The sequence below is a fragment of the Rhodococcus sp. WB9 genome, from assembly GCF_007558985.1.
Lineage (GTDB): Bacteria > Actinomycetota > Actinomycetes > Mycobacteriales > Mycobacteriaceae > Rhodococcus_F > Rhodococcus_F opacus.
On the sequence record NZ_CP041769.1, the window covers coordinates 7,042,898 to 7,100,568 of the forward strand.

At 65.9% G+C, this 57,671-nt stretch carries 47 protein-coding genes and 6 pseudogenes (2 of these 53 running past the window's edge); 32 read left to right on the top strand and 21 right to left on the bottom strand.

Going from position 1 to position 57,671, the window contains the following annotated elements; translation table 11 throughout:
- Positions 1 to 1,571 carry the 5' portion of an acyclic terpene utilization AtuA family protein gene (locus FND50_RS32800; protein WP_222105594.1) on the bottom strand. Its footprint begins 22 nt before the window's first position, so 1,571 of the gene's 1,593 nt are visible here — the first part of the coding sequence; the start codon lies at positions 1,569 to 1,571; the stop codon falls past the left edge of the window.
- A gap of 222 nt (positions 1,572 to 1,793) precedes the next feature.
- Here FND50_RS32800 and FND50_RS32805 point away from each other — a divergent pair, with 222 nt between their 5' ends.
- The 3 genes from FND50_RS32805 to FND50_RS32815 all read left to right on the top strand — a co-directional run bounded on the left by FND50_RS32805 (position 1,794) and on the right by FND50_RS32815 (position 4,970).
- A complete protein-coding gene (locus tag FND50_RS32805) occupies positions 1,794 to 3,146 on the top strand; it encodes an MFS transporter (RefSeq protein ID WP_186301185.1) in 1,353 nt (450 codons plus the stop codon).
- 391 nt (positions 3,147 to 3,537) lie between these two features.
- A complete protein-coding gene (locus FND50_RS32810; RefSeq protein WP_144288523.1) occupies positions 3,538 to 4,431 on the top strand; it encodes an alpha/beta hydrolase in 894 nt (297 codons plus the stop codon).
- A gap of 281 nt (positions 4,432 to 4,712) precedes the next feature.
- Positions 4,713 to 4,970, top strand: coding sequence for a cupin domain-containing protein (locus FND50_RS32815; protein ID WP_186301186.1), 258 nt, complete (start codon positions 4,713 to 4,715; stop codon positions 4,968 to 4,970).
- A 188-nt stretch (positions 4,971 to 5,158) separates the two neighbouring features.
- Here FND50_RS32815 and FND50_RS32820 read toward each other — a convergent pair whose 3' ends face one another.
- On the bottom strand, positions 5,159 to 8,428 hold the full coding sequence (locus tag FND50_RS32820; RefSeq protein WP_144288525.1) for a protein kinase domain-containing protein: 3,270 nt from the start codon (positions 8,426 to 8,428) through the stop codon (positions 5,159 to 5,161).
- A gap of 206 nt (positions 8,429 to 8,634) precedes the next feature.
- Between FND50_RS32820 and FND50_RS32825 the strand changes: the two genes are divergently transcribed.
- Together FND50_RS32825 and FND50_RS32830 are read left to right on the top strand one after the other, a co-directional pair.
- Positions 8,635 to 9,063 carry a MarR family winged helix-turn-helix transcriptional regulator gene (locus FND50_RS32825; protein WP_144288526.1) on the top strand — a complete coding sequence of 143 codons (429 nt, stop codon included), beginning with the start codon at positions 8,635 to 8,637 and terminating at the stop codon, positions 9,061 to 9,063.
- Complete coding sequence (locus FND50_RS32830; RefSeq protein ID WP_144288527.1) at positions 9,047 to 10,483, top strand: MFS transporter; 1,437 nt, start codon at positions 9,047 to 9,049, stop codon at positions 10,481 to 10,483. Before FND50_RS32825 ends, FND50_RS32830 begins: the two co-directional genes overlap by 17 nt.
- On the opposite strand, the gene FND50_RS32835 is transcribed toward FND50_RS32830, so the two are convergent.
- The 4 genes from FND50_RS32835 to FND50_RS32850 are packed head-to-tail and all read right to left on the bottom strand — an operon-like array spanning position 10,480 to position 14,591.
- Complete coding sequence (locus FND50_RS32835; protein WP_144288528.1) at positions 10,480 to 11,676, bottom strand: acetyl-CoA C-acetyltransferase; 1,197 nt, start codon at positions 11,674 to 11,676, stop codon at positions 10,480 to 10,482. The two genes, FND50_RS32830 and FND50_RS32835, sit on opposite strands and share 4 nt — an antisense overlap.
- A gap of 18 nt (positions 11,677 to 11,694) precedes the next feature.
- Positions 11,695 to 12,147: a MaoC family dehydratase gene (locus tag FND50_RS32840; protein WP_054245942.1), complete on the bottom strand. Its 453-nt coding sequence runs from the start codon at positions 12,145 to 12,147 to the stop codon at positions 11,695 to 11,697.
- A gap of 46 nt (positions 12,148 to 12,193) precedes the next feature.
- A complete protein-coding gene (locus tag FND50_RS32845) occupies positions 12,194 to 13,417 on the bottom strand; it encodes an acetyl-CoA C-acetyltransferase (RefSeq protein ID WP_144288529.1) in 1,224 nt (407 codons plus the stop codon).
- A 4-nt stretch (positions 13,418 to 13,421) separates the two neighbouring features.
- The gene (locus FND50_RS32850; protein WP_144288530.1) at positions 13,422 to 14,591 is read right to left on the bottom strand and encodes an acyl-CoA dehydrogenase family protein; all 1,170 of its coding nucleotides are present in this window, start codon (positions 14,589 to 14,591) and stop codon (positions 13,422 to 13,424) included.
- Positions 14,592 to 14,785: 194 nt separating this feature from the next.
- Between FND50_RS32850 and FND50_RS32855 the strand changes: the two genes are divergently transcribed.
- The 4 genes from FND50_RS32855 to FND50_RS32870 are packed head-to-tail and all read left to right on the top strand — an operon-like array spanning position 14,786 to position 18,039.
- Positions 14,786 to 15,163 (top strand): AMP-binding enzyme, encoded by a 378-nt coding sequence (locus tag FND50_RS32855; RefSeq protein ID WP_260850789.1) that lies wholly within the window; start codon positions 14,786 to 14,788, stop codon positions 15,161 to 15,163.
- Between the two features lie 22 nt (positions 15,164 to 15,185).
- Complete coding sequence (locus FND50_RS32860) at positions 15,186 to 16,376, top strand: acyl-CoA dehydrogenase family protein (RefSeq protein WP_144288531.1); 1,191 nt, start codon at positions 15,186 to 15,188, stop codon at positions 16,374 to 16,376.
- 32 nt (positions 16,377 to 16,408) lie between these two features.
- Complete coding sequence (gene fabG, locus FND50_RS32865) at positions 16,409 to 17,152, top strand: 3-oxoacyl-ACP reductase FabG (protein ID WP_144288532.1); 744 nt, start codon at positions 16,409 to 16,411, stop codon at positions 17,150 to 17,152.
- A 17-nt stretch (positions 17,153 to 17,169) separates the two neighbouring features.
- The gene (locus FND50_RS32870) at positions 17,170 to 18,039 is read left to right on the top strand and encodes a LysR family transcriptional regulator (protein WP_144288533.1); all 870 of its coding nucleotides are present in this window, start codon (positions 17,170 to 17,172) and stop codon (positions 18,037 to 18,039) included.
- On the opposite strand, the gene FND50_RS32875 is transcribed toward FND50_RS32870, so the two are convergent.
- The gene (locus tag FND50_RS32875) at positions 17,979 to 18,872 is read right to left on the bottom strand and encodes a LysR family transcriptional regulator (protein WP_144288534.1); all 894 of its coding nucleotides are present in this window, start codon (positions 18,870 to 18,872) and stop codon (positions 17,979 to 17,981) included. The genes FND50_RS32870 and FND50_RS32875 overlap by 61 nt on opposite strands.
- 135 nt (positions 18,873 to 19,007) lie before the next feature.
- Between FND50_RS32875 and FND50_RS32880 the strand changes: the two genes are divergently transcribed.
- Positions 19,008 to 19,775 carry a hypothetical protein gene (locus FND50_RS32880; protein WP_144288535.1) on the top strand — a complete coding sequence of 256 codons (768 nt, stop codon included), beginning with the start codon at positions 19,008 to 19,010 and terminating at the stop codon, positions 19,773 to 19,775.
- Between the two features lie 99 nt (positions 19,776 to 19,874).
- On the opposite strand, the gene FND50_RS32885 is transcribed toward FND50_RS32880, so the two are convergent.
- The gene (locus FND50_RS32885; RefSeq protein WP_144288536.1) at positions 19,875 to 22,250 is read right to left on the bottom strand and encodes an FdhF/YdeP family oxidoreductase; all 2,376 of its coding nucleotides are present in this window, start codon (positions 22,248 to 22,250) and stop codon (positions 19,875 to 19,877) included.
- Positions 22,251 to 22,253: 3 nt separating this feature from the next.
- On the bottom strand, positions 22,254 to 23,504 hold the full coding sequence (locus FND50_RS32890) for a transposase (protein WP_260850790.1): 1,251 nt from the start codon (positions 23,502 to 23,504) through the stop codon (positions 22,254 to 22,256).
- Positions 23,505 to 23,526: 22 nt separating this feature from the next.
- On the opposite strand from FND50_RS32890, the gene tnpA reads away from it, so the two are divergent.
- Complete coding sequence (tnpA, locus tag FND50_RS32895) at positions 23,527 to 23,973, top strand: IS200/IS605 family transposase (RefSeq protein ID WP_144288537.1); 447 nt, start codon at positions 23,527 to 23,529, stop codon at positions 23,971 to 23,973.
- Between the two features lie 42 nt (positions 23,974 to 24,015).
- On the opposite strand, the gene FND50_RS32900 is transcribed toward tnpA, so the two are convergent.
- Together FND50_RS32900 and hppD are read right to left on the bottom strand one after the other, a co-directional pair.
- Complete coding sequence (locus FND50_RS32900) at positions 24,016 to 25,566, bottom strand: FAD-dependent oxidoreductase (RefSeq protein WP_144288538.1); 1,551 nt, start codon at positions 25,564 to 25,566, stop codon at positions 24,016 to 24,018.
- A gap of 101 nt (positions 25,567 to 25,667) precedes the next feature.
- Positions 25,668 to 26,873 (bottom strand): 4-hydroxyphenylpyruvate dioxygenase, encoded by a 1,206-nt coding sequence (gene hppD, locus FND50_RS32905; RefSeq protein WP_144288539.1) that lies wholly within the window; start codon positions 26,871 to 26,873, stop codon positions 25,668 to 25,670.
- Between the two features lie 180 nt (positions 26,874 to 27,053).
- Here hppD and FND50_RS32910 point away from each other — a divergent pair, with 180 nt between their 5' ends.
- The 4 genes from FND50_RS32910 to FND50_RS32925 all read left to right on the top strand — a co-directional run bounded on the left by FND50_RS32910 (position 27,054) and on the right by FND50_RS32925 (position 31,775).
- On the top strand, positions 27,054 to 27,581 hold the full coding sequence (locus FND50_RS32910; RefSeq protein ID WP_005261973.1) for an Lrp/AsnC family transcriptional regulator: 528 nt from the start codon (positions 27,054 to 27,056) through the stop codon (positions 27,579 to 27,581).
- A 209-nt stretch (positions 27,582 to 27,790) separates the two neighbouring features.
- Positions 27,791 to 29,017: a Glu/Leu/Phe/Val dehydrogenase dimerization domain-containing protein gene (locus tag FND50_RS32915; RefSeq protein ID WP_144288540.1), complete on the top strand. Its 1,227-nt coding sequence runs from the start codon at positions 27,791 to 27,793 to the stop codon at positions 29,015 to 29,017.
- A 16-nt stretch (positions 29,018 to 29,033) separates the two neighbouring features.
- A complete protein-coding gene (locus FND50_RS32920) occupies positions 29,034 to 30,473 on the top strand; it encodes an amino acid permease (RefSeq protein WP_144288541.1) in 1,440 nt (479 codons plus the stop codon).
- A gap of 132 nt (positions 30,474 to 30,605) precedes the next feature.
- Positions 30,606 to 31,775 (top strand): NADH:flavin oxidoreductase, encoded by a 1,170-nt coding sequence (locus FND50_RS32925; RefSeq protein ID WP_144288542.1) that lies wholly within the window; start codon positions 30,606 to 30,608, stop codon positions 31,773 to 31,775.
- A 96-nt stretch (positions 31,776 to 31,871) separates the two neighbouring features.
- On the opposite strand, the pseudogene FND50_RS32930 reads toward FND50_RS32925, so the two are convergent.
- Positions 31,872 to 32,258 (bottom strand): annotated as a pseudogene (locus tag FND50_RS32930) (transposase); the annotation flags it as partial.
- A 784-nt stretch (positions 32,259 to 33,042) separates the two neighbouring features.
- On the opposite strand from FND50_RS32930, the pseudogene FND50_RS32940 reads away from it, so the two are divergent.
- Together FND50_RS32940 and FND50_RS32950 are read left to right on the top strand one after the other, a co-directional pair.
- Positions 33,043 to 33,417 (top strand): annotated as a pseudogene (locus FND50_RS32940) (tryptophan-rich sensory protein); the annotation flags it as partial.
- Between the two features lie 831 nt (positions 33,418 to 34,248).
- Positions 34,249 to 35,712, top strand: coding sequence for a glyceraldehyde-3-phosphate dehydrogenase (locus tag FND50_RS32950; protein ID WP_054246116.1), 1,464 nt, complete (start codon positions 34,249 to 34,251; stop codon positions 35,710 to 35,712).
- A 360-nt stretch (positions 35,713 to 36,072) separates the two neighbouring features.
- Here FND50_RS32950 and FND50_RS32955 read toward each other — a convergent pair whose 3' ends face one another.
- Positions 36,073 to 36,540: an SRPBCC family protein gene (locus tag FND50_RS32955; protein WP_144288543.1), complete on the bottom strand. Its 468-nt coding sequence runs from the start codon at positions 36,538 to 36,540 to the stop codon at positions 36,073 to 36,075.
- A 168-nt stretch (positions 36,541 to 36,708) separates the two neighbouring features.
- Complete coding sequence (locus FND50_RS32960) at positions 36,709 to 37,407, bottom strand: hypothetical protein (protein ID WP_144288544.1); 699 nt, start codon at positions 37,405 to 37,407, stop codon at positions 36,709 to 36,711.
- Between the two features lie 420 nt (positions 37,408 to 37,827).
- On the opposite strand from FND50_RS32960, the pseudogene FND50_RS37945 reads away from it, so the two are divergent.
- The 4 genes and pseudogenes from FND50_RS37945 to FND50_RS37960 form a co-directional block, all read left to right on the top strand.
- Positions 37,828 to 37,956: pseudogene (locus tag FND50_RS37945) on the top strand (transposase); the annotation flags it as partial.
- A gap of 220 nt (positions 37,957 to 38,176) precedes the next feature.
- A pseudogene (locus tag FND50_RS37950) lies at positions 38,177 to 38,305 on the top strand (transposase); the annotation flags it as partial.
- An 82-nt stretch (positions 38,306 to 38,387) separates the two neighbouring features.
- A complete protein-coding gene (locus tag FND50_RS37955) occupies positions 38,388 to 38,696 on the top strand; it encodes a transposase (protein ID WP_222105596.1) in 309 nt (102 codons plus the stop codon).
- A 36-nt stretch (positions 38,697 to 38,732) separates the two neighbouring features.
- Complete coding sequence (locus tag FND50_RS37960; RefSeq protein WP_397492953.1) at positions 38,733 to 38,924, top strand: hypothetical protein; 192 nt, start codon at positions 38,733 to 38,735, stop codon at positions 38,922 to 38,924.
- 89 nt (positions 38,925 to 39,013) lie between these two features.
- Here the strand turns inward: FND50_RS37960 and FND50_RS32975 are convergent, their stop codons facing one another.
- The 5 genes from FND50_RS32975 to FND50_RS32995 all read right to left on the bottom strand — a co-directional run bounded on the left by FND50_RS32975 (position 39,014) and on the right by FND50_RS32995 (position 43,695).
- Positions 39,014 to 39,502: a hypothetical protein gene (locus tag FND50_RS32975; protein WP_144288545.1), complete on the bottom strand. Its 489-nt coding sequence runs from the start codon at positions 39,500 to 39,502 to the stop codon at positions 39,014 to 39,016.
- 208 nt (positions 39,503 to 39,710) lie between these two features.
- On the bottom strand, positions 39,711 to 40,688 hold the full coding sequence (locus FND50_RS32980) for a PDR/VanB family oxidoreductase (protein WP_144288546.1): 978 nt from the start codon (positions 40,686 to 40,688) through the stop codon (positions 39,711 to 39,713).
- 2 nt (positions 40,689 to 40,690) lie between these two features.
- A complete protein-coding gene (locus FND50_RS32985; protein WP_186301187.1) occupies positions 40,691 to 41,197 on the bottom strand; it encodes a hypothetical protein in 507 nt (168 codons plus the stop codon).
- Positions 41,194 to 42,381 carry a zinc-binding dehydrogenase gene (locus tag FND50_RS32990; protein ID WP_144288547.1) on the bottom strand — a complete coding sequence of 396 codons (1,188 nt, stop codon included), beginning with the start codon at positions 42,379 to 42,381 and terminating at the stop codon, positions 41,194 to 41,196. The genes FND50_RS32985 and FND50_RS32990 overlap by 4 nt, the downstream gene beginning before the upstream one ends.
- Before the next feature lie 30 nt (positions 42,382 to 42,411).
- On the bottom strand, positions 42,412 to 43,695 hold the full coding sequence (locus FND50_RS32995; protein ID WP_144288548.1) for an aromatic ring-hydroxylating dioxygenase subunit alpha: 1,284 nt from the start codon (positions 43,693 to 43,695) through the stop codon (positions 42,412 to 42,414).
- A 318-nt stretch (positions 43,696 to 44,013) separates the two neighbouring features.
- On the opposite strand from FND50_RS32995, the gene FND50_RS33000 reads away from it, so the two are divergent.
- The 4 genes from FND50_RS33000 to FND50_RS33015 all read left to right on the top strand — a co-directional run bounded on the left by FND50_RS33000 (position 44,014) and on the right by FND50_RS33015 (position 48,802).
- Positions 44,014 to 44,844: an IclR family transcriptional regulator C-terminal domain-containing protein gene (locus FND50_RS33000; RefSeq protein ID WP_144288549.1), complete on the top strand. Its 831-nt coding sequence runs from the start codon at positions 44,014 to 44,016 to the stop codon at positions 44,842 to 44,844.
- A gap of 257 nt (positions 44,845 to 45,101) precedes the next feature.
- Entirely contained in the window at positions 45,102 to 46,346 is a 1,245-nt protein-coding gene (locus FND50_RS33005) for a nitrate/nitrite transporter (protein ID WP_144288550.1), read from the top strand.
- On the top strand, positions 46,343 to 47,137 hold the full coding sequence (locus FND50_RS33010) for an IclR family transcriptional regulator C-terminal domain-containing protein (RefSeq protein WP_144288551.1): 795 nt from the start codon (positions 46,343 to 46,345) through the stop codon (positions 47,135 to 47,137). The genes FND50_RS33005 and FND50_RS33010 overlap by 4 nt, the downstream gene beginning before the upstream one ends.
- A 399-nt stretch (positions 47,138 to 47,536) precedes the next feature.
- Positions 47,537 to 48,802 carry an MFS transporter gene (locus tag FND50_RS33015; protein ID WP_260850792.1) on the top strand — a complete coding sequence of 422 codons (1,266 nt, stop codon included), beginning with the start codon at positions 47,537 to 47,539 and terminating at the stop codon, positions 48,800 to 48,802.
- Positions 48,803 to 48,982: 180 nt separating this feature from the next.
- On the opposite strand, the pseudogene FND50_RS37965 reads toward FND50_RS33015, so the two are convergent.
- Positions 48,983 to 49,175: pseudogene (locus FND50_RS37965) on the bottom strand (hypothetical protein); the annotation flags it as partial.
- A 15-nt stretch (positions 49,176 to 49,190) separates the two neighbouring features.
- Between FND50_RS37965 and FND50_RS36390 the strand changes: the two are divergent.
- Positions 49,191 to 49,699: pseudogene (locus tag FND50_RS36390) on the top strand (hypothetical protein); the annotation flags it as partial.
- 254 nt (positions 49,700 to 49,953) lie between these two features.
- On the opposite strand, the gene FND50_RS33035 reads toward FND50_RS36390, so the two are convergent.
- Positions 49,954 to 51,429 (bottom strand): aldehyde dehydrogenase (NADP(+)), encoded by a 1,476-nt coding sequence (locus FND50_RS33035; protein ID WP_144288552.1) that lies wholly within the window; start codon positions 51,427 to 51,429, stop codon positions 49,954 to 49,956.
- A 161-nt stretch (positions 51,430 to 51,590) separates the two neighbouring features.
- Between FND50_RS33035 and FND50_RS33040 the strand changes: the two genes are divergently transcribed.
- The 6 genes in view from FND50_RS33040 to FND50_RS33065 are tightly spaced (at most 58 nt apart) and all read left to right on the top strand, a layout consistent with a single transcriptional unit that may run on beyond the window.
- A complete protein-coding gene (locus tag FND50_RS33040) occupies positions 51,591 to 52,727 on the top strand; it encodes a CaiB/BaiF CoA-transferase family protein (protein WP_144288553.1) in 1,137 nt (378 codons plus the stop codon).
- A 49-nt stretch (positions 52,728 to 52,776) separates the two neighbouring features.
- On the top strand, positions 52,777 to 53,895 hold the full coding sequence (locus FND50_RS33045; protein WP_144288554.1) for an acyl-CoA dehydrogenase family protein: 1,119 nt from the start codon (positions 52,777 to 52,779) through the stop codon (positions 53,893 to 53,895).
- A 6-nt stretch (positions 53,896 to 53,901) separates the two neighbouring features.
- Positions 53,902 to 55,098: a CaiB/BaiF CoA-transferase family protein gene (locus FND50_RS33050; RefSeq protein ID WP_144288555.1), complete on the top strand. Its 1,197-nt coding sequence runs from the start codon at positions 53,902 to 53,904 to the stop codon at positions 55,096 to 55,098.
- Positions 55,095 to 56,249: a zinc-binding dehydrogenase gene (locus FND50_RS33055; RefSeq protein ID WP_144288556.1), complete on the top strand. Its 1,155-nt coding sequence runs from the start codon at positions 55,095 to 55,097 to the stop codon at positions 56,247 to 56,249. Before FND50_RS33050 ends, FND50_RS33055 begins: the two co-directional genes overlap by 4 nt.
- Positions 56,246 to 57,370, top strand: a complete 1,125-nt coding sequence (locus FND50_RS33060) for a glycoside hydrolase family 88 protein (RefSeq protein WP_144288557.1) — start codon at positions 56,246 to 56,248, stop codon at positions 57,368 to 57,370. Before FND50_RS33055 ends, FND50_RS33060 begins: the two co-directional genes overlap by 4 nt.
- 58 nt (positions 57,371 to 57,428) lie before the next feature.
- Positions 57,429 to 57,671 carry the 5' portion of a GAF domain-containing sensor histidine kinase gene (locus tag FND50_RS33065; protein ID WP_144288558.1) on the top strand. The gene runs 939 nt beyond the window's last position, so the window shows 243 of its 1,182 coding nt (coding positions 1–243); it begins with the start codon at positions 57,429 to 57,431; its stop codon lies beyond the right edge, outside the window.

Consider the following 57,671-nt stretch of genomic DNA (forward strand, 5'->3'; position numbering starts at 1 on the left):
GTCTGCGAGATCTCCTCGCGCGGAATCAAAGTCGGCCACAGTGCGAAAACCTCGCGCGGCGGCGGAGTGTTGAGCTGACCGGTCGATCCGATCGGGCCGGTGCCCATCAGCATCACGCATTCGCGAGCTACCTTCGCGGCCTCTGTACGCTCGGTGCACTTGGCCGCGACGCGAATACGGACCTCGTTGATGTCCGGGTCCGGAGCGGGTGACGCCGACCAGTGGCAGGAGTTGACGCCGATCATGTCGAACCGGACTTCCTCGGCATCGAGGTTTACCATCTGCAGACGCTTCTCGATGATCTCGATCGACCGCTCGGCCTTTTCGACGGCGTCCGGCCACGTCACCGACGACTCGGCCTCGCCGATGAAGCCGTCCATGTATGCGATGCCCGCCTTGAGGGTGTCCGGACGTGGCTTGCCCTTGGCGCCCCATACCTTGACACGGTCCTTGGCGACCTCGTCCATCTCGACGTTGGTGAAATCCGTGATCACCTCAGGCATCAGATAGTTGCCCGGGTCGTGCACTTCGTACAGGAGGTGCTCGGTCAGGGTGACCTGGTTGATGACGCCGCCAGTGCCGTCTACCTTGGTGATGAACAGCTCGCCGTTCTCGTTGACCTCAGCGATCGGGTAACCGATATTCCAGGGCTCGGGCACCTCGCGCCACAGACTCGAGATCCCGCCGCTGCACGCCGCGCCGCACTCGATCAGATGCCCGGCGAGGATGCCGATCGCGAGGTTGTCCCACTCGTCCCACTTCCAGCCGAATTCGTGGACGAGCGGGGCCAGAATAGCCGCGTCGTCGGTCGCTCGATCGGAGATGATGATGTCGCATCCCGCTTCGAGCGCCTCCACGTAACCGTATGCGCCCGAGTAGACATACGATCCCACGATCCTGTCTCGCACGCGGCCGAGATCCGTGTCGCCGTTGTCGAGGTTGGTGAACTGGACGCCGTTGTCGAGCAGTTCCTCGACCTTGGCCTGGACATCGTTGGTGGTGACGATACCCACCTTGAGTTTGGTGATCCCGAGTTCCTTCGCGGTGGTGAGGATCGTGTCAGCACATGCCTGCGGATTGGCAGCACCCGCGTTGGTCAGGATCTTGATGCCTTTTTCCAGACAGATCGGCAGCACACCACGGACCACAGCCCGGATCGACGGGACATAGCCGCGCGACGCATCCTTGCGCTGCATCTCCTGCAGGGAGGGGATGGTCGGCTCGCCCAGGAAGTCATATGCGAGGTACTGCACGTCACCGTGCTTGGCGATCTCGACCGCAGGGTCCAGATTGTCGCCCCAGAATCCACTTCCAGATCCGATGCGAATCTTCTTCATACTGCGTCCTCTTTCATTGCTGAATGTGTCGTCTCGAGGGCCGCGGCCCGGCTCGCCGAGAAACTCGTTGAGCTCGGCGTCATCCCGGCCAACGGACCCGACCGCGCACTGGACCGGCGGTCGCTCGCCGTCGTCCTTCATGCGAGGGCCGTCGAGCAGAATCTCCGGGGTGCTCATCGCGATAGCCGGGATGTCTGCCCGACCGAGGACCTCGACCCATTCGGCTGTCGACATGGCGGCGAAAACCTTGTGCCGAGTTTATGGCTCCCCCAATCGCCGATCAATTGACTTCTGACGAAGTTCGAATTCAGGTTTTCCGAAGGACCCTCTGATTGCCGTGGACCGAATCCGAACTTCGAGATTCTTCAGTCGATTCGGTGCTGCCTTTGATGTTTCATGAGTGTGAGTCGAGTTACATTCCGGCTTTCACTCATTCTCCCGACACGAAAGCAGCACATGCCCACTTCGCTCGCCCCCAGCGCGTCAGCCCCTCGCGGCCCCGGTCTGGTGTTGGCCCTGTGTTTCGCCACCATTCTCGCTGACGGGTACGACCTGATCGTCTTCGGTGCAACTCTGCCCTCGCTAATGCACCAGTGGGGGCTGGAAAAATCTGCACTGGCGGACGTTCACAGCATGACTCTGTGCGGCCTGATGGTCGGCTTCCTCGTCGCGGGCACTCTCGCCGACCGTGTCGGGCGGCGCTCCGTGATCTTGGCCGGTGTCACCTGGTTCTCATTGCTGTGCCTGGTGTGTGCGTTCGCGCCCAGCTTCACGGTCTTCGGAATCGGCCGCGTTCTCTCTGGCGTCGGACTCGGTGCCGTCGTACCGGCCGCGGTGGCGCTGGCCAGTGAGTTCGCAACCGCCCGGCGCAAGCAGCTGTTCAATGGAATCGCCCTCACCGGATACCCGATCGGCGGTGTCCTCGCCACGGTCGTCGCGCTGATCGTGCTTCCCGGTGCAGATACGCTCGCACAATCCACTCCACCGTCCGAGCACTGGCGGGTCCTCTACCTCATCGGCGGTGCGCTGATCATCCTCGTTCCCATCCTGTATTTCGCGCTCCCCGAGTCGCCGAGCCTCCTTGCTGCGCGTGGCCGCGATGAGGAAGCACGCGCAGTCGCCAACCGGTTCGGCATCGAGCTCGATGCGACAGACGCCCGTACCGCAGATCAGGCGAAGGGCGGCATACGACTCCTTCTGTCGCGTCGATACCTGTTTGCGACGGCAATTTTTACGGCAGTCATGTTCTGCTGCCAGATTCTCGTCTACGGCCCGAACACCTGGCTGCCGAGTATGACCAAGGAGTTGGGTTTCGGTGGAACACAGGGCACGCTGGCGCTGATGATGCTGCAGTTCGGTGCGGTAGTGGGCACGATCGTCGGCGCCTTGCTCGTCGACCGGGGTGGTGCCACGCGGACCATAGTCCCGTACTTTCTCCTCGGAGCCATCGCTCTGCTGGCGCTTGCGTTCGGTACCGAACTCGGTGCGGCCGGCCTCTTCGTCGCCGCTTTCGCAGCGGGCGTCGGAACCGTTGGCACCAGCACGCTCATGTACGGCGTGATCGCTGCACACTATCCGACAGCAATTCGGGGATCCGCAATCGGATTCTGCCTAGGCATCGGCCGAATCGGTGCGATTCTCGGCCCTCAATTCGGCGCTCTGTTCGCGACGCCGCGCGCAGGTCTCCTCGCATTCATGGTCCCTTCTCTCGTCGGTGCTGGACTGGTTCTCGTCCTCGCCGCGAGCACGCGGAATCCACAGGTGAACGACAGTGCCCAGGGCGACGACCTGGTCGACAGCCGGGCATGAGGAGTGCTGATCAGTGCAGACGGACCACAGATGCGGCATCTGTTACCCGTACGCCGGAATCGTGCGTAATTACGCGAAATGAGGACTTGGTGGAAACTTCAACCGTCTTCACCTGACCCATCAGGTCGACCTGTTCACGCTGAAGCTCTTTTGAATACGCATCACGTCATGTGGTACGAAGCGCCGAGGTCTTTCAACTCCGACAGTGCCGGGGCAAGTCCGGCATCGATTGAGATTTTTCGAATCGCGGATTCGCATTTCTTCAATTGATCCCACTGTCAGGCAGCCTCATTATTAGGGACGCAATTCACCAAGAATTCTGTGAGTGCCACGAACCACTGCTGGCATCGCATTGTTCGACAGACCGAGAAACGAAGGTCAGGTACCCACGATGTCGACTGAGTTCGCTGATCCCCTCCGCACGCTTTACCTGGATTGGGTCGCCCGCATGCAGGCCGACCCGGAGATGTCGGTGCAGGTCATGCGCGATATGCAGGAGGGATGGCACACCGTCGCAACCGAACCGAAGGGGGTCAGCTACGAGTCGGTCGACATCGACGGACTCTCCGCCGTATGGAGCATTCCGGCGGACGCCGATCCGACAACGGTCGTCCTCTACTTCCACGGCGGGGGTTTCATCACCGGATCCGCTCACTCGCATCGGAAGATGGCCGGTCACCTTGCAAGAAAAATCGGTTCTCGCGTCCTCCTCGTCGACTATCGACGCGCGCCGGAGCACGCCTATCCCGCTCAGGTCGACGATGGGGTCACGGCGTTTCGGTGGCTTATCGATCAGGGCTTCGCGCCGAACCGGATTGTCAGTGCGGGTGACTCTGCAGGCGGGACACTCGCCCTCGCTCTCGTCGTGAGTCTCCGAACCCAAGGCCTACCGACTCCCGGAGCAGTGGTGACCTTCTCTCCCGGACTCGATTGGGACGGCGAGTGGATGGTCAACGAAGAGAACGACATACTCGCGAGCAAGGCCATCATCGTGGCGATGGGCTCACTCGCCTTCGGTGATCGCAGCACCAAGGACCCGCTCTGCAACCCGACATACGCCGATCTCACTGGGTTCCCCCCGGTGTACCTGTCGGCGGGCGGGCACGAGAATCTGCTCGGCGGCATACGGAAATTCGTCGAAGCGGCCGATGCCGCGGGCGTCGAGGTGACGCTCGACATCGCTCCGAGCAGACAGCATGTTCACACGTTCGCGGTAGGCAATGACCCCGAGGCCGACCGGACGATCACCGAATCCGCCGCCTGGGCCCGCGAGCGGTTAGCCTGACAGCCGACGCCCTGTCTGCGTGCGGTCACTTCACACTCACATTCAGGAAGAAAAGCGAAAGATGAAGCACCAAGCACGACGTGTTGTCACCGGTTATGATTCGGACGGCCGCTCGGGTCGTCCTTTCCGATTCGTTCGTCGAAGCGTTCGAAGCGTCCCCTACTGCGTTTGCGACACGGCTGTGGGCCACCGACACGTTTCCGTCCGACAATACGGATCCGCGGGATGGAGCGGAGTTGATCGAAACGTTCTCGACTGCGGACGGAACCGCCTTCTAAATCGTGGATTGGGCGCCGAACAGTGAGTTCCCGTTCCATCGAACCCAAAGCCTCGACTACGGCGTCGTGATCAGCGGTCAACTCGAAGCAGTGATGGATGGCGAAGACGTGGCGGTGTTGACCACCGGCGACAGCATCGTTCAACGCGGGACTATGCACCTCTGGCGTAACTCCACCGACCAGTGGGCACGTACGGTGTTCGTTCTGGTCGGGACCTCGCCAGTCACCGTCGGCGGACAAACCCTCGAACCCAACATGTAACGCGCCGCGGTACGAACCGTACGTTCCGGAGCATGAATTCCGCAGGCCTACATGTCGACAAGTGGTAGCCAACATCACCGGCAGTGGAGCGGGATCGGGCCTGCGACAGCTCGGACGTTCATCGTCGATGGAGCGAAGGTCGTCGTGACCGACATCCAAATATTCTATGCCCCAGCTCTTCCCAGTCCTTAATCGTGCGTCTGCTCCACAACCCAGGCGGCGACTTGCGTCCGGGAGGTGAAGCCCAGCTTCGCCAGGATGTGCTCGACGTGCCCTTGTGCGGTGCGCGGTGAGATCACCAGGCGGTCGGCGATGGCCTGATTGGTCAGGCCTTCGGCAATCAAAGCGGCGACTTCGTGTTCGCGCTTGGTCAGTCGCGTTGACGTCCCCGTGTCACGCGCGGGCGGTCCGGACTGTTGCTCGTGGAGGGCGTAGGCGATGGCCGCGTCGAAACCGAGCTGCTCGCCTTTACGTCGGGCGGCCCCGAATGCTTTGTCTCCGAGTTTCTTCCGGGATTTCTCGAAGTATTCCTTCTGGTAGACCATTAGATTGGAGTGAATCACCGCGGAACTGCCGATCGCTCGTGCCAGCCCGTCCGCGGCTCCCATCAGAACGGAAGCCCGGAGTGCATCGTGTCTGTCGAAACTGATCCAGGCGAGTGCTGCGAGGCAAGCCGAAACGACACGGGGACTGCGCACCTGCCGGGTCAGCTCCAGCGACTCCCCGAGTAGTTGCACCGAACGATCCGCATCACCCTGCTGCCACAGGGCAATTCCCAGGGCCCACAGCGCATGTGAGCGATACATCTTCTCGCCGTACTTTTCCGTGATCGCGAGGACACGCTCGTGGCATTCGATCGCCTGCGCCGACGACGCGTCCAGTCCGTAGGCCGTGCCGAGCGGGTACAGCGCGGCAACTTCGAGCGTGCGGTCACGCCGTCGACTGAACTCGGCGAGCGCGGTTTCCAGGTGATAGCGGGCACGAACGAGGTCACCGCTGAGGAGGCCGAGCATTCCGTCGGCGAAGGAGACGAACGCACGCATCATGGGGTCGCTGGTCTGCGCTGCCAGCGCGCGCCCTTCCTCGACCAGTGCCGTCCCGGTGTCCAGGTCACCCTGCACGTTCGCCATCACGCTGGCACTGTAGAGGCCCTTGGCCCACTCGCGAGTCGGTGCGCCGCTCTGCCGCGCGAGCAGGTCCCCGAGCCAGCGCCGGCCCTCGTTGTAGAGACCCTGGGAGCTCCAGAACAGAAACAGTGCGGCGGCGGTGCGCAGTCCGGCGGCGGGGTCGTCGTCGACACTGAATTCGAGGGCCTCCCGCAGATTCGGTTGTTCCCGTTTCAGCCTGGTGATCAACTCGACCTGGCGGGCGCTGATCCACTCGGCCTCCGATTCGAGCGCCAACGCCTCGTACCAGTCCCGATGCCGACGCCGCAGCGACAGCGCCTCGCCGGTCTCCTCGAGTTTCTCGTATCCGTACTCGCGGAGGGTCTCGAGCATCCGGAACCGCACCCCCGACCCCTGCTCCTCCCGGATCAAAATCGACTTCTCCACCAACGAGGTCAGCGTATCGAGCAACTCGCCCGGGTCGAGGCCCTCGCCACACACCTGCTCCGCGGCATCGAGCTCGAAGCTGCCGGCGAACACCGACACCCGACCCCACACCAATCGCTCACCGGCGGTGCACAACTCGAAACTCCAGTCGATACACAACCGCAACGTCTGCTGCCGCGACGGCGCACCCCGGCTCCCCCGGGTCAACAGCGTATAGCGGTCGGTGAGCCGCTCGAGGATCTGCTCGGGCGACATCGCCCGCAACCGCGCCGCCGCCAACTCGATCGGCAACGGCAACCCGTCGAGCCGATGGCAGATCCCCGCCACCGCCGCCGCGTTCTCCTCGGTCAGCGCGAATCCGGGAACCGCCGCCGCGGCGCGCTCGGCGAACAGGGTCACCGCGTCGTAGGTGGGCAGTCCCCGCATGGTCGGCTGCCGGTCGGGGTCGGGGTCGGGCACGGTCAGCGGCGGCACCCGCAGCACCGCCTCCCCACCGATGCCGAGGGGTTCGCGACTGGTCGCCAGAACCCGCACCTGCGGGCACACCCGCAGGACGTGACCGACGAGTACGGCGACCGAATCCACCAGGTGCTCGCAGTTGTCGAGGACCACCAGCACCTCCCGCGAGCCGAGGAACTCGATCAACACCTCACGCAGCGGCCGCGCCGACTGATCCCGCAACCCCACCGCCGCCGCCACCGCGTCGACCAGCGACGATGCGTCGCGCAGTTCCCCCAACTCGACCAGCCGCACCCCGTCGCCGTAGTCGCGCTGCACCGCCGCCGCGATCCGGATCGCCAACCGGGTCTTGCCGACGCCGCCGATCCCGGTCAACGTCACCAACCGCGACCCGGCCAGCAGGTTCTTCGCCTCGGTGAGCTCGTGTCGGCGGCCGACGAAACTCGTCAGCTCCAGAGGGAGGCTGCCCGTCGTGCCCGACGTGGAGGAGGGCGACGACACTCTTCCACGCGAGGTCACCTGCTGCGCGTGTTCCTGCGGATCGGTTTCTGCGCGCAGCGCCATCTCGTCGACCGGCAGTCCGTGGTCGCGTTGAAGCCCGCGCAGTTCCTCCCCGAGATCAGCGGCCGTGGCCGGGCGCTCACCGGGTTCGCGCGACATCGCGCGGGCGATCGTGTCGGCAACGTCGTCGGGAATTCCGTGCTCACGCAGGTCAGGTACCGGCTGCGTGGTGATCCGCAGGAACTGCGCGACGACCTGCTCTCCGCCGCGGCGTTCGAACGCGGCATGCCCGGTCAGCGCACTGAACAGGGTCGCGCCGAGGCCGTAGACGTCGGCGGCCGGGCTCGGCGGATCACCGCCGAGCACCTCGGGCGCGGTGTAGGCCGGCGACCCGGTGACCGCACCGGTGGCGGTCTCGAACCCACCGCTGATGTGGGCGATGCCGAAATCCGCCAACTCGGGCTCGCCGTACTCGGTGAGCAGAATGTTCGCCGGTTTGACGTCCCGATGCAGAATCCCGAGCCGGTGCGCCGACTCCACGGCACCGGCCATCTTCACCCCGAGTCGCAGCACGCGGTCCAGTGCCAGCGGGCCGTCGCGGCGGATCAGCGCGTCCAGGGGATCCTGCGGATGGAATGGCATCACAATGAACGGAAGACCGGAACCGGTGGCACCGACCTGCAACACACCCACGATGTTCGGATGCCCCGTCAACCGTCCCATCGCCCGCTGCTCCCGGAAAAACCTCGCCCGGTTCTCCTCGTCGAGGTCGACGGTGAGTACCTTCACCGCGACCGTGCGATCGAGATCCGCCTGGGTGCAGCGGTAGACCACACCGAACCCGCCGCGGCCGATCTCCACCGCATCCCCGAACCCGGCACCCGCCAACTCAACGGCCGGCGACGGCGGATACCGCTGAGTGTCGAGCGGATCACCTTCACCCATCGCACGGTCTGCTCACCCCGTCGGCTCGTCGGCCATCACACTGGTCCCGACGGCACGACCAGCGCACATTCCCGTGGACTCACCTCTCGATGGCGTCCTTTCGAGGATATCGCCGACGGTGGCGGGTGCGGACGATCCTGGCGTGACCGGTGTGAGCCTCCCCATTTAGTCAACTAGATTGATCAATCTGGTTGTACGCTTTGCTCATGATCACCGAAGAGGCCACCGCTCAGGTCCTGCGGGAAGCGCTGCGCCCGATATGGCGACAGCTCACCGCGGGCAGGACGATCTCCGTCGGCAAGATCGGTGTGCTCGCGTACCTGTCGAAGCACGGACAAACGTCCGCGTCGACACTCGCGACGGCCGAGAAGATCAGCCCCCAGGCGATCGCCAACGCCGTGCGCGAACTCGAAAGCCTCGGGTTGGTCGCGCGGACACCCGACGAGCAGGATCGACGCCGGATCTGGATCGAACTCACCGACTCCGGTCGCGAGCGGCTGGCGCAGGAACGGTCGAAAGGCCTGGATTGGCTGGAGCAGGCGATCGCGGAGCGGCTGACCGCCGAGGAGAAGAAGACTCTCGACTCGATCGTCCCGATTCTGCGCAAGCTGGTGGACGATGCGCCCGTCGACTGAGACCACCACGCACCCCCGGCTACTGCCGGCCCTGGCCTACGCTGCCCTGACCACCGCCATCGTCAGTTCACTCGGCATGCTGCTGGTGCCCACGATCTCCCATGACATGCACGTCGAGGTGAGCACCGGCCAGTGGATGCTCACCGTCAATCTGCTCGTCGGTGCGGTCGCAACACCGATCATGGGCCGGCTGAGCGACGGCCCGCACAAGAAGCGCCTGCTGCTGTGCTCGCTGACCACGATCCTGGTCGGCTCGATCGTCGCGGCCGCCGCCCCCACCTTCACCGTCTTCCTCATCGGACGCGCCCTGCAGGGACTCACCTACGGAATCGTTCCGGTGACGATCGCTTTGGCCCGCCGGTATCTCCCCGAGAACCAGGCCCGGCTCGGCATCTCCAGCCTGTCGGTGACGGTGACGACGGGCCTCGGACTCGGGTACCCGCTGACCGGCATCCTCGCGGACCTTCTCGGGTTCCGTTTCGCGTTCTGGTTCGCGGCCCTGTTCCTGATCACCACCATCCTCGTCGTCTGGCGCGTCGTCCCCGCAGGCCCCGACGAGCGGGCACCACGCAACACACTCGACGTGCCGGGCGCCCTGCTGGTCGGCTCCGGACTCGCGTCACTTCTCGTCGCCGTCAGTGAGGGCTCGCGGTGGGGCTGGGGCTCGCCGTGGACCATCGGATTCTTCGCCGCCGCCGCGATGCTGCTGACGGCGTGGTCGCTCGTCGAACTGCGCACCCCACACCCGCTGATCAACCTGCGGGTACTGCGCAACGGTGACGTGCTGGTCGCGAACAGCACCGCGATCGGTCTCGGCGCCGCGATGTACATCGGACTCTCCATCGGCAGCCTCATCGCCCAGGCACCCGCCTCGACCGGCTACGGCATCGCGATGCCCCTGTTCTGGGCCGGATTCGTGATGCTCCCGCTGTCGGTCGCCAGTTTCGGCGCGAACCGACTCGTCCGCGCGGTCTCGCACCGGATCCGCATGCGTACTCTGCTGCTCGTCGGCGCGGGCCTCGTGACGGCCTCGAGCATGCTCCTCTGGGCCGCCCACCACGCACTGTGGGAAATCCTGGTCGGCATGCTGGGCTTCGGCGCCGGAATGGGCATGACGTACGCGGCCATGCCGGCCCTGATCGCCCGCAGCGTCGCCGACACCGAACTCGGCAGCGCCGTCAGCTTCAACCAGGTGCTGCGCACTGTCGGCGGTTCCTTCGGCAGCGCCGTCGCGGGTGCAGTGCTCGCCGCGAATCTGGCACCGGACCTACTTCCCACCGAAAGCGGCATCGCGCACGCACTCGCCATCGGATCGATCGGATGCGCGGTCGTCTTCGCCGCATTGCTCGTCAACTACGTGAAGTCGCGCCTGCCGGCTCCGAGGTCGGAGCCGGCAGACGCGACTGTCAGTGGAGGTTAGGCACCTTCGACGACGGCAGCCATTCCCTGCCCGCCACCGATGCACATCGTGAGAAGCGCCTTGCCGCCGCCACGTCGCCGCAATTCATGCAGCGCGGTGGTCGTCATTCGCGCTCCGGTCGCGCCGATCGGGTGTCCGAGTGAGATCCCGGACCCGTTGACGTTGAGGCGGTCCCGGTCCTCGAATCCCCATTCCTTCAGGACGCCGAGCACCTGGCACGCGAATGCCTCGTTCAGTTCGATCAGCGTGAAGTCGTCGAAGCTCGCACCCGTCCTGCTGAACAGCTTGGATGTGGCCGCGACCGGCCCGAGCCCCATCAGTGCCGGTTCGCACCCGGCGGCGGACCACCCGGTGAGGAAACCCATCGGCTCGAGCCCGAGTTCGTCGAGTTGATCTTCGGCGACGACGAGCATCGCCGACGCCGCGTCGTTCTGCTGACTCGCGTTGCCCGCAGTGACGACACCGTCCTTGAGAGCACTCCGCAGGCGTGCCAGGGTCTCGGGCGTGGTTTCCGGACGGATACCCTCGTCCCGCGCTACGACGGAGACGTTGCCCTTCCGGTCGGTGATCTTGACTTCGATCACCTCGTCGTCGAACTTGCCTGCCTCCCAAGCGGCGTGGGCCTTGGCGTGACTGTCGGCGGCGAACGCGTCCGACTCCTCACGGCCGATTCCACACCGTGCCGCGACGTTCTCGGCGGTCTCGATCATGCCGCTGATCTTCCCGAACCGCCATTCCGGCTGGGAGCGTTCCCGCCCGCGGTCGAGGCGGTCGTACAGGTTCAGCGAGCCGGCGCGGGTGCCCCAGCGGGCCCCGGTGGTGTAGTGCTCGATGTTACTCATCGACTCGACGCCGCCGGCGAGCACGACATCGGCTGCGCCGGTCTGCACCATCATCGACGCGGTCACGAGGGCCTGCAGGCCCGTGCCGCACCGGCGGTCGGTCTGCAGTCCGGCGACGCGGATCGGCAGTCCCGCCTCGAGCGCCGCCCACCGGCCGATGCACGGGGCCTCGGAGTTGGCGTACGACTGGCCCATCACCACGTCTTCGATGAGGATCGGGTCGATCCCGGACCGCGCCACGGTCTCCTTGATCACGGTGGCGGCCAACGTCTCTGCCGGGACGTCGCGCAGGGCTCCGCCGAAACGGCCGACCGCGGTGCGGACCGGGGCGACCAGTGCTGCTCTTCGCATGTGTTCTTTCCTTGTGTCTCAGGGAACCAGGACGCGGACTGTTTCGGCGACGCACGCCGGCTTGTCCGCACCCTCTATCTCGATGGTGTATTTGACGACCACTTGCGCGCCCTGCTTCGTGTGCTCGAACGACACGATCTCGCCACCGGCCCGCACCTTCGCCCCGACCTTGACCGGCTGGGGGAACCGAACCTTGTTGAGACCGTAGTTGATCACCAGCTTCACGCCGTCGACGCGCATGAGGTCGGCGCCGAGTTTCGGCAGCAGTGACAGCGTGAGGTAGCCGTGGGCGATGGGGGCACCGAACGGGCCCTGGGCGGCACGCTCGGGATCGACGTGGATCCACTGGTGGTCGCCAGTGGCGTCGGCGAACACGTTCACGCGTTCCTGCGTGATCTCGAGCCAGTCACTGTGGCCGAGATGTTCGCCGACTGCGGATTCGACGTCGTCGATTCCCTGGAATACGCGCATGACACTCTTTTCGGGTCGGCCCGGTACCGGGCGGATGTGGAAACGGCTAGATGTTGACGTTCTCGAACACGGCGGCGATACCCTGCCCACCGCCGATGCACATCGTCTCGATGCCGTAGCGGGCCTGGCGGCGGTCCAGTTCACGGAGCAGATTGGCCAGGATGCGACCACCGGTGGCGCCGACTGGGTGGCCGAGGGAGATTCCGGATCCGTTGACGTTGAATCGGTCTCGCATGTCTGACTCGTCGAACTTCCACTCCCGTGCGCACGCCAGCACCTGCGCTGCGAACGCCTCGTTGATCTCGAGGAGATCGATGTCGTTGAGGGTGAGCTTCGCCCGGGTGAGGGCCTTGTCGACGGCCGGCACCGGACCGATGCCCATCCGGTTCGGCTCCACTCCGGCGACGCCCCAGCTCACGAGCCGGGCGAACGGACGCAGGCCCAGACGTTCCGCGTTCTCGGGGGTGGTCACGATCGCGGCAGCGGCCGCATCGTTCTGGCCGCACGCGTTGCCTGCGGTCACGGTCGCCTCCGGGTCGACGCGTGACCGGATGGGCCGCAACGCCGACAACGACTCGGCCGTCACTTCGCGGCGCGGGTGCTCGTCGGTGGTGACGACGACGTCGGACTTGCCGCGCTTGCCCGGCACCGTCACCGGGATCGTCTCGGCGTCGAACAGGCCGCCGTCCTGGGCGCGGATCGCACGCGCGTGGGACTCCGCGGCATACGCGTCCTGCTCCTCGCGGCTGATCGAGTACTCGTGTCGCAGGTTCTCCGCGGTTTCGATCATGCCGCCCTCGACGGGGAAGTTGATGCCGCCGGAGTTGGTGCGGGGCTTGGCCAAGCGATCGTGGAATTCCACCGACGCACCCTTGACGCCCCAGCGCATTCCGGTGCTGTAGAACTCGGTCTGGCTCATCGACTCGGCGCCGCCGGCGATCACCAGATCGCTCATCCCGGTCTGCACCTGCATGGCCGCGTAGATCACGGCCTGCAGCCCGGAGCCGCAGCGGCGGTCGAGCTGGATGCCGGGCACGGTGACGTCGAGTCCCGCGTCGAGCGCAGCGATCCGGCCGATGGCCGCAGCCTCGCCGTTGGCGTAGCCCTGACCGAAGATGACGTCGTCGATGTCGTCGGACGTGAGCGACGTCCGCTCGATCAGGCCTTTCAACACCGTCGAGGCGAGGGTGGTGACGGGGATATCGCGGTACATGCCGCCGAATCCCCCGACGGGGGTGCGGACGGGTTCACAGATCACTGCGTCGAACATGGGCTCAGAGCGCTTTCTTCGCTTCGCGGACGAGGCCGCCGCCGATGATCAGGCGCTGGATCTCGCTGGTGCCCTCGTACAGGCGTAGGAGTCGGACCTCACGGTAGATCCGTTCCACCGGAACGTCTCTCATGTATCCGGTGCCGCCGTGGACCTGCACCGCGAGGTCGGCGACCTTGCCGGCCATCTCCGTGCAGTACAGCTTGGCCACGGACGGTGAGATCCGACGGTCCTCGCCGCTGACGTACTTGCGCGCCGCGTCCCGCACCAGCGCACGGCCCGCGGACACGCCCACCTGCTGATCGGCGATCATGGCCTGCACCAACTGGAAGTCACCGATCGGGGTGCCGCCCTGCTTCGTGACCGCCGCGAAGGCGACGGACTCGTCGAGTGCACGCTGAGCACTACCGACGGCGAGGGCTGCGATGTGCACCCGGCCGCGGGCGAGCGACGTCATAGCGGCGCGGTAGCCGGCCTCCTCACTGCCGCCGACCAGAGCGGTTTCGGGGACGGTGACGTCGTCGAATGCGACCTCCGCGGTCCAGGCACCCTCCTGGCCCATCTTCTTGTCCTTCGGCCCGACCACGACACCGGCGGTGTCGGCGGGAACGAGGAACACCGCGATGCCGGTGCCGGTCTCGTCGGCAGGACGGGTGCGAGCGAAGACCACGAACAGATCGGCCAACGGCGCGTTGGTGATGAACCGCTTGGTGCCGTTGATCGTCCACGTGCCGTCCTTCAGGACGGCGCGGGTGGTCAGGCCCGCCGGGTTCGACCCGGCCTCCGGCTCGGTCAACGCGAACGACGCGACCACGTCACCGGACGCGATACGCTCGAGCCATTCCGACTTCTGTTCGTCCGTACCGAAATTCACCAGCACCTGGCCGGCGATCCCGTTGTTGGTGCCGAACATCGACCGCAACGCCAGGCTCGTGTACCCGAACTCCATGGCCAGTTCCACGTCCTGCGTGAGGTCGAGTCCGAGCCCGCCCCACTGCTGCGGGATGGCGTACCCGAACAGACCCATGTCTGCCGCCTTGCGGCGAATGTCGTCCGGAATCAGATCCTTTTCCGCGATTTCATTTTCCCTGGGAATTACTTCCTTCTGAATAAAGGCTCTCGTCTGCGCGAGAATGTCCTTGAAGTCTTCGTCACTCACTTCGCGTTCAGCCATGAAGGTGAATATCCAGCAACCCGGCCTCGCTGTCAAGCGAGTGCCGCGAACGAGAACTCGCAGCGCAGACGGCATTTGCGACCCATAGGAAGAGGGAAACTGTCGGTTTCCCACAGCGTCTTTGACCACGGTGGTCCGAGGCACTTCAATAGGTGTCAGTGTTCGGAGGAATTGTCCGGGCATATTCACGAACAATGAAATTTTCCGGCGAGATGGACTCGATATTCGACATGGTTGGCAAACCCGAGGACGCACTCCTCTACAAGGGCTACACCGTCGATCCACAGGAACTCGAACAGTTGCTGCTGTCCCGGCGAGGTGTGCTCGACGTCGTGATAGTCGGGCGCTCCGTGCCCGGGGTCGGAGAGATGCCGGTCGCGTTCGTGGTGGCAGACACCGCGGCGCACCTCACCGCCGACACCCTGATCGAGTTCGTCGCCGCGAAGGTGCCTCCGTACAAGAAGGTGCGCGAGGTGGTCTTCGTCGACGAGTTGCCCCCGGACCCCCGGGGCGCGGTCCTGCGGTCCGCGCTACGCGAACGCCTGCACGACGAGCAGAGTACGGAGAACTGATGACTACGGGACAGGTGGAACGATGACACGATTGGCGCAGACCGCCGGGCTGACGGACACGCAGGACGAGATCGTGTCGGCGGTACGGGCTTTCGTCGACAAGGCGATCATCCCGCAGGCGCAGGAACTCGAGCACTCCGACACGTACCCGACGGCCATCGTCGAACAGATGAAGGAAATGGGCCTGTTCGGGCTCACCATCCCCGAGGAGTACGGCGGAATCGGCGAATCCCTCCTGACCTACGCACTGTGCGTCGAGGAGATCGCACGCGGATGGATGAGCGTGTCCGGCGTGATCAATACCCACTTCATCGTGTCGCACATGATCACCCAGCACGGCACACCCGAACAGAAGGCGCAATACCTCCCGCGCATGGCGACCGGTGAACTGCGCGGCGCGTTCTCGATGTCCGAGCCCGAACTCGGATCCGACGTCGCCGCCATCCGGACCAAGGCGGCCAAGGCTGCGGACGGCAACTACGTGATCGACGGTCAGAAGATGTGGCTCACCAACGGCGGGTCGTCGACCTTGGTGGCCGTTCTCGTTCGCACAGACGAGGGGGCACTGAAAGCCCACGACAACCTCACCGCGTTCCTCATCGAGAAGCCTGCCGGGTTCGGCGAGGTGCTGCCCGGGCTCACGATTCCGGGCAAGATCGAGAAGATGGGCTACAAGGGCATCGACACCACCGAGATGGTGTTCAGCGGCTACCGGGCGGCCGCGGACACGATCCTGGGCGGCGACCCCGGCCGCGGCTTCCGGCAGATGATGGACGGCGTCGAGGTCGGCCGTGTCAATGTCGCCGCCCGGGCGTGCGGTATCGCGCAGCGCGCGTTCGAACTCGGCGTGAAGTACGCGAAGGCGCGGGAGACTTTCGGATCGCCGATCGCCGAGCACCAAGCGATCGCGTTCCGGATCGCGGAGATGGCCACCAAGGTGGAGGCGGCGCACCTGATGATGGTGAATGCGGCGCGGCTCAAGGACTCCGGGGAACGCAACGATGTCGCCGCCGGAATGGCCAAGTACCTCGCCAGCGAGTTCTGCTCGGAGGTGACGCAGGACAGTTTCCGGATCCACGGCGGTTACGGCTATTCCAAGGAGTACGAGATCGAACGCCTCATGCGGGAGGCGCCGTTCCTCCTCATCGGCGAAGGCACCAGCGACATTCAAAAGCAGATCATCAGCCGCGGCGTGCTGCGGTCGTACAACTGAGGCGTTTCGGACAACTGAGGAAGGAAGAATTCATGACACTTCTCGAGGGACGGGTCGCCGTCGTCACGGGCGCAGCCCAGGGCATCGGTTTCGAGATGGCCCGGAAGTTCGCGAGTGAGGGCGCGTCGGTCGTCCTGGGCGACATGCACGCCGAGAACGTCAAGGCCGCGGCCGGAAAGCTGGAGGCCGACGGATTCCAGGCAGTTGCCGTCGCCTGCGACGTGACCGATCCGGACCAGATGCAGAATCTGGGAAAGACGGCGATCGACACGTTCGGTGCCATGGACGTGTGGGTCAACAACGCCGGCATCACCCGCGACGCGACGCTGCGCAAGATGTCCCTCGCCGATTTCCGCTCCGTCATCGACGTGCACCTGCAGGGCGCATGGCTGGGCACCCAGATCGCCTCCATCGCGATGCGCGAGGCGGGCAAGGGCTCGATCGTGAACATCTCGTCGATCTCGGGCAAGGTCGGCATGGTCGGGCAGACCAACTACAGCGCCGCGAAGGCCGGGATGGTCGGACTCACCAAGGCGGCCGCGAAGGAGGTCGCCCACCTCGGCGTCCGGGTCAATGCGATCCAGCCCGGCGTGGTGAACACCGACATGATCCGTGCCCTGCGCGCCGACATCATCGAGGCGAAGCTCAAGGAGGTCCCGATGGGCCGCGGCGCCGAACCCGAGGAGATCGCGAACGTGGCCCTGTTCCTCGCGTCCGATCTGTCGAGCTACATGACGGGGACCGTCCTCGAAGTCACCGGTGGACGCCACATCTGAGGCAGTAGTCTGCACTGGTGGAGTCACGACACGTCGAGTACTTTCTCGCCACCGTCGACAACGACGGCCTCGCGCTCGCGGCCGAGGCCCTGGGCGTCACCAAGCCGTCGTTGTCGAAGGGGCTGCGCAATCTCGAACGTGACCTCGGTGTCGAACTCTTCCACCGGGTGGGCCGCGGCCTGGTGCTCAGCGCCGCGGGCAAGGCGTTCGTCGGTCCGGCCCGGCAGATCGTGCGTGACCTGGTGGCCGCCGAGGGTTCGTTCGTCGACATCTCCGGGCTCCCGCGCGGACGACTCGACATCTGCGCGTCCGCGCAGGTCGCGGAGGGCCAGGTCACCGAAATGATCGGTGCGTTTCGCAAACAGAATCCCGGCGTGATCGTCCGGATCGCCGACCTGCGACCCTCCGACGTCGTCGCGTCCCTCATCCGGGACGGGCACTGCGAGATCGCCTTCAGCCATTTCCCGGTCGCCGCACCCGGATTGACGACGCGGGCGGTCGGTCGCCACGAATACTGGCTGGCCGTTCCGCCCGGCGCCGACGTCGCCTGGCAGAATCCGTTCCCGCTGAACGACCTTCCCAACCTACCCGTCGTGGGCCTGCCCAAAGAGTCGTCGTCGCGCACGGCCATCGAGAAGGCGCTGCAGGCATCGGGGAGTCGTACCGTCATCTCCGCCGTCGTCGAGCAGCGGGAAGCGGTCGGCTCGTTCGTGGTCGAGGGTGTCGGAATGTCATTTCTCGAGCGCACGCTTGCCGAGCGGGCGGCGGTCGCCGGGGCCCGGATCTCACCACTCGAACCGCCGATCACGGTGGAGTACGGCGTGATCTACGACGACGCCCGGTTGTCGCCGGCCGGACGAGCATTCCTCGACACACTCACAACCTGAAGATCGTCGATCAGGGCGGCGAACGCCGCCGCGGCGGGAGGCAACGGATCCGGCCGCCGCACGAGTCCGATCTCGCGGACCACCGGAGGCACGAGCGAGCGGACCTCCACCCCTGGAAGCTCACGCTCGGCGACTCCGCGCGGGAGCAGGGTCGCCCCGGCACCCTGCACCACCAGTGCCCAGACGGCCTGACGGTGCGCGCACTCGACCGCGATGTTGTTCACCGACAGCAGCGGACGCAAACCGATCTCGACGATCATCGGAATATCGCCGAGCAGGTCGACCGGCACCGGATCGGGGAGTTCGATCGCGAGGTCGGGGTGCAGCGCGAGCACGATCTCTTGTTCTCGCAGCACCCGCGACTCGAGCCCCTGCTCGTCGACGGGCAGAGTGGTGAGCCCGATATCGCACTCCCCCGACCGGATCGCCCTGCCGACGCCGTCGGGAACGTCGGCGGACATCGCGGACAGCACCACCCGCGGGAACCGGCGATGAAACTCACCGGCGAGCATCGGAAGCGGCTCGGCTGCCAGTGAATTGAGAACGGAGATGGTGAGGGTGCCGGACCGCAGCTCGGTGACGTCGTCGACGACCGCCCGGGCGCGTTCGACGTCGGCCAGCACCCGGCGCGCCGCCTCGGCGAACGACACTCCCGCCGCGGTGATGCGCAGTTCCCGCCCCGTCCGTTCGAAGAGTTCGACGCCCAGATCACGTTCGAGAGTACGAATCGCCTGCGACAGCGACGGCTGCGCGATGAACAGCGCCCGCGCGGCCTCGGTGATACTGCCGTGATCGGCCACGGCGACGAGGTACTCGGCGTCCCGGATGTCCACCGCCCGAGTCTAGCGACTGCGAAGTCTCTGGCTGCGTCACCGTCGCACCGCTGGTAGGTCCGGACCGGCCCCCGATCGTCCGGGATCGCGCCGACATGGCTCCGGCGGCATGCCCGACGCTTTACGCTGAAGGTCATGGCCGCTCTTCGTGCGGAGTGGATCAGGATCTGGCGCAATCCGGCAGACACGCTCGCGACCGTGGCGTTCAACGCCGTCCTGATGATCGGTGCCTGGTTCCTGCTGCCCCGGAATTGGCTGTTCGAGTGGACCGGACCGTCGGGTTTCGCCCTGGCCCTCGCGGGCTGGATGTACGCCGACGTGACTGCCACCAATGTGCTGGCTCCGGATCGTGAGCGCATTCTCGCCGCACTCGACGACCGGGACGCGCTGGGTGCGTTGCTCGCCGCCAAGGCGGTGGCGCTGTGGATGTTGATCGCCCCGATCTGCGCGACCATCGCGATCGCCGTGGGTGTCGTCGAGCAGGACTGGCTGTTCACGGCGGTGGTGGTGGTCGCGGTGGCGCTGTGCCCGTTCGGTGCACTCGCCGGGTCGAGTCTGGTCGGGGTGTTCTTCCCGTACCACCAGCGGTCGCTGCGGTGGCGGTGGGAGCAGCGCACGCGTTGGCGCCCCGTGGTGGTGCGGTGGCTGATCCTGCTGGTGGTCCCCTACGGGGTGTTTCCGGCGTTCTCGGCGGCGATCGCGGTGATCCCGGTCGTGTTGTGGCGCATCGTGAAACCGGAGGACGTGCACACCGGGATCGGCACCGCCGACTTCGCGTTGTGCGTTCTCGTCGCCGTGGCGATCTCCGCGCTCATGTGGGTGGCGGCGCGCCGAATCGCCCTGTGGCGCATACAGCGGCACGCGCCGCTGGCGGACTACCTGCGCGACCGCGACAGGGGCTGAGCAGACCCACGTGAGTGCCGATGCGCGCCCCCGCACACAATGCCGCTCACCTGCGCAGGTGAGTGGGAAAGCGTGCCGGGGCACACGATGCCACTCACGTCAGGAGAGATGCTTCGGCTGGGGGGTCGACTTGTGGAATCGGTCCGATCCGACCTCGTCCTGGCTCGCCTCCGGTGGGCATTCGGCGCTGTATTTGCCGGCGTGTTCCAGGGAGACGACGACGGACTTCGACGTGGGACAGTTGCTGCCGGCCGCCGTGGAATCGAGTGGGACGAGCGGGTTGGTCTCCGGGTAGTAGGCGGCGGCCGAACCCCGGGGCGTGTCGTATTCGACGATCCGGAAGTCGTGGGCGCAGCGGACGCGGTCGTCTTCTGCCCAGTGTGTGAAGAGGTCGACCATGTCGCCGTCGTCGAATCCGAGGGCGGCGATGTCGTCGCGGTGCAGGAAGATCACGCGGCGGCCGCCCTCGATTCCGCGGTAGCGATCGCTGAGCCCGTAGATCGTGGTGTTGAACTGATCGTGGCTGCGGATCGTCTGCAGGATCACGTGCCTCGGGGGCACCTGCAACACCTCGATCGGGGACACCGCGAATTCGGCGCGCCCCGAATGGGTGGGGAACGTGCGGGAATCGCGCGGCGGGTGCGGCAGAACGAATCCACCCGGTCGCCGGACGTTCACCTCGTACCCCTCACAACCGGGCACCACCCGTGAGATGTGCAGGCGGATGTTCGCGTAGTCGTCCCGCATCTTCTTCCACTCGAGGCCGTACCGGTCGCCGATGGTGGCCTCGGCGATGCGGGTGACGATGCCGACCTCCGAATCGAGATGCGGACTGGCCGGTTTCAGCGGTCCCCGGGACGCGTGGACCGAACACGTCGAGTCCTCGACCGAGATGAACTGGGCCCCGCCGGCCTGGACGTCCTGCTCGGTGCGCCCCCGGGTCGGCAGGATAAGTGCCGTGTCGCCGCACACGAGATGCGAACGGTTGATCTTCGTCGAGATGTGCACGGTCATCCGAGTCTTGCGCAGGGCGGCGGCGGTGACGTCGGTATCCGGGGCCGCCTGGACGAAGTTGCCGCCCAGCCCGAGGAAGAAATGCGCCTTGCCGTCACGCATGGCCCGGATGGAATCGACGGTGTCGTACCCGTTCTCGCGGGGTGGATCGAAGGCGAATTCCTTCGCGAGCGCGTCCAGGAAGTGTCGTGGCGGACGCTCCCAGATCCCCATCGTGCGGTCGCCCTGCACGTTCGAGTGCCCTCGCACCGGCAGCAGCCCGGCACCGGGTTTGCCGATGTTTCCCTGGGCGAGAGCGATATTGGTGACTTCTTTGATGATCGCCACCGAGTTGTGGTGCTGGGTGAGTCCCATCGCCCAGCAGAACACGGTGGCGTCCGAATCCCGCAGGAGTCGGGCGGCGTCGGTGATCTGTTCCCGCGACAGACCGGTCGTGCGGGTGACGACGTCCCAGTCGATGTCGGTGACGTGCTGCTTCCACAGCTCGAATCCGATCGTGTGCTGGTCGATGAACTCGTGGTCGAGGGCATCCCACTCGACGAGCAGCGAGCCGAACGCCTGGAGCAGCGCGAGGTCGCCGTTCAGCGCGATGGGCAGATGCATGTCGGACAGGTCGGTACCCGGGCCCACCATGCCGCGGGGCGTCTGCGGATTCTTGAAGTTGACCAGGCCCGCCTCGCGGAGCGGGTTGATCGAGAGGATCTTCGCGCCGTTCTGCTTCGCCTTCTCCAGCGCCGACAGCATCCGTGGATGGTTGGTCCCAGGATTCTGGCCCTGCAGCACAATGAGTTTCGCCTGATAGACGTCGTCCATCGTGACGCTGGCCTTGCCGATGCCGATCGACTCCTGCAGCGCGATGCTGGTCGATTCGTGACACATGTTGGAACAGTCGGGCAGATTGTTCGTCCCGAACGCGCGGACGAACAGCTGGTACGCGAACGCCGCCTCGTTGGACGCCCGGCCGGACGTGTAGAAGATCGCCTCGTCCGGACTGTCCAGGGCGTTCAGCTGATCCCCGATCAGGGTGAAGGCCTCGTCCCATTCGATGGGTTCGTAGTGCGTTCCTCCGGGCCGCTTCACCATCGGATGCGTGATCCGGCCCTGCTGCCCCAGCCAGTGCTCGCTGTGGCAGTCGAGCTCGGCGATACTGTGGCGGGCGAAGAATTCGGGTGTCGCGCGGTCGCGGGTGGCCTCTTCCGCCACCGCCTTGGCGCCGTTCTCACAGAACTCCGCGGCGTGCCGGTGGCCCGGCTCCGGATCGGGCCACGCGCAGCTCATGCAATCGAACCCCTCGGCCTGGTTCAGTTGCAGCAACGTCTCGGCCGTACGGACCACGCCCATGTGCTCGAGCGCCCGCTTCATCGACACCGCGACAGCGGTCGGCCCGGCGGCATGCTCCTTCGGGGGCTCCACCTGGAGGTCGGCCTCGTCGTAGTCGCGGTCCTCGTCCTTGTGTCGCATCGTTCAGCCTTTCTTGACGTCCTCCCGGCCGTGAACGACCGGGATTCCTTCTGCGCCGCTGCGCGCCGCTTGGGTGGGTTCCTGTTTCACTGGGGCTCGCTTCCCTCTAGAGGGAAGGCTGACGGCCCCTCCGCAGGCGTTTAGCCACTCCGCACGTCCTGCGGCGTGGATGTTTCTCGCGGCGTTGACGTCGCGGTCGTGAACCGCTCCGCACGCCTTGCATGCCCACTCCCGGATCGAGAGCGGTTTCGGGCCGTCGAGAACCCCACAGTGGGAGCAGATCTGCGACGACGGATAGAACCGGTCCACCTTGACGAAGGTACGCCCCAAGCGGGCGGCTTTCTCCTCCACCATGCGGGTGAACATTCCCCACCCGGCGTCGTGGACCGATTTCGCCAACCGTGTCCGCGCCAACCCCCGGACGCACAGATCCTCGACGAACACCGCTTGGTTCTCGCGGATGATCGCCGTGGAGTGCTTGTGCGCCCAGTCCCTGCGAGCGTCGGACACTCTGGCGTGGGCCTTCGCGACGCGAAGACGTGCCTTGACCCGGTTGTTGCTGCCTTTCTCCTTGCGCGAGAGAACCTGCTGCGCCGTGCCGAGCTTGCGTTCGGCACGGCGCAGGAACTTCGGCGAGCTGATCGTCTTGCCGTTCGACATGACCGCGAACGTCGCCAACCCGAGGTCGATCCCGACCTCCGCATCGACCGGCGGCAGAGGTTCGTCGGTGGTCTCGACCACGAACGACGCGAAGTACCGGCCCGCCGCATCCTTGATGATCGTCACCGAGGACGGTTCCGAGGGCAGATCGCGGGACCAGGCGACCTCCACCTCGCCGACCTTCGCCACGTACAGCTTCCCGTTCGGGCGAATCGAGAACCCGTTGCGGGTCAGCCGGATCGTCTGCCGATTGTCCCGGCGGGACCGGAATCGCGGCGCGCCGACCTTGCGGCCCTTCCGTTTCCCGGAGAGCGAGTCGAACCAGTTTCGGTACGCCCGCCGCGCGTCCTGACACGCCTGCACCAGCACCACCGAGGCGACCTCGCCCAACCAGGCCCGCTCCGGAGTCTTCTTCGCTGCGGTGACCACCTGCTTCTGCACGGCGGTATCCGACAGTCTCACCCCGGCCGCATACGCGTCCTGGCGGATGCGCAGGCAGTCGTTGAACACCACCCGCGCACACCCGAATGACCGGGCCAGCATGTCCTGCTGACCGGGCGTCGGATAGACGCGGTACTGGTATCGCAACTGCACACCCACAGAATATCATTGGTCTATGATTTCCGACTCGGAATACAGACGTGGCCGCTCCGTTTTTACCGCCCTGCACGTCCACTTGGTCTTTGTTACCAAGTATCGGGACGGAGCCCTCACCGACGAGATGCTGACCACCTGCGAACAGGTGATACGCAGCGTGTGCGACGACTACGGTTCCCGGTTGGTCGAGTTCCACGGGGAGGGCGACCACGTGCACCTGCTGATCGAATACCCTCCGACCATTCAAATCTCGAAGCTGGTGAACAGCCTCAAAGGCGTCTCCGCACGCCGCCTGCGCGACCAGTACCGCGAATGGGTGAACCGACACTCGATGAACGGACACCTCTGGTCCCCGAGCTACTTCGCCGCATCGTGCGGCGGGGCACCCATCTCCATCATCCGGCAGTACATCGAGCAGCAGCGTCAACCGCCCCGCGCTCCCGGCAGGCCGAAGTCGATGCGCTAACCCCGGCCCTGAAGGACCGGGCTTGCGCGCTACGCTCCGCGGTCAGGACGACCTCCCCACCAGCCGACCGAGATAGTCGATGACGTCGTCGGCCGCGGTGGCCGCGGCGGTGAGCGCGACGTACCCGTCGGGCCGCACCACCACCAGCGTGCCACCGTGTGCCCCGTATGCGCTGCGCGCCAAACCGCGGTCGTCGACGACGTCCACGCCGGGACCGCGGGAATCGCCCACCACCACGTACTTCACGTCGTCGGGCGCGTCTTCGGCCAGGGCCTGCAGGATGTGCCGGGAGCCGCCGCCGAACCCGAGGACCGTGAAGTGCGTCCCCCGGAACACGTCGAACAGTCGGAGCGGCGTGCCCTCGGGGCTCAGGCAGGGCGCGTCGGGTGCGCGATCTCCGGCGCGCAGACCCGTCGTCACGTCCCCATCCCGCGACAGTGAACTCCACGGGTAGCCCAGACCGAGTTGCTGGCCGTCTTCGGTCACCGCGCCCGCAAACCCCTCGGAGTCCTCGCGCCCGAGGTTCGAGGCCACCTTCTGCAGTCCCGCGCTGCTCACCCCGAGCGTCCAGCGCGCGAGCGGCAAGCGTTCCTCCTGGTACGTGTCGAGGAGCGACGGGTCCGCCGAGCCGGCCAGGACGAGAGCGAGTTTCCACCCGAGGTTGTAGGCGTCCTGGATTCCCGTGTTCATCCCGAGCCCACCGGCCGGCGGATGAACGTGGGCCGCATCCCCGGCCAGGAACACCCGACCGTCGCGGAAGCGGTCCACCATCCGCACGTTCACATGCCAGGTGGACAGCCACGTCGGTTCGGACAATCGCACGCCGGGGCCGCAGGCGATGTCGTCGAGAACCCGCTGGAAGTACTCGAGCGACGGTTCGGGCAGGTTGCCCTCCTCGTCGAAGTCCGCGAACGGCACTCCCTGGAACTGCCAGGAATTGATTCCACGGAACGGGCACAACGCGACGAACCCCCGCTCGGGGTGCGTCCACTGGTACCAGCGATCGGGGACCAGCCCGTCGACGGACACGTCGCCGAGGAGCATGCCCTCGATGCCGCCCGTCCCCTCGAACGACACCCCGAGCGCCTTGCGCACCGCGCTGCGCCCGCCGTCGCAGCCGACCAGGTAGCGCGCCATGACGGTCCCGCCGCCGGCGAGCCGGACGGTCACCTTGTCGGTGGTCTGCTCGAAGCCGACCACCTCGACGCCGCGCTCCACGTCGATCCCGAACTCCGACAGTCTTTCTCGCAGGATCTGCTCGGTCCGCCACTGCGGGATCATCAGACCGCCGTCGTACGGCCGATCGGGCGTGGGGCTCAGGTCCGCGTGCGGGTCGCTGTCGCGCACCACCTGGCCGCGCACCGCGACCCGGCTGGGCAGGTGCCGGAACCCCGCCTCGACGATCTCGTCGACGATGCCGAGATCGTCCATCACTTCCTGGCTGCGCGCGGTCAATCCCTTTCCCCGCGAACCTGCGAACGGCTCGGGCGACTTGTCGAGGATCCGCACCTCCGCGCCCCGTCGCGCCAGTTCCAGCGCGAGCGTGAGCCCGGTCGGACCGGCACCGGCCACCACTGCCTCGGTAGGGCTCATGGCGTCATCGTATTCGCGACGGCACCGATCCGGCGGGAAAGTCGCCGCACAATCGTCGACGAAGGTTCCCGCTCAGCGGTCTCGCGGAGTGATCCTCTCGCTCAGAAGTTTCCGCGGGCGGCTTGTTCGCGTTCGATGGCTTCGAAGAGGGCTTTGAAGTTGCCGATGCCGAAGCCGAGGGAGCCGTGGCGTTCGATGAGTTCGAAGAACACGGTGGGGCGGTCGACGAGGGGTTTGGTGAAGATCTGCAGCAGGTAGCCGTCTTCGTCGCGGTCGACGAGGATGCCGCGTTTCTGCAGTTCGGCGATGGGGGCGCGGACGTTGCCGATCCGGGCCCGCAGTTCGGGGTCCTCGTAGTAGGAGTCGGGGGTGGCCAGGAATTCGACGCCCTCGGCGGTGAGCTGGTCGACGGCGGTGAGGATGTCATTGGTGGCCAGCGCCAGGTGCTGGGCGCCGGGTCCGCGGTAGAAGTCGAGGTATTCGTCGATCTGCGACCGTTTCTTGGCGATGGCGGGTTCGTTGAGCGGGAACTTGACCCGGTGGTTGCCGTTGGAGACGACTTTGCTCATCAGCGCGGAGTAGTCGGTGGCGATGTCCTCGCCGACGAATTCGGCCATGTTGGTAAACCCCATGACCCGGTTGTAGAAGTCGACCCAGTGGTCCATCTTGCCGAGTTCGACGTTGCCGACGACGTGGTCGAGGGCCTGGAACAGGCGTTTGGGGGCGCCGTCGCGTTTGGTGTGCGACGACGTGCGGGCGATGTAGCCGGGCAGGTAGGGGCCGGTGTAGTTGCTGCGGTCGACGAGGGTGTGGCGGGTGTCGCCGTAGGTGGCGATCGCGGCGAGGCGGACGGTGCCGTGCTCGTCGGTCACCTCGTGGGGTTCGTCGAGGACGGTGGCGCCCTGGGCGCGGGCGTGGACGATGCATTTGTCGACGTCGGGGACGGCGAGGGCGATGTCGACGACGCCGTCGCCGTGGGTGCGGTGCTGCTCGATCAGGGGGCTGTCCGGGTTCACGGCGCCTTTGATGACGAAGCGGACGGCCCCGGATTCGAGGACGAAACTGTGGTGGTCGCGGTTGCCGGTGGTGGGTCCGGAGTAGGCGACGAGGGTCATCCCGAACGCGGACTGGAAGTAGTGGGCGGTCTGGGTGGCGTTGCCGACCACCCAGACGACGGCGTCCCAGCCGCTGACCGGGAACGGGTCGCGGGTGCCGTCGTATTCGACGAGCCCGACCAGCTGCTCGAGCTGGCCGAGGTCGAGACCTGCCAGGCGTTCCTTGTCGGTGAGAGTCTGCTCGATCGTCATCGCTGTCTTCCTGGTTCGAGGGACGGGGCGTGGCCTGTTGCCTGGGTCACTACGAAAACCCACACCGCCCACATAGGCAACCGAGCCAGCAGAAGCTAGCCACAGTGCCACCTTCGGCGATCTCCGAACCACTTTTCTTATACAGTCGGACTAGTTGAATCCGCCCGGAGAGGTCTGGCCATGAAGGACGCAGTGCAGTTGGACGAGCTCGACTTCGCCCTTCTCGACGCCATGCACGACGACCCGAAGGCCGGCGTGCTGGAGCTGTCGCGCCGGATCAAGGTCGCGCGGGCCACCGTCCAGGCGCGAGTGCGCAAACTCGAGGAGTCGGGCGTGATCGCCGGGTACGAGCCGCGCCTCGACATCGCGGCCGCGGGGTTCGACGTGCAGGCGTTCGTCACGCTGGAGACGGCGCAGGGAGCGCTCGACTCCGTGACGTCGGAACTAGAGTCGATTCCCGGCGTGCTCGAGGCCTTCGCGACCACCGGTTCGGGCGACATCCTGTGCCGCATCGCGGCGGGTTCCCACCTCGGGCTGCAGCAGACGCTGATCGATCTGAACAAGTCGAGCGTCGTCGCCCGGTCGACCAGCGTGATGGTGCTGTCGGTGATCGTCCCGTACCGGTCGATGCCTCTCCTGCGGACCCTCGACCGGCCGCGCTCGGCGAAGGCCCCGGCCTACCGCACAGCTTCCTCGGAACCGGATTAGCAACACGATCGCCGGCCCTACTGCACAAACTGAATAGAAAATTCTGGAACTTCTTTCGCGGTGGTGTTCATCGTGGCTATGTGCCGGCCGGCCGGTTGCGGCGCACGAGTGGTGCCCGACACAGTGATCGCCGTAACAGCGCGGGCACCGGTCGGGAACACCGACCGGGTCGCCCCGAGCCCCCGGCAGCCGAGAAACCGAGAGAAGCCATGAAGAATCTGCTCACCCGATTCGAAGAGAAGGCCCCCGAGATCGTCTTCGAGTGGCACGACACGGAGACCTCCGCACGCGGATGGACGGTGATCAACTCGCTGCGTGGCGGCGCTGCCGGCGGCGGAACCCGGATGCGGCGCGGTCTCGACCGGCGCGAGGTGGAGTCGCTCGCGAAGACCATGGAGGTCAAGTTCACCGTCTCCGGTCCGGCCATCGGCGGCGCGAAGTCGGGCATCGATTTCGACCCGACCGACCCGCGCAAGGACGAAGTGCTGCGGCGCTGGTTCAAGGCCGTCACCCCGCTCCTCAAGGCGTACTACGGCACCGGCGGCGACCTGAACGTCGACGAGATGGCCGAGGTCGTGCCGATCACCGAGAGCTACGGCCTGTGGCATCCGCAAGAGGGTGTCGTCAACGGGCACTTCGCGGCCAGCGATCGCGAGCGGGTGCAGCGGGTCGGACAGCTGCGGCTGGGTGTCGCGAAGGTCGTCGAAGATGCGCGGTTCACTCCCGACCCGCAGGCGAAGTACACGGTGTCCGACCTGATCACCGGCTGGGGTGTCGCCGAATCGGTGCGGCACTACTACCGGGTCTACGGCGGCGAACTGGCCGGCAAGCGCGTGATCATGCAGGGCTGGGGCAATGTCGGCGCCGCCGCCGCGTACTACCTGGCGCAGTCCGGGGCTCGGATCGTCGGCATCCTCGACCGCAACGGTGGGTTGTCGAACACCGACGGCTACGACTTCGAGCAGATCCGCGCGCTGTTCCTGGCCAAGGAGGGCAACGAACTGCGCGCGGCAGGCATAATGCCGTTCGAGGAGATCAACGAGGCGATCTGGAGTTCGGGCGCCGAGATCTTCCTCCCCTGCGCCGCATCACGTCTCGTGACACGCGACCAGGTGGACCAGTTGATCGCCGGTGGTCTCGAGGTGGTGGCGAGCGGCGCCAACGTGCCGTTCGCGGACGACGAGATCTTCTACGGCCCCATCTACGAGTACGCCGACAAGAGTGTGGCCGTCGTCCCCGACTTCATCGCCAACTGCGGCATGGCCCGGGCGTTCGCACTACTGATGGAGGGTGACATCGAGGTGTCGGACGAGGCGATCTTCGGTGACGTCTCCGCCACCGTCGCGACGGCGCTCGAGCGTTGCTTCGCGCGTTCGTCGCAGCCGACCGGAATCGCCGGTACCGCGTTCGAGATCGCACTCGATCAGCTCGTCTGACGGCACGGGAGCTCCCATGAACACAGTTCACGACCCACCGGCTTCCAGCACCGGACCCGTTGTCACCACGGGCCTTCAGCAGGCGATGAAACCGCGGCAGCTGGTGATGATGAGCCTGGGCGGCGCGATCGGCGCCGGACTGTTCGTCGGCTCCGGTGCGGGCATCGCCGTCGCCGGGCCCGCCGTGCTCGTCTCCTTCCTCATCGCCGGATTCCTCGTCGTCCTCGTGATGCGGATGATGGGCGAGATGGTGGCCGCCGACCCCGATAGCGGCGCGTTCTCCGTCCACGCCGAGAACGCGATGGGCCCGGTCGCCGGCCGGACGATCGGCTGGCTCTACTGGGTGCAGGTCGTCATCGTGGTGGCCGCGGAAGCGACCGCGGCGGCGGCGATCACCGCCGCCTCCATACCCGCAGTGCCGCAATGGCTGGCGGCCCTGGCGTACATGAGTGTGCTGACCGCCGTGAACCTGGCGGGCGTCTCCCGTTTCGGCGAGTTCGAATTCTGGTTCGCCGCACTGAAGATCGTGGCGATCGTCGCGTTCCTGGCGGTCGGTTCCGCGATGATCCTCGGCTGGATTCCGAGCTTCGACGCGCCGGGCCTGTCGAACCTCACCGGCCACGGCGGGTTCGCCCCCAACGGTGTCACCGGCATCGCGGCCGGCCTGTTGATCGTGGTCTTCGCGTTCGGCGGCACCGAGGTGATGGCCATCGCGGCCGCCGAGACGTCGGAACCGCGGCGCAACGTGAGCCGCGCGGTGCGGTCCATAGTGTGGCGGATCCTGGTGTTCTACGTCGGTTCCGTCCTCATCATGGTGACGGTGCTGCCGTGGACCGCCGACGAACTCGCGACGGGACCGTTCGTCGCGGTCTTGAACGCCGCGCACGTGCCCGGTGCCGGCGCCGTCATGACCGTCGTCGTGGTCATCGCACTGCTGTCGTCGCTGAACGCCATGCTGTTCAGTGGCTCCCGGATGATTTACTCGCTGTCCGAGCGTGGGGCGGCGGCGAAGGTGTTCGGCCGGGTGTCGGGCAACGGCGTTCCCCGCGTGGCGGTGCTGGCGTCGGTGGCGTTCGGGTTCGTCACCGTCGTCCTCAACTACCTGGCCCCGGATCGTGTTCTCCCGCTCCTGCTCAACGCGGTCGGCTCGACGATCCTGGTGCTGTGGACGTTCGTCACCGTCTCGCAGATCGTGTTGCGGCGGCGGGCCGAGAAGTCGGGCCGAACGGATCTGCCGCTGAAGATGTGGGGCTTCCCGTATCTGTCGTATGTCGCTCTCGCACTGCTGGCCGCGGTCGCGGTGCTGGCGTTGTTCGACGACGCGGCACGCAACCAGCTGTTCGCGACGCTCACGTTCACGTGTGCGATCACACTGGCCTGCTGGGTGCTCGGACGCAGGCAACGCAGCGCGGCCGCCGACACCACACCGGAGAAGACGCCCGAAACCGTCGGCTGAGACGACGCCGCGATCTCACGGATGTCGAGGGGTCATCCGTGGGGCCGCGGCGGTCTCCCGCTCAGCGGACACGTTCCGGTCGCCGAACCCTCCGGCCGCCTACCGTCGAACGCACGCGACGAAGGGCCGGGAATGACCACACATCCAGACGTTTTCGCCCCGGCCACGCTGGGCCCCATCACGTTACGCAATCGGGTCATCAAGTCGGCCACGTTCGAGGGCCGCACTCCCGACGCGCTGGTCACCGACGAACTGATCGAATTCCACCGCCGGCCCGCGGCGGGTGGGGTCGGGATGTCGACGGTGGCCTACTGCGCCGTGGCACCGGAGGGTCGCACCGAACGCGGGCAGTTGTGGATGCGCCCGGACGCTGTACCCGGGCTGCGCAGGCTCACCGACGCCATCCACGCCGAGGGTGCGGCCGCATCCGCCCAACTCGGGCACGCCGGACCCGTCGCGAACGAGAAGTCCACCGGACTGCCGGCGCTCGCACCGTCGCGGTCGTTCAACCCGCTCAGCATGCGGATGATCCGCAGCGCCACCACCGCAGACATCACCCGGATCACCGCCGCCCACGGAACCGCGGCGCGGCTCGCGGTCGAGTCCGGCTTCGACGCCGTCGAGATCCACTTCGGCCACAACTACTTCGCCAGCGCGTTTCTCAGCCCGAAGCTGAACCGTCGCAACGATTCCTACGGCGGATCACTCGAGAACCGGGCCCGGGTGGTGCGGGACGTCGCCCAGACCGTGCGCGACGCCGTCGGCGGCCGGGTCGCGATCCTCGCCAAGCTGAACATGGACGACGGCGTCCCCGGCGGGTTCTGGCTCGACGAGGCCATCCAGGTGGCCAGACTGCTGGAGCACGACGGTAGCATCGACGCCCTCGAACTCACCATGGGCAGTTCACTTCTCAACCCGATGTACCTGTTCAAGGGTGACGCGCCGGTGCGGGAGTTCGCGGCCGCCATGCCGCAGCCAGTCCGCCTCGGCGTCCAGTTGGCCGGGAAGTCGATGATCCACGCCTACCCGTACCGCGACCTGTTCATGCTCGAGCACGCACGCCAGATCCGCGCGGCGGTGACGTTGCCGCTCGTCCTGCTCGGCGGAGTCACCGACCGGGCGGGCATGGACACCGCCATGGCCGAGGGCTTCGAATTCGTCGCCATGGCCCGGGCGCTGCTGCGCGAACCCGACCTGATCAACCGCATCCGGTCCGAGCCCCGCACCCAGTCGTTGTGCATTCACTGCAACAAATGCATGCCCACCATCTTCAGCGGAGCACGCTGCGTGCTCGTCGAGTGATTCGCTGCACGGCCGGTTGACTCACACGTGGAGCGCGATGAGGGACCCGATGCCGACGACGGCACCGAAGATCAGTGCGCCCGGTCGATCGACTGCGGACAGGACGATTCCGTCGACGCCGGTCAACCGTCGCTGGCGTTTCTTGACGATCTGCGGATCGAAGGAAGCATCGGTGTCACGCGGGACCCGGATCTCGACCGGACCGATCTCCGTGAGGACCGTTTTCGTTCGTCGACCGTTGCGGGAGTTCCCGCTGGTGCGGCCCGTCACCTCGTGTTTTTCGTAGCCGAGGTGTTCGTCCATCTCTGCCTCCAGAGCGGATTCGAGCACCGTCGCGGTCAGCTGGTTCAAGAGCCCGTTCGGTCCGACCAGCTCGACACCGTCGGCCTTTGCCTGCGCCAACAGCTGTTGTGCCAACAGCTGTTGTGCCAACTCCTGGTGATCAATCTTCGGCTGATCCATGGGATGGAGTGTCTCGGTCATGATCTCGCCTTTCCGCCAAGCGGAGCTCGGCGTGTCGGCCAGACTCAGATCAACCGCTTATCGGACAGTCCCACACACCAGGCGGTGCAGCCGGCGCCGGACTGAATCGCTCCCGGTTAGCCTCAGGCTCGCTCTCGTCCATAGGCCGTCACCTTGTTGACGTTCCCCCTTCGGGCGGCGTGCCGTAGGCGCTGTGGGCGGCATACCCGATCGATCGGAGCCTCGACCTCACCGACCACCCACACCCTTCGGTCCGAGTGTCACACGAATGACGCAGGGGTTATCCGGTGTCGGGATTGGGCCGATCGGCAGCTCGGCGGGCAGGCAGGATAAAGCGCGGATGCGCGATTTCAGGCCGAGGCATCCGAGAGCCTCCGCACCACGTCGTGTGCGGTGCGACGTGACGGTCCGGCCCGGGTGGAGGAACACCGACGAGCCTGCACGCCGCTGGACCGACCACCACCACTGACGTCGGCATCATCTCCCTTGTCGGTTCTCGGTCGATCTGGCGCGTTTCTCATATGTGGCGCGGCGTTGGCGCAGTTTCTCCCCTGGGTGGCGTATGACGCCTCGGCACTGGGAGAGATTGCGCAGTTGAGCCGTGCCGATGACGAGCTCGAGGCGGTATTCCTCACCGGGTCAGGTGTCGGTTCTCAGCTGATCTGGCGGGGTTTCTCACACATGTGGCGAGGCTCCTCATCCGAAGTGGCGGAAGTGGTGGAACCGCAGCTCCACATGTTGCAGTCGCGCCGATTCGGTGCTTCTGTCCCCAGAATCCGCCAGATCATTCGTCGTCGACGCCACCACATTGGTATACCTCGGCTGGGTCTGCGTCGCGGTGGTCGCCAACATCGCCGCCGCCGCCCTGGCCGGCGCCGAGATCGATCCGTTCGCTCTCGGCGCCGATACCTGGGCCGTCCTCACTGCAGTGGCCCTGGTCGCCGTCGTCCTCGCCGTCGCCGGTCACGGACGCGTCACCGTCACCGCAGCCCTCGTCTGGGGCCTGGCCTGGATCGCCGTCGCGCGGACCACCGGCGACGGATTGACCTCACTGCCAGCCGCCATCGCCGCACTGGCGGCCGCCGCGCTGGCCATCGTCGCCACCACGATCGCCCGACTACCCCGCGCACAGTCCGGCGAGGCCACCATCACGAAACCGTTCGGGTGCTTGATATGTCGACCACGAGCGATCACACACAGCCCGATGCGGACAATAAGCGGGCCGAATGCTCGAAACAATAATTTCTCGCCAGCGAAGGGTCACGCGATGCCGCGCTACTGCACCGTCGATCGCCGGGTACCCTGCACCAGGGACAGACCCTCGGGCTCACCCTTCGACGATGTCGCCCCCTCACACCTGCAACAGCACCTCGACGTGTTGTTTCCCGATGGTGTTGCAGACCACGGTGAAAACAACTTCGTCAACGCAGACGTCCGTTTTCAGGTCACCGATCACTCCATCGAGTTGATTTGGGAAGATGTGCGCCGCGCGCACTTCCCGACCGCACCCTCCCGGTTCCAATCCGTCTTCGCCGTCGACACCCTCAAACAGGCCACGCCTTCCGCACCGCCTTCGACCCGACCGGAACCGCGAAAATCTGGCAGGTCGAGACCGCTCACACCGGATTCCGAGCAAACATGGAGCTGCTCCGCACGCACGGCACCGCCCTGATGACCTCGTATCACGCCCACTGCCATTGGTCGCAGCACAGCCCGGAGCACGAGGTACCGGTGACGTGGGAGATCCTGCTCCCCCATCGGTCCACGTCCTCGAGCCGGCCGAGCCCCCGGTCGCCGTCCCCCTCGAACCGGAATACCCGTAGCCGAAGCAACCGCCTGGTGCCTGGTGCCTGTCGCCGCGAGGAGGCGCTTACATATGCTTGGTGGTGCGCACGCCGTTCTCCGCCACATGGGTGTATGACGTGCGTCTCATCCCGCCCGGCGTCCGACCCACGAGCACGCCAATGAGCCAGAAAGCCAGAGGAACGCAGTGAGCACAACGGAACTGACGCAGTGGAACTCCGAGGAAGCTCTCGCGGAAGCGATGATCCCGATTATCGGCGGTCTGCACCGCAGGCATTCGGTGACCATTCTGCTGCACAGTCGCTCGCTGGTGAACAAATCGGTCATCAAGATCCTGCGGACCCATCGCTTCGCCCGACAGATCCGTGGCGACGAGCTCTCCGTCGAGGAGACGTTCCCCTTCCTCGAGGCGCTGACCGGACTCGATCTGCGGCCGTCGAAGATCGACCTCGGCCTGTTGGTGACCGCTTATCACGCCCACGGTGGCGGAGCGCCGATCCCCGAGTTCGTCGCGGAGAGCCTCGCCGACCTGGTCGGTGGTGCCCAGACGAGCCCCGCGCAGCCCCAGGATGTCGTCCTCTACGGATTCGGGCGTATCGGTCGACTCGTCGCGCGGCTGCTCATCGAGAAGGCCGGTTCGGGTAACGGCCTGAACCTGCGTGCCGTGGTCGTCAGGAAGGGCGGCAAGGACGACCTGGTCAAGCGTGCGTCACTGCTGCGCCGCGACTCCGTCCACGGTCAGTTCAACGGCACGATCAAGGTCGACGACGAGAACAACGCGCTCATTGCCAACGGCAACGTCATCAAGTTCATTCACAGCAACGACCCGACGAGTGTCGATTACACCGAGTACGGCATCGACAATGCGATCCTGATCGACAACACCGGCATCTGGCGTGACCGCCACGGGCTGTCACAGCACCTCCGCCCTGGTGTGGCGAAGGTGGTGTTGACCGCGCCCGGCAAGGGTGACGTCCCCAACATCGTGCACGGCGTCAATCACCGCGACGTCGATCCGAACGAACGCATCGTGTCGTGCGCGTCCTGCACCACGAACGCCATCGTCCCGCCGCTGAAGACCATGGACGACGAGTTCGGCGTCGTGCGGGGCCACGTCGAGACTGTGCACTCGTTCACCAACGATCAGAACCTGCTGGACAACTACCACAAGGCCGACCGGCGTGGCCGATCGGCGCCGTTCAACCTCGTCCTCACCGAGACGGGTGCGGCCTCCGCGATTGCGAAGGCCCTTCCCGACCTGAAGGCCAAGATCACCGGCAATTCGATCCGCGTGCCAACGCCGGACGTGTCCGTCGCGATCCTCAACCTTCAGCTCAGTCGCGAGGCCACCAAAGATGAAGTATTGGAGCACCTTCGCCAGGAATCACTCACCGGATCGTTGAGCCGGAACCTCGACTACACCGCGGCAACCGACGCCGTGTCGAGTGACTTCATCGGCTCGCGTGCGGCATGCATCGTCGACGCGAACGCCGCGATCGTCGACGGCGACACCGCCATCCTGTACGTCTGGTACGACAACGAGTTCGGCTACTCCTGCCAGGTGGTTCGCACCGTCCAGTACCTCTCGGGCGTGGAGTACCCCATCTTCCCGGCGGTCGACGCGGCCGCTGCCGCTGAAGCGATCGCCTAAAGGCGTGAGCGCGCTCGGCCACTTCAGAAGCACAGGCGCTCGCCCGGTATGCGTGGACGGAAATCAGCTCGGATCCCACGGCGATCGTTGAGACGGTTGAGCTCATCGAGAACCTGATCAACGGCAGTGGTCGGGATACGGAAATCGTCGCCCTCCGACCCAGGGGGTCACGTACGGAGGCGAGCATGGCGAGTTCACGCTCGAGGTTGGCTGCGGTTCGGTCACTCACGGCCGTCGCGGGTGGTGATCAGTTGTGCTAGCGGGGTGGTGTCGAGACGAGCGCCGCGGTGCTCGCGGTGACGAGGTGGGTGTTCGACCACGTCCTCCATACAACGCCGGGTCCCGGGTCGCAGCCGACCGTCAGAGGGTCCCTTCGACGTACGACGCCAGGTTCGCCAGCGAGGAGGCGATCCCGGCCTCGTGTACCTCGTGGTCGATGCCGGCTGGCACGTCGGTAGCAGTGACGGTCACCTCGGTCCCGTCCCCGGCGGCAGCGAGGTGCCAGGTCATCGTCATGGTGCCCGCGTACGCCGGGTCCTCAGCGTCGAACACCGCCCGCTGCACCACGCGCTCCGGTGGCACCAGGTCGGTGAATCCGACATCGACGACATCCGTCACATCCGATGTCTTTCCGGGGCTGCCGGCGGGGTTCAGGTAGGTCAGGACCATCCGGAACCCGCCACCAGGCCGGGGATCCCACCGCTCGACCCGCCCGCGCATGCCCTCCGGCGGTAACCAGGCCTCGAGGGACTCCCGGTCGAGGAGGGCGTCGTAGACGGTCGCCGGTGGTGCCGCGATCACCCTGCTGGCGCGGTCGGTCCTGTCCATCGCCCGATTGTAGAGCCGAGGAGTTTCATGGGTGGGCCCACAATCTCAACGGTGTCACCTATCGAGGGACGGGTGATGCCCCGCCCCCCCACCGCGAGGGTGCTCACCTGTTCTCGACCGGCCGCGCATTCCTGCGCCCGGTTTGAGGGTCGTGTACCGCGGGTGAGGTCACCGGGCGCCGGCGCCCACGGCCGGGGCCCGGGTCAACACCCGAGCCTGCGCCACCGTGGCCGTCAGCATGGCGGCCACCACCGTGATGACGCATACGAACGTCGCAGGGACAGTGGAATACCCGAACATCGCAGCGGCGCCCACACCGGCAGCGGTGGCCGTCAGCGCACCGACCGGCAGCAACACCGCCAGCATCTGCACTGCTCCCGAGCGCCGAACATCACCCGCCGCGGCCAACACCCACCACACACCCAGCAATGCGCACCCGTACGCCAGCACCGCACTACCGGCATAGAACACCAGCACCGAGGCCCACTCCACCGCGATGCCCACCGTGGCCGTGAACACGGCATATAACAACACCAGCATCGGCAACAACCCCGCAGTGACACCGCCCAGGGCCGCGGCGACAGTCCTGCCCAGCAAGAAGGTGCGCCGACGACGGCGTTCATCCCCACTCGCCGCCTCCCGCACCACCCGCCACCCGGACAGCCACAGCACCACCCCGCAACCGGCCCCGGCCACCGCGGCACCCCCGAGAACCACCACCACCACAATCGATGGATCAGTCAACCCCGACTGGAACAAGGTGGCCACCATGTGCGGCCGCGACGTAAACGCGACGAACACCACCACCGCAACCAGCCCGACGACCACACCCACAACCCCGAAAATCCCGCTCGCTCTGTCTCCCACCCACCCATCGTGTCACCGAGAGGCGCTCAGATACCGAAAACCGCGGCCACCGACGGTTCCCCAACGCACATGCGACCCTCCCGATCCATTTGCGCGGGATTCGTCACGTCCGGTTCACCGAGATACCCCGCACCCCTCCCCGGCACCGCTGGACCGGACAACCGCCCACCGCCGAAAATCATGATCCCCGCACACTCATAGCCTTCGCGGCAGGATGGTCGCACTGTACATCAGGACAATGTCGCAACTCACGCGACCGGCATCGCGGGCTGAGAGAGTGTTTTGAAAGTGTTCGATTCGGGCGCGGCGGACCTGCCCGGTGGCGGCATGATTGGGGCCGTGGTTGCTCGCAGGAAACGTCGCAAGCCGACGCCGTATCCGTCCGATCTGACCGATGCCCAATGGGAAGTGATCGCACCGATGGTGCCCACGGCGCTGCCGGGCGGTCGCCCGGCGATCCACGATCGACGGCGGATCGTGGACGCGATCCTCTACATCAACCGCACCGGTTGCTCGTGGCGGCAGTTCCCGCATGACTTCCCGCCCTGGCAGACCGTTTTCGGGTACTTCCAGCGATGGAACGAGTCCGGGGTGACCGACCGCATCCACGACGCGCTGCGGGCGAAGCTCCGTGACCTTAGCGGCCGGAATCCGATGGCGTCGGCCGGAATCCGATGGCGTCGGCCGGAATCCGATGGCGTCGGCCGGAATCCGATGGCGTCGGCCGGAATCCGATGGCGTCGGCCGGAATCCGATGGCGTCGGCGGGGATGGTCGATGCGCAGGCGGTCAAGGGCGCCGACACAGTCGGAACGGACACCCGCGGATGGGACGGCGGGAAACGGGTCAACGGCAGGAAGCGACACGTGGTCACGGACGCGCTGGGCCTATTGGTGGCCGTGCCGGTGACCGCGGCGAACGTGCAAGACCGCGACGGCGGGCGCCTGGCGTTGTCCCGGGCGAAGACAGAAATGCCGTCGAATGTTGTTGGCGTGGGCAGACGGCGGCTACGCCGGACGCCTCGTCGCATGGGTCGCGGAGCATTGCCGGATGACGCTCGAGATCGTGCGGAAATCCAAGGGGCAGCGGGGATTCAGTGTTCTGCCGCACCGCTGGCTAATCGAACGGACCCTGGCGTGGATCGTGCGTTGTCGTCGACTTGACCACGACTACGAACGCCTCCCGGCACACTCGGAAGCGATGATCAAATGGGCAATGATCGGATTGATGACCCGACGACTCGCCCCCGCACGCGGACGACGCCCCTGGCAGTCGACCCGCGCGGCGTGACACTTTCAGAACACTTTCTAAGGCGCTGCCGACGATGTGACCGTCGCGCTCGGCAACCAGACCATAGATGCCGTCAGTGTCCAGCATCGCCTTGATCTGGAAGTCGGCGAATTCGGGCGTGCCCGCTTCGATCGGAAAGTCATGGCGCGTGGCGAGCGCCTCGAAGGCGTCGAACATGAGGCGCCCACACACCTGGGCATCGTCCGGCGTCACCTCGCGAATCTGTAGCTCGGTCATTCACCTGTTGTCGCGCTTGCGCTGCCGACGGGTGTCCCAATGGCGGATCCCTATAGCGACTCACCGACCAGAGTCTTGCCCTACCGATCGATGTGCTGACATAGCTCGCCAATGGCGGCAACCGTGTCGTCGGTGTGGGTATCGATCCAAACCGGACCATCGTCGCACTTGCGCGGCAGCAGCATGTGTTGCCCCTGTGAGGGCCACTGCACGGAGTCGTAACCAGCGAGGTCGGACTGAACGGTGTCGGCCACCCAGACCGCGGCCTCATTGAACGGAGCATCCATCGACAAGCCGTCGCAGCGGGCGAACCCACTGATGCCGTGTACGCCCTGCCAGCCGATGGTGACGGCGTAGTCGCCGTTGACGGCAAGCTCCCACACCAATCCGTCCAACGGTACGTTGCGCCCGTACCGCAGGCACCGCAGATCGCGGGCGGCGGCTTCGAGGGCACGCACCCATACCTGCGGCGCGTCGACGTCGTGATCAGACCCGATCGCCGGACCGCCGGCGAACACGCCGAAGTGCCAAACCAAACTGTCCTGATTCCACAAGTCCTGGATTGGCATAACGCTATCTTCGCGCGTCGGAGTTGCCCGCCGGTGTCTCTAGCAGTGCGGGCTACCGCCTTGGAGAGAGCGTGCACGCAGACCACGTCGGGAGACTCGCCCACCTGACCCCACGATGTCGCGCATGACTCCCCTCACACGCTCCGGAAGGGCACGACCATCGATCACGGAAACAGTGACACCCAGCTCCTCACAGCTTCCTTCGACGTCAAGCGTCGAGTACCAGTTTGGGTGTGTGGGAACGTCCAACGCAGATCATCATCGTCTCGCCCTTCTCACGGTCTGCCTGCGAGAGGATCGAATCGTGATGTTCGGGCACTCCCTCGAGCACTCGGGTTTCGCAGGATCCGCAGAAGCCGTCCTCGCAGGAGTACAGGATGTCCGGGTTCGCTTCGAGGACGACTTCGAGCAGGGTGCGGTCGGCGGGCACCTTCAACGTGCAGCCGGTACGGCGCAGTTCGACGTCGAATTCGGTGGGCGACTGCCCGTCCGAGGCTTCCGCGGCCGCGGCAGGGTCTGCCCCCACGACGGGAGCGCCGAACCGCTCGAAATGAATCGCCTCGTCACCAAGGACCGGACCGCACACCGACTTCACCGCCTGCAGTAAGCCTTCGGGGCCGCAGCAGTACACGGCGGTGCCGGCTGGAACGTCGGCCAGGGCGGCTGCCAGGTCGAGGTTTCCGGATTCGTCTGAAGGAGAGACGTTCACCTCGCCGAGACCGCAAAACTCTTCTACGAATGCCATCGTGGCGCGGCTGCGGCCACCGTAGAGTGCGGACCAACTGGCGTTCTCCCGCGACAGTTGTCGTGCCATCGAAAGAATGGGAGTGACCCCGATTCCACCGGCGATCAGGAGGTAGTGGGGGGCGCGCTCGAGGGCGAAGTGGTTGCGGGGGCCACGCACCGCCAGGAGATCCCCCACCCGGACACTGTCGTGGATTTCCTTCGACCCACCGCGTCCCTCGTCCTCTCTCAGGACGGCGATCCGGTAGGCGGTCTTGTCGGTGGGGTCACCGCACAGGCTGTACTGCCGAACGGTCCCGGAGGGCAGCACGATGTCGATGTGTGCTCCGGGCTCCCATTCGCCGAGGGCGGCGCCGTCCGGTCGTTCCAGGGTCAGCGACAACACGCCATCGGATTCGAGTCGTTGTTGCCGGATCAGGAGGTGGTTGGTCTCTTGTGTCATTTTCAGATCCTTGAGGTCGAGAGAACTGGCGCGTATGCACCCGCGGTGCGGTATCCCCCCTTGAGGACATCGACGAAGGCGGTGGCGAGATCGACCTGGGTGATGGACACCAGCATGTCGAGTTCCATCCTCAGTACTGCCATCGCTTCGGCGCCTTGCTGGCTGTCCCAGTCCTGCTGATCGACCAGTACGCCGGCGAGCAGGTTGCCCGACTGGCGGGCTGCTTCGGCCATCGTGGTGGCGAAACCGACGGGGACTTGGGGCAGCACCGAGCCGATGAGAATGACCATGTCCGATTCGGTAGCCAACTCGTCGATACAGCGCATGGTAGTGGTGTCGGCGTTGATGTCGCGCACGGCCACCTCATTCGGCGCGTGCTCGGTGACCACCCGCACCTCGGTCAGCCCCGCCGCAGCCATCTGGTCAACGAGTCTGCGACCCGATTCACCCAAGGGCACCAGTACAATTCGTGCCACGTAGGACAGTCGGCGTGGTGTCATCTCGCTCATGACAACGTTCCTCGTTTCTGATCGGTCGGGCGGCGCAGCTGCGGGCGGATGACGACGTGCGGACTCACCGGCCCCCGTCCGGTAGCCATCCGTCCCAGCATGTTGTCGACCTCGTCCAGGTCGACGTCGACGGAGGGCACGATTTCCAAGCCTGATCGCCCGTCGGCGAGGAGTTCGATGCTGCGTGTGACCGCATCGGGGGAGCGGCCGCGGACACCGACGATCGTGTTGGCGCCGCGTACCAGGGATTTGAGATCGAGTTCGCAGACCGGGGTCGAGCCCAGTCCGCCGATGACGAGCCGGCCCCGCTTGCGCAGCACGCGGGCGGCGGCGGCAACGGCCTCTCCCCCGAGTCCGACGGTGTCGAGTAGCACGTCGGTTCCCTCGCCGCCGGTTGCTCGCAGGATCAGCTCTGGGAGGCTGTGGTTGTTGTTGATCACCGGTACCGCACCGAGTGATTCGGCGATCTCGAGTCGCCCGGCCGAGTCCGGCACCCCGATGACGACGATGCGGGCGGCGCCGACGGCTCGGGCCGCGGCTACCGCGGCGATGCCGTGGTAGCCGGGGCCGATGACGACGACCGTGGAGCCTTCCTTGGCGCCGCCGGCGTCGACCGTCCAGTCGAGTGCGTTGGCGAAGGGCTGCGTCCACGCCGCGAGATCTGCGTCGAGATCCGCCGGTAGGCGGTACACGAGACTGTTCGCGCTGAGCTGCATGTATTCGGCGTTGCCGCCGTGCAGGCCGGCCCCGTCGTCCGCCGAGAGAAGGCCCACTCGCCGTTTTCCCGCGAACAAATCGGTGTGTGGGCACATGCGGTAGTCCCCGATGCGGCACGCCGGGCAGGCCGCCCGCAGACACGGCAGGTATTCCTCCAACGCGACCCGGTCGCCGGGCCGCACGTCCCACGCGGTCGACTGGGTCTCCTCCACCGAGACGACGGTCCCGACGACGTGATGGCCGAGCACGGTGGGCGAGTCCAGTCCGGCCCGATACAGACCGACATCGGTTCCGCACACTGCGGAGGATTCGACTTCGAGCCAGCCCACCGCACCGATTGCCGCGTCGGTGTCGAGGTGGCGGACGGTCGTCGTCGTGTCGGGCATCGACACCGCGGCGCGGACCAGCCCCGGCGGGCCGACTACCGAGCGCGTCGGTGCGATGTCGATGTGGGCGCTGTTGGTCACGTCGGACTCCTTGTTCTCGTTGCCTCGGTATCAGATGGAGACGAAGTCTTCGCCCTCGACCATGCGGAGCGCATCCTCGGCGCCCTCCTTGAACGGCGTCGCTTTCGGCAGCAGGACCGAGGTCGACCGCACACGCTGATGTTCGGGCTTCATCCCGGGCAGGGTCCCCGCCTCGAGCTCTGCGAGCGCGCCGAGCAGCCGACGCCGAGCCAAGATGATGCCCGCGTCCGAGGTACCGAGCCGTTCCTTCGTGCGATCGCAGATCTCACCCATCGACTCCTGCAGGGAGAAGTCCTGCGCGGCAATGCCCTCGATGCCGGAGAACGTCTCCTTCCGCCGCTGGGCCTCGCGGTCCATCAGGTAGTCGTTGTCCTTGTTCGCCAGCGTCCGGTAGGTCCCGGGGATGTACTTGGCGTGGATGCCGTCGCCATTGCGCATCGACGCGAGTTCGTCGTCGCGCAGTTCCCGGGTGGGGTGGTAGTTGATGCTCCACGCCCAGCACGTCTCGTCGTCGATCGGCACCCACGCGTGCCCGCCGAGCGGGTTGTGCGTTCCGAACGGCGGAATGATGGTGTACCAGGGCATGATCCACTGCGTGATCCGCCAGTAGTACTCCTCGTCGTTAGCGTTGCGGCGGGCCCCGATGACCAGACCGCCGTCGCTCTCGGCGACCTCGAACTTCGGTCGGGTGTCGGCCTTGAGGTACTTGTTGCCCTCGGTTCCCGAGTGCATCGGATCGTCGTCGAGGTTGAACCGGTGGGCGAACGAGACGTGACTCGAGTCGATCCCGCCCTCCATCGCCTGCAGGTAGTTCGTCTCCTGCAGGCGCTTCGAGGCAAATCGGTGGCCCTCGCCGAGCATCGCCCACTCGAGTTCGGGCAGTTCGGGTTTCAGCTCGGGCGGGCCCATGTAGGTCCAGATCACGCCCCCGCGCTCGACACACGGGTACGCCTTCTGCTTGATCCGGGACTTGAACTTCGAGTCCTCCGGCTCGGATGGCATGTCGATGCAGTTGCCTTCGACGTCGTACTTCCAGCCGTGGTACGCGCAGCGCAGTCCGCAGTCCTCGTTGCGGCCGAAGTACAGCGAGGCGGTGCGGTGACTGCAGAACTCGTCGAGCAGACCGAGCCGGCCCTGGGTGTCGCGGAATGCGATCAGTTGCTCGCCGAGCAACTTGACCCGGACCGGAGCGCAATCCGGCTCAGGCAACTCCTCCGCCAGCAATGCCGGGATCCAGTATCGGCGAAAGAGCCGGCCCATCGGCGTATCGGGGCCCGTCTGTACCAGCAGGGTGTTTTGGTCTTGCGTCAGCATGGGAGTCCTTTCGACCTTCCGCGGCATTCTCGTCCGCATAGCGCGCATGTGCGCGCAAATTGACCGGTCTCGAAACTGTGACACAAACCGCTTCGTAGCGTCAACCATGGGCGGCCTTACCTCTCAGACCCAAGGCCGCAGGTCCTCGCCATTTCAGGCACCGAGATGCGTCGAACCCGGCCGCCCTGATCGCGCACAATCCAATGACTACGCGACTGAATAGCACGCGCATATGCGCGCAGAGCGAACTTCACTAGACTCTCGGTAGTGGGATCCAATGGAGCCACTCAGCGAGTGCAGCCACCGGAGAGGGAGCAGATGACGCGAGCCAGGAGCGCGGTCGACGGCATACCGTCGTCGACGCCCGTGCGGCCGGCCCGGCCGAAGGACGCGGTCCAATCACTCGAACGCGCGATCGCGGTGCTGACCACCTTCGACCGCGAGCATCGCGACCTCACGCTGACCGAGGTAGCAGATCGGTGCCGACTTCCCCGCTCCGCGGCGCGGCGATTCCTACACACGCTCGTCGAACTCGGATTCGTCGCTGTCTCCGGCCGCAAGTTCACCCTGACACCGCAGGTACTCGAGCTGGGCTATGCCAATCTGTCGAGGTTCACCCTGGCCGACGTGTGCCAGCCGCACCTCGAGGCACTTGCGCGAAACCTGGGAACCTCCGCGTCCGTGACCGTGCTCGAAGGCCCGGACATTCGGTACGTCGGCAGGGTAGACGTTGCATCCGGCATGTCGGTGTCCTTGAAGGCGGGTAGCCGGTTGCCTGCCCGCCGAACCGCGGCTGGACAGGTGCTGCTGGCCGCACTTCCCGAGTCCGAGCTGAACCGGCATCTCGATGTCACGGCTACCCAGGACTCCCACCCCGCGCTCACAAAGGACGAGCGCAGTCGACTCGGGCGCGAGTTGGACATTATTCGCCGTCAGGGCTGGGCCTTCGCCGATCAGGTTCTCGACGTCGGCGTGCAAGCGTTGGCCGTGCCGCTTCGCTCCCGAACCGGCCGCAACGTCGGCGCGCTCACGGTGTCGATGTACCAAACACACGAACCTGCGCGCACCCTGGTTTCGCGGTACCTTCCCCCGCTCCTCGAAACCGCCGGCCGGATCTCCCTGGAACTGCGCGCCGGAATCGACATCTGATTGCACGGCCTGCTGCGGGGCCGCGCGGACGTCCGCCCAGTCGCCGAGTGACCACGGTTTGTTCCATCGGCACCCCCGCTACCCGTTGCGACACTTTGGCGGCGCACGAAGCATCCTGGGGCGGCAACAGTAGGCAACACCCCAGGGACTGCGGCACTGGCGTCCGAAGATAGAATGCTTGAACGCTATGCGGACGCCGGATGAGGCGACCGTGCGCATCGTCGCGCGGCAATAGGACTGTCGATGGAGTACCTGCAGTGAACAACCGCGATTTCCGAGGACTGCTGCCGCTGCTGACTGCGGCCATGGCTATCGGGCCGCTGCTGACCTACGGGCTGAGTTCGACGAGTGCGCTGGTCATCGACTCGCTCGGTATCACCGCGGTGCAGTTCGGGATGCTTGCCACGCTCACCTTCCTGACGGCGGCTGCCCTGTCCCTGGCCTTCGGCCGGTTCAGTGATCGCTTCCCCGCTCGCGCCCTGCTCGTCACAGTATTCGCGGGCGCCGCACTCTCGTTCGTCGTCGCGGCGCTGTCGACGAACTACCTGTGGTTACTGGCAGCCATGGCCTTGTCCGGGGCAGCGCAGGCTCTGTCGAACCCGGTCACCAATCGCGTGATCAGCGACCACGCCCCACCGGCAAAGCGGTCACCCTGGATCGGAGTGAAGCAGTCGGGGGTGCAGGCCAGTCAACTCGCCGCCGGGATCGGATGCCCCACCCTGGCGCTTGCCTGGGGATGGCGAGGCCCGCTCTGGGTCGGCGCCGCCATCGCGGGCATCTCGGCCGTCCTGGCCTGGCGTTTCGCACCGTCTCGTGCTCGTTCGCGTCGGTCGGCGGGCGCGAACGAGTTCGCTCCACCGTCCTTCGGCCGTACCGAGCACCGATCGCTGCCCCCGGCCATCTGGCTATTCGCCGCCTACGCCTTGTTCTCCGGCGCCGCCCTTCAAGCCACCAACGTCTATCTTCCGCTGTTCGCGCACGACGAGATGGGCTTGAACCTGACCGTGGCCGGGCTCACCGCAGCGATTGCCGGCCTGATCGGTGTCACCGCGCGGATCGGTTGGGGCCGGGCGCTGGCCGGGAAAACCGGCCCCTTCGTCCTGCTGTTGATCCTCGCATCGGGCTCCACGCTCGGCGCACTCGCCCTCCTCGGCGCCCAGATTCTGGGATGGCTTCCTCTGCTGTGGCTCGGCGTCGGCGTCCACGGCGCGACTGCGCTCGCGGCCAACGTGGTCTTGATGGCTGGCGCGCTCCGCGTAGTTCAGACCAGCGCCGTGGGCCGCGCCTCGAGTGCCATCGCGGTCGGGATGTACCTCGGATTCGCCTGCGGGCCCGCGCTGATGGGACTGCTGTCCGACCACACCGGTGGATTCGCGACCGGCTGGTCAGCTGCGGTGGCGCTGTACACGGTATGCATCGCCCTCAGCCTCTGGGGGATCCGCGGTACCGATGCACACACCCAGTCGGCAGCACCCCACGAAGTAGATAGGTTGAGCCTGTGAGCGAGAACGAAGCGACCACGATGCCCCCGGAACAGAACCGCGACCACGTCCAAGCTCTCGGCCGGGGGCTCGAGGTACTCAAACTGTTCGGGCGAGAACGCCGCCCCCTGTCGGTCACCGAGGTCGCGACCCTCGCCGGCATCACCCGCACCGCGGCCCGCCGTTTCGTGTTGACACTGGAGTACATGGGCTACCTGTCCTATGACGGCACCGCCTACACCGCCCGCCCCGCAGTACTCGAGATCGGTGATGCCTACGTCCTGAGCAGCGGCCTTCCCGATATCGTCCGGCCCTACCTCGAGCGCCTCGCCGAGCAGACACAGGAGACGGCGTCCCTCACCGTGCTGCACCGCGACACGATCTTCTACGTCGACCGGGTCCAGGCCGACCGGGTCCTCACAGTCGAGATCGTGGTCGGGACGAGTCTGCCGGCCTACGCCGTCGCCACCGGCCGGGTGCTCCTGTCACACCGCACGGATGCCGAACTCGACGCCTATCTGGCGACCGTGAACACCCACAGTTACACCGAGGCCACCACGATCGACACCGCCGAACTGCGCGCGAAGATCATCGACGCTCGCAACGAGGGATGGTCGCTGGCGGACGAGGAACTCACCGAGGGGGTCCGTTCGATCGCCGTGCCCATTCGCGACGCCGACGGCCACGCAGTCGCGGCCCTCAACGTCTCCGCCCAGTCGTCGCGTGTCTCACTCGACCACATGAGGGGATCAATCCTCACCGCACTCCAGAAAGCAGCCGCGCAGATCCGTGAGGAGCTGACGGGGATCTGAAGACTCGTCGGCGGACGCGCGCCGTTTCTCGACGGTGATCGGCACGGCGCACGACTGAAGTGCGGAGCGGCGACGACACGGCCGGTCCATGGCTCGATGGCGTGAGCAGGTTCAGGCAGTTCACGTCCGCATGGCGCGCAATTGATCAACAAACGGACGGAACTGTTGTGTGAACACGATCACCTTGATAGAACAGGTGTAGCGCTCGACCGGTCCAAGGTGGCTAGCCCTCAGCTTTTCAGCGCCGCGCCTACGCGTGACGTTCACCGCCCAACTCCACACTTCGACTGCGCCAACGCTATTCAACTAAACGGCAACGATCCTCTGCGACGCGTTCCGGGTTGCAGCCCAGCCCCGAGACCCTGAGCAATCGCGCCGAGACCAGACAGGAACGACCTCGTGCAGACAATTTCCGCATCCCCTGATCAGCAGGTACGCAACCGGTATCGGTGGGTAGTACTCGTGCTCTGCTGGCTCGCCTTCACCATGACCTCGGTCGATCGCTCCACCTGGGGTCCGGCGTCGGTCTTCGTCGGCGAGGATCTCGGCGTGCCACTCGCCAGCCTCGGCGTGTTCGCCACCGCGTACTACGTCGGATACGTCTGCTCCAACGCCCTCACCGGGGTGCTGTCCGACCGATTCGGTGGCCGCGAGGTAGTCACCGCGTCGCTTGTCGGCGCAGGTGTCTTCATGATGGTCTTCGGATCAACCACCTCTGCGGCGATCGGCATCGGCGTGCAGGCAGTCGTCGGTTTCTTCGCCGGCGCGGATTACGCCGCAGGCGTCAAACTCCTTGCAAGCTGGTTCAAGCCCAAAGAACTCGGCAAAGTCATGGGACTGTTCACCTCCGCCACCTCACTCGGCACCGTCATCGCCAACACTGTCGTCCCATGGATGATCAACCATTACAGCTGGCACGCCTCCTACCATCTTTTCGGTGCCATCTCGGTCGTGACCGCAGTCGCCTGCTACGTAATCATCCGACCGGGACCGGTCGTCAACCAACGCGCCACGAACCGTGACGGCAAACGTCCCTCCGCCTGGAAGACACTGACCACTAACCGCGACCTGATGCTGCTCTCACTCGCGGGGTTCGGCGGCTTCTGGGGCACGTACGGATTCGTCACCTGGTCTAACGCCCTCCTCATCAAAGGACATGGAGTCTCCAGCACCACCGCCGGATTCATCGTGGCCATCTTCGCGGGCGTGGCGGTGTTCAGCAAGCCCCTCATCGGAATGCTCGGCGACAAAGTCGGCAGCGCCCGAAAGCCCGCGATCGTCATCCTCGCGCTGTTCGCCGTGATCCTGATCTTCTTCGGCACCCTGGACAACGTCCCGGCGCTCCTGATTGCGGCACCCGTCCTCGGCCTGGTCGGATACGGATACCTGCCGCTGATCGTCGCGATGATTCCGCGTCTGGTTTCGAGCGAGGTCACCGGTACCGCCGCCGGCGCCTCCAACGCCTTCTGGCAGATCGCCAGCACTCTCGTCCCTCTCGCGATCGGCGCGGTCTTCTCCGCCACCGGCTCGTTCCTGGCGGCGTTCTCCGCCCTCGCCGTCGGACCGATGATCGGCGCAGTCGTCCTGTACTTCGTCGACGAGGACGGCGGAAGGATCACGGTCGCCGACCCGGCACCGGAACCGCCCGACACCACCACACACTGATACCCACTTCCCAACGACACGACGGACTCCCGAGGGAGGCCGTCGTGTCGTTGGTGCAGCGCACTCGGGGGTGATCGTCGTCAGCCGGCGCGGCGGCAAGTTCGCGGGACTCGTCGCTGCTGACGGTGTGTTCGAGTCCGCGAAATCCAAGGACGCACACGCCCGCGCGCTTCACGATGTGGGCCGTGACGTTCCCGAGCTTCTTGCTGGCTTCGGCCCGCAACTCGTTCGTCTCCCCGGACCGGTATCGGGACACAGCGGAGCGGGACCGCCCGATCCTGGCAGCAACGACATCGACACCGCCCATGCGTCCGATCGCCACACGTCGCTGCGCATGCTGGACGACGTCTGCGTGTGGAATGCGACCCTGCTGCGGCAAGCCTCGACGATGCGCCAACACACCCGCGGTCCACGGCATGCCGCGATCGCCTACCTCGGCAGGGATGCACCCACTCTGCCGAGGCGTGCAGGTGACGTCCTCGTCCTGAACGCCTTCCGGGCCGCGGTGCGCGCGCAGTGACCTCGCCGATTGCGCTCGCGTACTATGTCGAGGCCGGTGTCCGGGTCCTATCGTCGCCGAACCTGCACACAAGCGTGATCGCCACCAGTAGGCGGTCGGTCATCGGCTCCGCGAATGCTTCCCACGGCTCGACCATCGCCGTTGAGGCCGTGGTCATCACCGATGATCCTGACACCGTCGCCGCCGACAACGTGGGTCTACCCGCCGGCAGACGTGGATTCGGACGCCATCGCGATCCCCCACACCCCCAGAACCTTCGGCCACCTCCGGCCAGCCCGAACAGGCGTACAGCCGATTTCGTTGCGGACGCCGAGCACCAGCTCGCCGACCTCGGGCACCCCAATCCCCGACTGACCACCGATCACGAAATCGTCTCTCCGCCAGCTGCGCGCTCCAACTTCGGAACCTTTGAACTACTGCAACCATTACCCGTATTGAACAGTGGGAACGACATGTCCCCCAGCAGCGGCTCACCGACATCGCGCCCGGACCTGACCACCCCGCCGCTGCATCCTCGCGTTCCGCAAGGGGCTTCCTCGCCGTGGCCGGGCCGTCAGATGGCAGCGGTGAACCGGCAGAGCTCTCTTTTGGGGCAGCTTGGTGCACCCAGAAAATGCACGGGCCGTGGACCCTACGACAGATGGCCGTTCACCCGGCGTGGGATACCCCACGGGTTCGCGTCGACGAGTGCGGGAGGCAGATGTGCTTCGTGCACCGATTGGTATGCGACCGGCCGCAGGAACCTCCGAATCGCGGTAGCTCCGACTGACGTGTGAACGGAGTTGGTGGCGGGGTACGGACCGCCGTGGTGCTGGGCCCAACTGACGGCGACACCGGTGGGCCATCCGTTCCAGATGACGCGCCCCGCGTAGCGCGCAAGTGCGTCGAGCAGTGCTGCAGCATCGTGGTCATCGTCGGTGCCGTGGACGGTCGCCGTCAGCGTGCCCGGCAGGACAGCCATCGTCGCGTGAAGTTCCGCGACCGATGCGTAAGTCACGATCAATCCGAATGGACCGAAGCACTCTTTGATCAGGGCCTGTGAATTTCGATGCAACGCCCGAGCGTCGGTCACGCCGATCACCGGGCGGACCGACAGATCGTCCAGATCGCTCTGCTCGGGCGATGACACCGGCCGGACGTCCGGGTGCTCGAGGATCTCCCGGGACACATCGAGGAACGATTGACGAATTCCTCTGTGCAGCAGACGGAAAGAATCGTCCGCGACCGCGGTTCGGACGAGCCACTCGATCGAACTCTGGTCGGGGACGAACAGAATCCCCGGTTTGGTACAGAACTGACCGGCGCCGAGGAGTAATGATTCGAGGAATTGGCCCGCAATCTTTCCCGACCGTTCCGCAGCCGCAGCAGGTGTCACGAACACCGGGTTGATACTGCCGAGCTCGCCGTAAAACGGGATAGGGTACGGCCGACCGGCTGCCAGATCTGCCAGAGCCCGGCCACCCGATGTCGAACCGGTGAATCCGACGGCCGTGATGCGCGGATCCTGAACGAGCAGACGTCCGACGTCGGCGCCCTGCACTACCCCGAACGTGCCGTCCGGGGCGCCGCCCGCACGGAGTCCCTCGTCGATCGCCCGCGCGTAGGCGGCGGTCAATCGCGGCTGAGCGGGATGCGCTTTCGCGACGACGGGACAGCCGGCGGCCAATGCGGACGCGGTATCCCCGCCCCCGAGCCCGAACGCGAACGGAAAGTTACTCGCACCGAACACCGCGGCGGGTCCGGTGGGTACAAGCATCCGCCGCAGATCGGGGCGCGGAGCGGGAAGCGCGTCCGGATCTGCTGTGTCGATGATGGCCTCCAGCCAGGAGCCCTCCTCGACGACATCGGCGAACATTCGAAGCTGCATCGTGGTCCGCGAGACTTCGCCGCGAAGGCGCGCCTCGGGGAGCGAACTGTCGGCGGCCGCCAGCGGCACCAATTCCGCCCCGTTTGCGTCGAGTGCGTCGGCCATCGACCGCAGAATCTGTGCCCGCCGGCTCGGGTCCGTTCGGGCGAGTGACGTCGCGGCGGTCTCCGCGGCCGAGAGAATCCGCTCGTAATCCTCTGTGGTGGTGTCTGGAAGGGTCTCTATCGCAGTGGTTTCCATTGCTATTCCTGTCGAGTTCGGAGCGTCCGTGCTGAGGATGTGGGCCTCAGTGTGCGGGAGAACGAGTGTGACGCCATACCTCCACATGGAGATGGTGTGAGTGCAGTCACGACGCCAGGATTGGCATCACACGAGGTACCGAATGACTTTGGAGGACGACAATGACCGCAACGACGGGTCCCCTTGCGGGGGTTCGGGTACTGGACATGACACGTCTGGCACCCGGACCGTACGCGAGCATGCTGCTCGCGGATCTCGGTGCAGACGTGATCGCGATCGGTGGTGGTCGTTCCGGGCTTCCGGTGCCGGCACTGTCTCGAGGCAAGGAATTCATATCGCTGGATCTCAAGACCGTGGACGGCCGCCAGGCCCTGCGAACGCTCGTCTCGGAAGCTGACGTTTTCATGGAGGGATTCCGGCCCGGTGTTGCGGACAGGCTGGGCGCCGGCTACGCGGAACTGTCGGCCCTCAATCCGGGACTCGTCTACTGCAGCGTGACGGGCTACGGCCAGGACGGACCGATGGCGCAACGCGCCGGTCACGACATCAACTACCTCGCGATCGGGGGTGCCCTCGGTACCTTCGGCCCATCGGATCAGCCGCCGGTCCCGCCGTTGAACCTGGTCGCCGACTTCGCGGGAGGTGGGTTGCTGTCGGCCTTCGGCATTCTGGGCGCGTTGTACGACAGGACTCGAACAGGTGTGGGACGGTATATCGATTCCGCCATGGTCGACGGCGTCCTGTCGATGATGGGAATGAACTTCGTCGATTGGCAGACGCCGACGCTGCCCGGCCGCGGACGTGGCGTACTGGTCGGGTCGATGCCGTTCTATCGGTGCTATCGCTGTTCCGACGGTCGATACGTCGCGGTGGGTGCCCTGGAGGTGGCATTTTTCGAGCGGTTGTGGACCACCCTCGACCTCGGAGCCGTACCGAATCATTTCGACGAGTCCACCTGGGACCTCATCGAGAAGTCGCTGACCGCCGAGTTCGAGAAGAAGACGATGGCGGAGTGGACCGCGGTGTTCGCCGACGTGGATGCGTGCGTGACACCGGTGCTCGAACCGCACGAGCTGTCCACGTTCGACCAGATCGTGGCCAGGGATCCGGGATTCGCACTGGATTCGGTCCCGGTGGTCCCCGTGTTCTCCGGCGGACCGAAACGGCGCATCACCGACACCCGCATCAAGACCGAAGAAGTCCTGCGCCGCGCCGGACTTCCCGAAGATGTCGCCGGCCGTGCCGCCGCGGACGGCGTCCCACCCTCCGTGACGGGTCTGAGCTGGCCACCGCTGTGACCGTCGACTCCCGAATCATCACATTCCCCGCAGACACCAGGAGCAATTCATGAGTATCGAACACCGCGAGTTCCGCGCGAGCGTCCGCAAACTCGCGCAGACCAAGATCGCACCGCATGCCGCCGACGTGGATGACAAGGAGCGATTCCCGTCGGAATCGTGGGCGGCCCTGTGCAGCAACGACCTGCCCGGACTTGCACATCCCGAGAGCCTCGGTGGGAGCGGAGCCGATCTCCTCTCCCAGGTCATCGCAGTGGAGGAAGTCGCAGCATCCTGCGCAAGCTCGGCGCTGGTGATGCTGGTCAACTGGGCGGGCACGTCCACAGTGCTGAGTCAGGGCTCCAACGAGTTGAAGCAACTGGTGGTACCAGGTGTCGCGTCGGGCTCCGCCGGCGCTGCGTGGTGCATGACCGAGCCGCGCGTGGGTTCGGACCTGTCGGCCATCGCGACAACCGCGATACAGGATGGTTCCGACTGGATTCTGAATGGGCAGAAGCGATTTATCAGCAATGCGCCGTGGGCCGACTGGTACGCGGTCCTGGCGAAGACCGGCGACAAATCACTCGGTGTCTTCATCGTGCACAAGGACGATGACGGCGTCAGCTTCGGTGCGCCCGAGAAGAAGATGGGAATGCGCGGCAGTCCGACGGCCGATGTCGTCCTCGACGGATGTCGGCTCCCCGCTGTTCGTGTCGTCAATGATCCCTATAGGGGGTTCCAGTACATCTCTGCGGAACTGAACGTCAGCCGCGCACTCATCGCGGCGCAGGCCCTCGGAATTGCGCAGGGCGCTTTCGATGCCGCCGTCTCGTACACGACGAACCGCGACCAGTTCGGCCAGCCCATTTCGCGCTTCCAGCTTCTGCGGGGCATGGTCGCCGATATGGCCGTCAAGATCGAGTCGGCTCGTTCGCTGCTTTACGACGCGGTCCATCTCATTCAGGACGGGGATCCGGCGGCGCGTGCGAAGGTGGCCATGGCGAAGCTGCTGTGCAGCGACAATGCCATGTCGGTGACCACCGATGCGCTACAACTGCACGGCGGTTACGGCTATGTGCGTGACTATCCGGTGGAGCGGATGATGCGCGACGCCAAGATCACTCAGATCTATGAGGGCACCAATCAGATTCAGCGACTTCTCATCGCCAAATCGGTTTACGGAAAGTAGGGCGTCGTGCAACACATTCAACAGCAAGCGCTGAGCGGCATTCGAGTACTTGATCTCGGCGAGATCATGCAGGCCCCCGTTGCGGCGCAGGTTCTCGGCGACCTTGGCGCCGAAGTGATCAAGGTCGAGCGAGGTGTCAATGGAGACATGCTGCGAGGCCTGGATCGCGATTCACTCGAGGCAGGTCGCCCCGGCGCCTACTTCGCCGCGGTCAACCGTAACAAGCGCAGCATCGCTCTCAATCTGAAATCTGCTGAGGGGAAAGATATTCTGCATCGGCTGCTCGCGGAGACGGATGTTCTCATCCACAGCTACCGGACCGCGGCGGTCGAACGGCTAGGGTTGACATACGACGACCTGCAGGAGCGTTACCCCAGGCTTGTCTACGGTACCGCGACCGGCTTCGGGGAAACCGGACCGTATGCCCACAAGGCCGGCCAGGACATGCTCGCGCAGGCGCTCAGCGGGATGGCGAGGTCGTGCGGCGACCCGTCGATCTCGGCGTACGTGCATCCGGTGCCGACGGTCGATTATGCATCGGGTATGGCTCTGGCGCAGGGGATTTTGGCCGCACTGTTCGAACGCGAGCGTTCCGGCCGTGGCCAGAAGGTCAGCGTCAACCTCTTCGATACGGCACTGTCGCTGCAGACCCTCGAAAGTGCCTCGCTGCTCATGGACCGGCGTGAGACCAACTGGGTGACGGATTGGTACAGCGGCATCTTCGAGACGACGGACGGTCTGCTGCTGGTGCTCGGCCTGTTCCGCGACAACCCCCTGCAGCTGGCGTGCAAAGCACTCGGCATCGACGATCTGTCCGTCCAGCCGTCCTTCGCGTCGCCGCAGCTCCAGGCCGAGAACAAGGAGGCCGCCAACACGGTCCTGCGTCCACTGATCGCGCGGCTGAGCACCACCGGGGCGGCGGAACTGTTCGACGGGGTCGACCTGCTGTGCGCACCGCTGCTCACCCTGCAGGAGGCGCTCGATCATCCCCAGACGCGCCACAACGGCACGCTCGTCGACGTCGAGGTCGAGGGTGTGCGGACGACCCGCCTGATCGGCAGTCCCGTCACTTTGTCCCGTACGCCCGCACAGGTACGCCGAGGGGTGCCCGCGGTGGGTGAACATTCCGACGAAATCCTTCACGAGCTCGGGGTATCCGAGTCACGTGTCCAGACATTGCGCAGCAAGGAAGTGATCCGATGAGGAATGCGACGCAGACGGACCCGGCGAGCCGGACCACCGGCACGGCCACAGCGATGGTGCTCGAAGGGTTCGGGCAGGCCATGGCGCCGAGGACGTTCCCACGCGTGGATCCCGACGCCGGCGCGGTCGTCGTCGACGTGACGCACGCGGGGATCTGTGGAACGGACATCCACCTGCAGCAGGGTCGCCTGCCCATTCCAGTGCCGGTCATCCTGGGGCACGAGGCGGTCGGTCGAGTGCACGCCCTCGGCGAGGGTGTCACGACGGACGCGCGTGGCGAGGAGCTTCGCGTGGGGGATGCGGTGTCGTGGGCATCCAACATCCCGTGCGGGCACTGCTACTACTGCGAGGATCAGCAGGAACCGTCACTGTGCGAGACCCGCAAGGTGTACGGCATCAATCAGTCTTCGGCTGACTGGCCCCACCTGTCGGGTGGGTGGTCCGAGCAGATCTACCTCCAGCCCGGCTCGACGATCGTCCGCATCCCGTCCTCGGTGACACCGCAGCAGGTGATCGCTCTCGGCTGTGCCGGACCGACTGCCGTCCACGCGGTGAACGGTATCGCCAAGCCTGACGCAGGCGATGTCGTCGTGGTACAGGGCAGCGGACCGGTCGGTCTGTCGTGCGCCATGTACGCCACACTCGCCGGGGCGGCGAAGGTGATCATCGTCGGCGGACCGGCCAACCGTCTGGAGGTCGCGCGGACGGCCGGCATCGGCGACATCCACATCGACATCTTCGCTGAGACGGATCGAGCGGCCCGCCTGGATCGAATTCTCGCGGAAACGACGGGCGGGCGCGGTGCCGACGTCGTCATCGAGGCCGCCGGTGTACCGACGGCGGTGTCCGAGGGAATCGACATCGCCCGGCGCGGCGGCAAGTACCTCGTCGTCGGCCAGTACACGGACCACGGCACCACTCCGATCAACCCCCACTACATCACGAAGAAGCAGCTGCAGGTGCTGGGAAGCTGGGCGTTCTCCCCGCACAACCACCTCGAATACGTCGAATCGCTACCCCGGCTCGCAGCACGGTTCGACCTCGCCTCGATGGTCACCGAGTACCCGCTCGGGAAGGCGGAAGAGGCCATGGGTGACATGCGGGACGGGCGCTCGCTCAAGTCGGTTCTGGTGACCGGAGGTCAGTCGTGACCGGCTCCCGGTACACCGCCGCCATCGACTCGATGCTCGAGCGTATCGAGTCGACCGCCAAGCAGACCAGCGGCAAGTTCCCGCACTACGGTGACCCTGAATCCGGCGAATGGACCACCACTGCCGACGGAAACTGGACGGGCGGATTCTGGGGCGGACTGGCCGCACTCGGCTTCGTGGCGTCCGGTGAGGACCGCCTGTCGCGACTCGCCGACGAGATCACCGAGCAGGTCCTGCCCCGGGAGAGCTCCGATACCGCCTTCCGCGGCTTCCTCTTCTGGTACGGCGCGGCGGTCAACCACCTCGTCACCGGAAGCGCGAGCGCATCCGAGATCGCGCTGGCGGGTGCCCGCGGGCTGCTCGCCAGCTTCAACGATCGAGCGGGCGTGATCCCGCTCGGCGCGGAAGCGGAGGAAGCGGAAGCGGTCGGCGAGGGCGCCGCGAACATCGACGCCGTCCCGGGCACCGTCGCCCTGCTGTCGTGGGCGTCGGCGCAGACCAGCGACCCGCGGTTCCTCGACGCCGCGATCCGCCACGCGGAGCGGCACATCGAGCTCTGCATCCGGGCGGATGGTTCGGTCTGTCAGTCGGCACTGTTCGACACGACCAACGGTGCACTCTTGCGCCGCTACACCCACAAGGGCATGAACGACGACAGCACCTGGGGTCGGGCGCAGGCGTGGGCGATGGTGGCGTACGCCCAGGCCGCGCAGTGGGCGTCGCCGTCTTTCCTGCCGACCGCCGTCCGGCTGGCCGACTGGTGGCTGGACCGCACGCCGACTGCCGGAATCGTGTCATGGGACTTCGACGCCGGCACCGGACCGCACGTCCCGATCGACACGTCCGCCACTGCCATCGCCGCTGCCGCGCTGCTCAAGCTCGCCCGACTGGTTCCCGACCGGACCGACTTCCGGGACAGGGCCGTCGCCCACGTGGATGCGCTCCTCGACCACCTCACCCCGACCGGACCGCACGACAGCAGACCGGCAGGGATCCTCATGGACGGTTGCTTCGACAAACGCCGGGACTTCGCTACCCGGAACGAGCTGATCTGGGGCGACTACTTCCTGCTCGAGTGCCTGATCAGCCTGGACGGCCGGTCCGATACTCTGACACTGTGACCCAGCCGACATGAACGGGTTGCCCAACGCCGGGGGGAAGAAAGATCGAGGAAAGCCGGTGTCGGAAAGTACGCATACCGCAGCTCACGAGTTCAAGCACTCGGACGTCAGGACGTCCATCCTCGACGACCTCGCGCTCTCGCGTGCCGAACTGCTCGTCCTGACCGACGAAGCATCGGCCATGACCACGGCAGGTCAGCGTATCCGGGAGATCGGCGACTTCGACATGTCGCTCGTCGGGCGCATCGAGGTCGACGGCGCGATGGTTCACCGCAGTTGGCAGGGGACGAAGAGCAACGCC

Bases quoted from the DNA above. Each gene is read 5' to 3' on its own strand.
- FND50_RS33045 (WP_144288554.1), top strand. From the start codon at position 52,777: ATGAGTATCGAACACCGCGAGTTCCGCGCGAGCGTCCGCAAACTCGCG.
- FND50_RS32825 (WP_144288526.1), top strand. From the start codon at position 8,635: ATGATCACCGAAGAGGCCACCGCTCAGGTCCTGCGGGAAGCGCTGCGC.
- FND50_RS32900 (WP_144288538.1), bottom strand. From the start codon at position 25,566: ATGAGCCCTACCGAGGCAGTGGTGGCCGGTGCCGGTCCGACCGGGCTC.
- FND50_RS32920 (WP_144288541.1), top strand. From the start codon at position 29,034: ATGAACACAGTTCACGACCCACCGGCTTCCAGCACCGGACCCGTTGTC.
- FND50_RS32840 (WP_054245942.1), bottom strand. From the start codon at position 12,147: ATGCGCGTATTCCAGGGAATCGACGACGTCGAATCCGCAGTCGGCGAA.
- FND50_RS32915 (WP_144288540.1), top strand. From the start codon at position 27,791: ATGAAGAATCTGCTCACCCGATTCGAAGAGAAGGCCCCCGAGATCGTC.
- FND50_RS32910 (WP_005261973.1), top strand. From the start codon at position 27,054: ATGAAGGACGCAGTGCAGTTGGACGAGCTCGACTTCGCCCTTCTCGAC.
- fabG (WP_144288532.1), top strand. From the start codon at position 16,409: ATGACACTTCTCGAGGGACGGGTCGCCGTCGTCACGGGCGCAGCCCAG.
- FND50_RS32955 (WP_144288543.1), bottom strand. From the start codon at position 36,540: ATGGACAGGACCGACCGCGCCAGCAGGGTGATCGCGGCACCACCGGCG.
- FND50_RS32845 (WP_144288529.1), bottom strand. From the start codon at position 13,417: ATGTTCGACGCAGTGATCTGTGAACCCGTCCGCACCCCCGTCGGGGGA.
- FND50_RS32855 (WP_260850789.1), top strand. From the start codon at position 14,786: ATGAAATTTTCCGGCGAGATGGACTCGATATTCGACATGGTTGGCAAA.
- FND50_RS32880 (WP_144288535.1), top strand. From the start codon at position 19,008: ATGGCCGCTCTTCGTGCGGAGTGGATCAGGATCTGGCGCAATCCGGCA.
- FND50_RS32830 (WP_144288527.1), top strand. From the start codon at position 9,047: ATGCGCCCGTCGACTGAGACCACCACGCACCCCCGGCTACTGCCGGCC.
- FND50_RS32860 (WP_144288531.1), top strand. From the start codon at position 15,186: ATGACACGATTGGCGCAGACCGCCGGGCTGACGGACACGCAGGACGAG.
- FND50_RS32850 (WP_144288530.1), bottom strand. From the start codon at position 14,591: ATGGCTGAACGCGAAGTGAGTGACGAAGACTTCAAGGACATTCTCGCG.
- FND50_RS33040 (WP_144288553.1), top strand. From the start codon at position 51,591: ATGACCGCAACGACGGGTCCCCTTGCGGGGGTTCGGGTACTGGACATG.
- FND50_RS32820 (WP_144288525.1), bottom strand. From the start codon at position 8,428: ATGGGTGAAGGTGATCCGCTCGACACTCAGCGGTATCCGCCGTCGCCG.
- FND50_RS32975 (WP_144288545.1), bottom strand. From the start codon at position 39,502: ATGCCAATCCAGGACTTGTGGAATCAGGACAGTTTGGTTTGGCACTTC.
- FND50_RS33000 (WP_144288549.1), top strand. From the start codon at position 44,014: ATGACGCGAGCCAGGAGCGCGGTCGACGGCATACCGTCGTCGACGCCC.
- hppD (WP_144288539.1), bottom strand. From the start codon at position 26,873: ATGACGATCGAGCAGACTCTCACCGACAAGGAACGCCTGGCAGGTCTC.
- FND50_RS32805 (WP_186301185.1), top strand. From the start codon at position 1,794: ATGCCCACTTCGCTCGCCCCCAGCGCGTCAGCCCCTCGCGGCCCCGGT.
- FND50_RS33055 (WP_144288556.1), top strand. From the start codon at position 55,095: ATGAGGAATGCGACGCAGACGGACCCGGCGAGCCGGACCACCGGCACG.
- tnpA (WP_144288537.1), top strand. From the start codon at position 23,527: ATGATTTCCGACTCGGAATACAGACGTGGCCGCTCCGTTTTTACCGCC.
- FND50_RS37955 (WP_222105596.1), top strand. From the start codon at position 38,388: ATGTTGTTGGCGTGGGCAGACGGCGGCTACGCCGGACGCCTCGTCGCA.
- FND50_RS33035 (WP_144288552.1), bottom strand. From the start codon at position 51,429: ATGGAAACCACTGCGATAGAGACCCTTCCAGACACCACCACAGAGGAT.
- FND50_RS32810 (WP_144288523.1), top strand. From the start codon at position 3,538: ATGTCGACTGAGTTCGCTGATCCCCTCCGCACGCTTTACCTGGATTGG.
- FND50_RS32995 (WP_144288548.1), bottom strand. From the start codon at position 43,695: ATGCTGACGCAAGACCAAAACACCCTGCTGGTACAGACGGGCCCCGAT.
- FND50_RS32885 (WP_144288536.1), bottom strand. From the start codon at position 22,250: ATGCGACACAAGGACGAGGACCGCGACTACGACGAGGCCGACCTCCAG.
- FND50_RS32980 (WP_144288546.1), bottom strand. From the start codon at position 40,688: ATGACACAAGAGACCAACCACCTCCTGATCCGGCAACAACGACTCGAA.
- FND50_RS32835 (WP_144288528.1), bottom strand. From the start codon at position 11,676: ATGCGAAGAGCAGCACTGGTCGCCCCGGTCCGCACCGCGGTCGGCCGT.
- FND50_RS32985 (WP_186301187.1), bottom strand. From the start codon at position 41,197: ATGAGCGAGATGACACCACGCCGACTGTCCTACGTGGCACGAATTGTA.
- FND50_RS32925 (WP_144288542.1), top strand. From the start codon at position 30,606: ATGACCACACATCCAGACGTTTTCGCCCCGGCCACGCTGGGCCCCATC.